Annotated in this window: 52 protein-coding genes (2 of these 52 running past the window's edge); 39 read left to right on the top strand and 13 right to left on the bottom strand. The window is 67.4% G+C overall.

Going from position 1 to position 57671, the window contains the following annotated elements; all coding sequences use genetic code 11:
• From ybeY to Q0263_RS16745, 5 genes are all read right to left on the bottom strand, one after another.
• Positions 1-256, bottom strand: the 5' portion of a protein-coding gene (gene ybeY, locus Q0263_RS16765) for an rRNA maturation RNase YbeY (protein ID WP_298018816.1). It extends 215 nt beyond the left edge of the window; the window shows 256 of its 471 coding nt (coding positions 1-256); the start codon lies at positions 254-256; its stop codon lies beyond the left edge, outside the window.
• A complete protein-coding gene (locus Q0263_RS16760; RefSeq protein ID WP_298018813.1) occupies positions 246-1259 on the bottom strand; it encodes a PhoH family protein in 1014 nt (337 codons plus the stop codon). The genes ybeY and Q0263_RS16760 overlap by 11 nt, the downstream gene beginning before the upstream one ends.
• A complete protein-coding gene (gene miaB, locus Q0263_RS16755) occupies positions 1256-2620 on the bottom strand; it encodes a tRNA (N6-isopentenyl adenosine(37)-C2)-methylthiotransferase MiaB (RefSeq protein ID WP_298019200.1) in 1365 nt (454 codons plus the stop codon). Before miaB ends, Q0263_RS16760 begins: the two co-directional genes overlap by 4 nt.
• Before the next feature lie 324 nt (positions 2621-2944).
• Positions 2945-3298, bottom strand: a complete 354-nt coding sequence (locus Q0263_RS16750; protein WP_366140717.1) for a cytochrome c — start codon at positions 3296-3298, stop codon at positions 2945-2947.
• Between the two features lies 1 nt (position 3299).
• Positions 3300-4535 carry a sulfite oxidase gene (locus tag Q0263_RS16745; protein WP_298018810.1) on the bottom strand — a complete coding sequence of 412 codons (1236 nt, stop codon included), beginning with the start codon at positions 4533-4535 and terminating at the stop codon, positions 3300-3302.
• Between the two features lie 201 nt (positions 4536-4736).
• Between Q0263_RS16745 and Q0263_RS16740 the strand changes: the two genes are divergently transcribed.
• A complete protein-coding gene (locus Q0263_RS16740) occupies positions 4737-5375 on the top strand; it encodes a copper resistance CopC family protein (protein WP_298018807.1) in 639 nt (212 codons plus the stop codon).
• Positions 5376-5418: 43 nt separating this feature from the next.
• On the opposite strand, the gene secF is transcribed toward Q0263_RS16740, so the two are convergent.
• From secF to queA, 5 genes are all read right to left on the bottom strand, one after another.
• Complete coding sequence (gene secF, locus Q0263_RS16735; RefSeq protein WP_298018804.1) at positions 5419-6354, bottom strand: protein translocase subunit SecF; 936 nt, start codon at positions 6352-6354, stop codon at positions 5419-5421.
• A gap of 12 nt (positions 6355-6366) precedes the next feature.
• Entirely contained in the window at positions 6367-8238 is a 1872-nt protein-coding gene (secD, locus tag Q0263_RS16730; RefSeq protein ID WP_298018799.1) for a protein translocase subunit SecD, read from the bottom strand.
• Positions 8239-8302: 64 nt separating this feature from the next.
• The gene (yajC, locus tag Q0263_RS16725; protein ID WP_298018796.1) at positions 8303-8647 is read right to left on the bottom strand and encodes a preprotein translocase subunit YajC; all 345 of its coding nucleotides are present in this window, start codon (positions 8645-8647) and stop codon (positions 8303-8305) included.
• 94 nt (positions 8648-8741) lie between these two features.
• Entirely contained in the window at positions 8742-9878 is a 1137-nt protein-coding gene (gene tgt / locus Q0263_RS16720) for a tRNA guanosine(34) transglycosylase Tgt (protein ID WP_298018794.1), read from the bottom strand.
• Positions 9875-10933 carry a tRNA preQ1(34) S-adenosylmethionine ribosyltransferase-isomerase QueA gene (gene queA / locus Q0263_RS16715; RefSeq protein WP_298018791.1) on the bottom strand — a complete coding sequence of 353 codons (1059 nt, stop codon included), beginning with the start codon at positions 10931-10933 and terminating at the stop codon, positions 9875-9877. Before queA ends, tgt begins: the two co-directional genes overlap by 4 nt.
• Positions 10934-11124: 191 nt before the next feature.
• Here queA and dacB point away from each other — a divergent pair, with 191 nt between their 5' ends.
• From dacB to Q0263_RS16675, 8 genes are all read left to right on the top strand, one after another.
• Entirely contained in the window at positions 11125-12624 is a 1500-nt protein-coding gene (gene dacB / locus Q0263_RS16710; protein ID WP_298018788.1) for a D-alanyl-D-alanine carboxypeptidase/D-alanyl-D-alanine-endopeptidase, read from the top strand.
• A gap of 225 nt (positions 12625-12849) precedes the next feature.
• Positions 12850-15207 carry a bifunctional salicylyl-CoA 5-hydroxylase/oxidoreductase gene (locus tag Q0263_RS16705; protein WP_298018785.1) on the top strand — a complete coding sequence of 786 codons (2358 nt, stop codon included), beginning with the start codon at positions 12850-12852 and terminating at the stop codon, positions 15205-15207.
• A complete protein-coding gene (locus tag Q0263_RS16700) occupies positions 15204-15968 on the top strand; it encodes an SDR family NAD(P)-dependent oxidoreductase (RefSeq protein ID WP_298018782.1) in 765 nt (254 codons plus the stop codon). The genes Q0263_RS16705 and Q0263_RS16700 overlap by 4 nt, the downstream gene beginning before the upstream one ends.
• A 55-nt stretch (positions 15969-16023) precedes the next feature.
• Positions 16024-16878, top strand: a complete 855-nt coding sequence (locus Q0263_RS16695; RefSeq protein WP_298018779.1) for an enoyl-CoA hydratase family protein — start codon at positions 16024-16026, stop codon at positions 16876-16878.
• Position 16879: 1 nt separating this feature from the next.
• A complete protein-coding gene (locus Q0263_RS16690) occupies positions 16880-18046 on the top strand; it encodes an acyl-CoA dehydrogenase family protein (protein ID WP_298018751.1) in 1167 nt (388 codons plus the stop codon).
• 24 nt (positions 18047-18070) lie between these two features.
• Positions 18071-18520 (top strand): thioesterase family protein, encoded by a 450-nt coding sequence (locus tag Q0263_RS16685; RefSeq protein ID WP_298018748.1) that lies wholly within the window; start codon positions 18071-18073, stop codon positions 18518-18520.
• Positions 18521-18569: 49 nt separating this feature from the next.
• Positions 18570-19643 carry an NAD/NADP-dependent octopine/nopaline dehydrogenase family protein gene (locus Q0263_RS16680; protein ID WP_298018745.1) on the top strand — a complete coding sequence of 358 codons (1074 nt, stop codon included), beginning with the start codon at positions 18570-18572 and terminating at the stop codon, positions 19641-19643.
• Positions 19633-20652: a 3-hydroxybutyryl-CoA dehydrogenase gene (locus tag Q0263_RS16675; RefSeq protein ID WP_298018743.1), complete on the top strand. Its 1020-nt coding sequence runs from the start codon at positions 19633-19635 to the stop codon at positions 20650-20652. Before Q0263_RS16680 ends, Q0263_RS16675 begins: the two co-directional genes overlap by 11 nt.
• Before the next feature lie 14 nt (positions 20653-20666).
• Here the strand turns inward: Q0263_RS16675 and Q0263_RS16670 are convergent, their stop codons facing one another.
• Entirely contained in the window at positions 20667-21164 is a 498-nt protein-coding gene (locus Q0263_RS16670) for a MarR family transcriptional regulator (protein WP_298018740.1), read from the bottom strand.
• Between the two features lie 187 nt (positions 21165-21351).
• Between Q0263_RS16670 and Q0263_RS16665 the strand changes: the two genes are divergently transcribed.
• The 26 genes from Q0263_RS16665 to Q0263_RS16540 all read left to right on the top strand — a co-directional run bounded on the left by Q0263_RS16665 (position 21352) and on the right by Q0263_RS16540 (position 49548).
• Positions 21352-23517, top strand: coding sequence for an indolepyruvate ferredoxin oxidoreductase subunit alpha (locus tag Q0263_RS16665; protein ID WP_298018738.1), 2166 nt, complete (start codon positions 21352-21354; stop codon positions 23515-23517).
• A gap of 27 nt (positions 23518-23544) precedes the next feature.
• Entirely contained in the window at positions 23545-25131 is a 1587-nt protein-coding gene (locus tag Q0263_RS16660; RefSeq protein ID WP_298018735.1) for an indolepyruvate oxidoreductase subunit beta family protein, read from the top strand.
• Positions 25128-26129, top strand: a complete 1002-nt coding sequence (locus tag Q0263_RS16655) for a PDR/VanB family oxidoreductase (protein WP_298018732.1) — start codon at positions 25128-25130, stop codon at positions 26127-26129. The genes Q0263_RS16660 and Q0263_RS16655 overlap by 4 nt, the downstream gene beginning before the upstream one ends.
• A gap of 54 nt (positions 26130-26183) precedes the next feature.
• A complete protein-coding gene (locus tag Q0263_RS16650; protein WP_298018729.1) occupies positions 26184-27497 on the top strand; it encodes an aromatic ring-hydroxylating dioxygenase subunit alpha in 1314 nt (437 codons plus the stop codon).
• 11 nt (positions 27498-27508) lie between these two features.
• Entirely contained in the window at positions 27509-27997 is a 489-nt protein-coding gene (locus Q0263_RS16645) for an aromatic-ring-hydroxylating dioxygenase subunit beta (protein WP_298018726.1), read from the top strand.
• A gap of 13 nt (positions 27998-28010) precedes the next feature.
• Positions 28011-29636, top strand: a complete 1626-nt coding sequence (locus tag Q0263_RS16640) for an AMP-binding protein (RefSeq protein ID WP_298018724.1) — start codon at positions 28011-28013, stop codon at positions 29634-29636.
• Positions 29636-30802, top strand: coding sequence for a thiolase family protein (locus Q0263_RS16635; RefSeq protein ID WP_298018721.1), 1167 nt, complete (start codon positions 29636-29638; stop codon positions 30800-30802). Before Q0263_RS16640 ends, Q0263_RS16635 begins: the two co-directional genes overlap by 1 nt.
• On the top strand, positions 30799-32052 hold the full coding sequence (locus tag Q0263_RS16630) for an SDR family NAD(P)-dependent oxidoreductase (RefSeq protein ID WP_298018719.1): 1254 nt from the start codon (positions 30799-30801) through the stop codon (positions 32050-32052). The genes Q0263_RS16635 and Q0263_RS16630 overlap by 4 nt, the downstream gene beginning before the upstream one ends.
• 24 nt (positions 32053-32076) lie before the next feature.
• Complete coding sequence (locus Q0263_RS16625; RefSeq protein ID WP_298018714.1) at positions 32077-32886, top strand: cyclase family protein; 810 nt, start codon at positions 32077-32079, stop codon at positions 32884-32886.
• Complete coding sequence (locus Q0263_RS16620; RefSeq protein WP_298018710.1) at positions 32883-33620, top strand: SDR family oxidoreductase; 738 nt, start codon at positions 32883-32885, stop codon at positions 33618-33620. Before Q0263_RS16625 ends, Q0263_RS16620 begins: the two co-directional genes overlap by 4 nt.
• A gap of 167 nt (positions 33621-33787) precedes the next feature.
• A complete protein-coding gene (locus Q0263_RS16615) occupies positions 33788-34954 on the top strand; it encodes an ABC transporter substrate-binding protein (RefSeq protein ID WP_298018683.1) in 1167 nt (388 codons plus the stop codon).
• A gap of 12 nt (positions 34955-34966) precedes the next feature.
• Positions 34967-36112, top strand: coding sequence for an ABC transporter substrate-binding protein (locus tag Q0263_RS16610; protein ID WP_298018680.1), 1146 nt, complete (start codon positions 34967-34969; stop codon positions 36110-36112).
• A gap of 32 nt (positions 36113-36144) precedes the next feature.
• Positions 36145-37458 carry an aromatic ring-hydroxylating dioxygenase subunit alpha gene (locus Q0263_RS16605; RefSeq protein ID WP_298018676.1) on the top strand — a complete coding sequence of 438 codons (1314 nt, stop codon included), beginning with the start codon at positions 36145-36147 and terminating at the stop codon, positions 37456-37458.
• A gap of 59 nt (positions 37459-37517) precedes the next feature.
• Complete coding sequence (locus Q0263_RS16600) at positions 37518-38687, top strand: ABC transporter substrate-binding protein (protein WP_298018674.1); 1170 nt, start codon at positions 37518-37520, stop codon at positions 38685-38687.
• A gap of 61 nt (positions 38688-38748) precedes the next feature.
• Positions 38749-39804, top strand: a complete 1056-nt coding sequence (locus Q0263_RS16595; protein WP_298018672.1) for a branched-chain amino acid ABC transporter permease — start codon at positions 38749-38751, stop codon at positions 39802-39804.
• The gene (locus Q0263_RS16590; RefSeq protein ID WP_298018670.1) at positions 39801-41597 is read left to right on the top strand and encodes a branched-chain amino acid ABC transporter ATP-binding protein/permease; all 1797 of its coding nucleotides are present in this window, start codon (positions 39801-39803) and stop codon (positions 41595-41597) included. The genes Q0263_RS16595 and Q0263_RS16590 overlap by 4 nt, the downstream gene beginning before the upstream one ends.
• The gene (locus tag Q0263_RS16585) at positions 41594-42325 is read left to right on the top strand and encodes an ABC transporter ATP-binding protein (protein ID WP_298018667.1); all 732 of its coding nucleotides are present in this window, start codon (positions 41594-41596) and stop codon (positions 42323-42325) included. The genes Q0263_RS16590 and Q0263_RS16585 overlap by 4 nt, the downstream gene beginning before the upstream one ends.
• On the top strand, positions 42315-43913 hold the full coding sequence (locus Q0263_RS16580) for an ATP-dependent acyl-CoA ligase (protein WP_298018664.1): 1599 nt from the start codon (positions 42315-42317) through the stop codon (positions 43911-43913). The genes Q0263_RS16585 and Q0263_RS16580 overlap by 11 nt, the downstream gene beginning before the upstream one ends.
• Before the next feature lie 2 nt (positions 43914-43915).
• Positions 43916-44689, top strand: a complete 774-nt coding sequence (locus Q0263_RS16575) for an SDR family oxidoreductase (RefSeq protein WP_298018662.1) — start codon at positions 43916-43918, stop codon at positions 44687-44689.
• Between the two features lie 93 nt (positions 44690-44782).
• Positions 44783-45382: a MarR family transcriptional regulator gene (locus tag Q0263_RS16570; RefSeq protein WP_298018659.1), complete on the top strand. Its 600-nt coding sequence runs from the start codon at positions 44783-44785 to the stop codon at positions 45380-45382.
• A gap of 161 nt (positions 45383-45543) precedes the next feature.
• Entirely contained in the window at positions 45544-47154 is a 1611-nt protein-coding gene (locus Q0263_RS16565; RefSeq protein WP_298018656.1) for an AMP-binding protein, read from the top strand.
• Between the two features lie 68 nt (positions 47155-47222).
• On the top strand, positions 47223-47615 hold the full coding sequence (locus Q0263_RS16560; protein ID WP_298018653.1) for a RidA family protein: 393 nt from the start codon (positions 47223-47225) through the stop codon (positions 47613-47615).
• Between the two features lie 77 nt (positions 47616-47692).
• Complete coding sequence (upp, locus tag Q0263_RS16555; protein ID WP_298018650.1) at positions 47693-48331, top strand: uracil phosphoribosyltransferase; 639 nt, start codon at positions 47693-47695, stop codon at positions 48329-48331.
• A gap of 118 nt (positions 48332-48449) precedes the next feature.
• Positions 48450-48773 (top strand): DUF883 family protein, encoded by a 324-nt coding sequence (locus tag Q0263_RS16550; RefSeq protein ID WP_298018647.1) that lies wholly within the window; start codon positions 48450-48452, stop codon positions 48771-48773.
• A 5-nt stretch (positions 48774-48778) separates the two neighbouring features.
• Positions 48779-49210, top strand: coding sequence for a phage holin family protein (locus tag Q0263_RS16545; protein WP_298018645.1), 432 nt, complete (start codon positions 48779-48781; stop codon positions 49208-49210).
• Positions 49207-49548, top strand: coding sequence for a hypothetical protein (locus Q0263_RS16540; protein ID WP_298018642.1), 342 nt, complete (start codon positions 49207-49209; stop codon positions 49546-49548). Before Q0263_RS16545 ends, Q0263_RS16540 begins: the two co-directional genes overlap by 4 nt.
• Before the next feature lie 57 nt (positions 49549-49605).
• Here Q0263_RS16540 and ubiD read toward each other — a convergent pair whose 3' ends face one another.
• Positions 49606-51153 carry a 4-hydroxy-3-polyprenylbenzoate decarboxylase gene (gene ubiD / locus Q0263_RS16535; RefSeq protein ID WP_298018639.1) on the bottom strand — a complete coding sequence of 516 codons (1548 nt, stop codon included), beginning with the start codon at positions 51151-51153 and terminating at the stop codon, positions 49606-49608.
• 80 nt (positions 51154-51233) lie between these two features.
• Between ubiD and Q0263_RS16530 the strand changes: the two genes are divergently transcribed.
• A complete protein-coding gene (locus Q0263_RS16530; RefSeq protein WP_298018636.1) occupies positions 51234-52166 on the top strand; it encodes a lytic transglycosylase domain-containing protein in 933 nt (310 codons plus the stop codon).
• Positions 52167-52200: 34 nt separating this feature from the next.
• On the opposite strand, the gene Q0263_RS16525 is transcribed toward Q0263_RS16530, so the two are convergent.
• A complete protein-coding gene (locus Q0263_RS16525) occupies positions 52201-53400 on the bottom strand; it encodes a pyridoxal phosphate-dependent aminotransferase (RefSeq protein WP_298018633.1) in 1200 nt (399 codons plus the stop codon).
• Positions 53401-53457: 57 nt separating this feature from the next.
• On the opposite strand from Q0263_RS16525, the gene Q0263_RS16520 reads away from it, so the two are divergent.
• The 3 genes from Q0263_RS16520 to Q0263_RS16510 all read left to right on the top strand — a co-directional run.
• Positions 53458-54384 (top strand): hypothetical protein, encoded by a 927-nt coding sequence (locus Q0263_RS16520; protein ID WP_298018630.1) that lies wholly within the window; start codon positions 53458-53460, stop codon positions 54382-54384.
• Between the two features lie 90 nt (positions 54385-54474).
• Positions 54475-56769 carry an NADP-dependent malic enzyme gene (locus Q0263_RS16515; RefSeq protein WP_298018627.1) on the top strand — a complete coding sequence of 765 codons (2295 nt, stop codon included), beginning with the start codon at positions 54475-54477 and terminating at the stop codon, positions 56767-56769.
• Positions 56744-57671, top strand: the 5' portion of a protein-coding gene (locus Q0263_RS16510; protein WP_298018624.1) for a patatin-like phospholipase family protein. The gene runs 287 nt beyond the window's last position; only the first 928 of its 1215 coding nucleotides appear in the window; its start codon is at positions 56744-56746; its stop codon lies off the right edge, out of view. The genes Q0263_RS16515 and Q0263_RS16510 overlap by 26 nt, the downstream gene beginning before the upstream one ends.

Genomic DNA, 57671 nt, shown 5'->3' with positions numbered 1-57671 from the left:
GGCCCGAGGGGTCGGCGCCATATTCGAAGGTCAGCACATTGGTCGCATAGTCGCGCTGCCGCCAGGCGGCGTTCAGGCTGCGGCCTTCTTCCGCGTCGACCAGGCGCAGGGCCAGGGCGACGGGCTGTCCCGCGCGGGGATCGGGGGCGGCCAGGGCCTGTTCCAGGGCGCGGCCGACCCAGCGCCGCAGGCGCCAGCGCGGCAGTTGGGGGGCATCGACGGCGTACTGGATGCTGAGGGAGAAATCAGGATACATGGTCGCCCGCCTTTTCGTAGGCGTCGACGATGCGGGCCACCAGGGGGTGGCGCACGACGTCGCGGCTGGTGAAGCGCGTCTGGGCGATGCCCGGCACCCCGTCCAGCACTTCCAGCGCGTGCAGCAGGCCGCTCTGGTGTCCCTTGGGCAGGTCCACCTGTGACGGGTCGCCGTTGATGACGGCCTTGCTGCCGAAGCCGATGCGCGTCAGGAACATCTTCATCTGCTCGGGCGTGGTGTTCTGGGCCTCGTCCAGGATGATGAAGGCGTGGTTCAAGGTGCGCCCGCGCATGTAGGCCAGGGGGGCGATCTCGATGGTCTGCTTTTCGAACAGGCGCTGGGTTTTTTCGAAGCCCATCAGGTCGTACAGCGCGTCGTACAGGGGGCGCAGGTAGGGGTCGACCTTCTGCACCAGGTCGCCGGGCAGGAAGCCCAGGCGTTCGCCGGCTTCCACGGCGGGGCGGGTCAGCACCAGCCGGGTGACGGATTCCCGTTCCAGCGCGTCGATGGCGCAGGCCACGGCCAGCCAGGTCTTGCCGGTGCCGGCGGGGCCGACGCCGAAGCTGACGTCGTGCTTGAGGATGGCGTTCAGGTAGTCGCGCTGGCGCGGCGTGCGCGCGCGCAGGTCGGTTTTGCGGGTGCGCAGCACCGGGCCTTCGTCGTCCACGGGGGGCAGCTCGGGCAGGTTCCGGGGCGCATTGGTGTCCGGGGACGGGGCGGTGCCACGATTGCTCAGTTCGACCAGGCCGAGCTGCAGGTCGTCGAGCGACAGCGGCGCCTGGGCCGAGCGTTCGTGGAACCAGCGCAGGGCCTGGCCGGCTTCGCCTGCGCGGGCGCCGCGCACGCTGAAGCGGTTGCCGCGCCGGCCGATGGTCACGTCGTAGGCTTGTGCGATCTGGCGCAGGTTTTCATCCAGCGGACCGCAGAGATTGGACAGCTGCGCGTTGTTGCCGGCCAACTGCAGGGACACGGGCCGGGCGCCGGCGGTCTTGGGCGCCGTCATGCGCCCACCCGGTCGGTTTCGGTGGTGACGATCTCGCCGCGCAGGGTGTTGGTCAGGGCCTGGGTGATGCGCACGTCCACCATGCGGCCGATCAGCCGAGGCTGGCCGGCGAAGTTGACGATGCGATTGTTCTCGGTGCGGCCTTTCATGTCGTTCGGGTCCTTTTTGGACGGCCCTTCCACCAGCAGGCGCTGGATGCCGCCCACCATGGCCTGGCTGTAGGCGGCGGCCTGCTCGTTGATGAGCGTCTGCAGGCGGTGCAGGCGATCCAGCTTTTCCGCCTGGGGGACGGGATCGTCCAGGTCGGCCGCCGGGGTGCCGGGGCGCTTGGAATAGACGAAGGAAAAGGACTGGTCGAAGCCGACGTGGCGCACCAGGTCCATGGTTTTCTGGAAGTCGTCTTCCGTTTCGCCGGGAAAGCCGATGATGAAGTCGGACGACAGCGTGATGTCGGGGCGGGCGGCCTTCAGGCGGCGAATGATGGATTTGTATTCCAGCGCGGTGTAGCCGCGCTTCATGGCGGCCAGCACCCGATCGCTGCCGGCCTGCACCGGCAGGTGCAGGAAGGGGGCGAGTTTTGGCAGGCGACCGTGCGCCTCGATCAGGCGGGCCGTCATTTCCTTGGGATGCGAGGTGGTGTAGCGGATGCGCTCGATGCCGGGGATGTCGTGCACGTAGTCCAGCAGCATGGCGAAATCGGCGATCTCGCCGGATTCGCCCGTCGGGCCGCGATAGGCGTTGACGTTCTGTCCCAGCAGCGTGACCTCGCGCACTCCCTGGTCGGCCAGGTCTGCGATTTCGGTCAGCACGTCGTCGAAGGGGCGGGAGACTTCCGCGCCGCGGGTATAGGGCACGACGCAGAAGCTGCAGTATTTGCTGCAGCCTTCCATGATGGAGACGAAGGCCGACGGCCCGTCCACCCGGGCGGGGGGCAGCGCGTCGAATTTCTCGATCAGCGGAAAGGAAATGTCCACCTGGGAATGCCCGGTGGCGCGGCGCCGGTCGATCAGTTCGGGCAGGCGGTGCAGGGTCTGCGGGCCGAACACGACGTCCACGTAGGGCGCGCGGCGCACGATGGCCTCGCCCTCCTGGCTGGCGACGCAGCCGCCCACGCCGATGACCAGATCCGGCCTGGCCTGCTTCAGGTGCTGGACGCGGCCCAGGTCGGAAAAGACCTTTTCCTGGGCCTTTTCGCGCACCGAACAGGTGTTGAACAGGATGATGTCGGCATCGTCAGGCGTATCGGTGAGTTCGACGCCTTGGGCGGCCCGCAGGATGTCGACCATCTTTTCGGAGTCGTATTCGTTCATCTGGCAGCCGAAGGTGCGGATGAACAGTTTCTTGTGCCGCCCGGGTTCCATGGGCTGCAGCAGGCCGGCCAGGGTTTCGTCCTGGGCCTGGCGCCAGGCCTGATCCTTCAGGTGTTCGGCGGATTCACGGGAAGCGGGAATGACGCCGGGGCGGCGCACGGGAGTTTCTTGCATGGCGGGTCGCCGGGGCGGGTTTATATCCCGGGGGCGGTCGAAAATGGACAATCCGCTATTTTACTGCACGCGCCGGCGGATAGCCCGCGTCGTCGGGGCGGCAGGGTCGGGCGCCGGCCCGCCGCCGGAAAAGCCGCCGGCCGGTCCCCGGGCGGGGAACCGGCCGGCATGGCCCCGGTGTATCTGCTTAGCGGATCCGGATCACTGCGGGTGCGTGGCGTGGACGACGTAGTCGGCGACCGCTTGGCGCTGTTCCTCGGTCAGGCTTTCGGCGAACGAGGGCATGGGTCCGGAGCCGTCGCGCAGCACCGCCAGGATCTGGTCCTTGCCCGGCTGCAGTTCATCCAGGTTCGGGCCGATGGCCCCGCTGGCGCCGGCATCCTTCAGGGTGTGGCAGACCGCGCAGGCAGGCACGGCGTCCTTCTGGAACAGCGCCTTGCCTTCGGCCAGAGTGGCTTCGTCGGCGGCGGCCGGACTCGCCGCGACGATGGCCATGACGCCGCAACCCAGTACGATCGCGGCGCCGCGCTTCAATTTCGATACAACATGATTCACTTCAGACGACCTCCAGTTCGATGCTGTGATCCAGCCAGCTGTTGTTGTTGTAGCCGCGGTTGTTTTCCTGGCGTTCCTTGGGTTGGACATCCCCGTGCTCGTTGGTGGCCCGGCTGGCGATCTGGTATTTGCCCGGCTTCAGGTCCACGCCCAGCACGAATGTGCGCCAGGCATAGCGGCCCATGTCGGGGCCGAATTCCTGCGCCGCCTTCCAGGTCTTGCCGCCGTCGATGGAAATTTCCACGCCCTTGAGAGGGTGGAATCCCCCCAGGCCGACGCCCGTGATCTGCACCCGGCCGGCGGTCAGGGGCTTGGCGGGGTCGAAGGGCGAGGTGATCCAGGAATTGACCGGCATTTCCCAGATGGAGGGGTGGTCGGGGCCGCCCTTTTCGCCGACGGCGGAGAACCGGTAGCTGCTTTGCTGGATCTTGGCGGGGGACTGTTCGGCCGTCAGCGCCAAGTGCTTGATGTATTTGACGTTGTTCACGCCCATGTAGCCGGGCACGATCATGCGCAGCGGCCCGCCATGGGCCAGGGGCAGGGGTTCGCCGTTCAGTTCCCAGGCCAGGATCGCGTCTTCCATGGCCGACAGCGGGACGGAGCGTTCAACCATCAGCGTCTTGGGGTCCAGGCCTTCGGGCAGGGTCTCGCCGCCCGTGCTGGTCATGTATTTCATGTCGCCGGCCGCGCCGCCGCAGGCCTTGATGACGTCCTTGACGGGGACGCCGGCGAACACCACGCATCCCGCCGCGCCGACCGTCCATTGGGTGCCGCTGGGCTTGTGGGGGAACCAGGCCCGGCCGTTGCCCGAGCATTGCAGCACCATCGTGACGGACGTCAACCCCATGCGCTTGAGATCCGCGACCGTCAGCTTGGCGGGCTTGGCCACGCCCGAAATTTCCAGGGTCCAGGCGTCCGGATCCTTCAGGATGTCGGCCGAGGGCGGATTGAGGTTGTTGCGCACGTACAGGCGGTCGCTGGGGGTGATCGTGCTGTGGCCGAAGTCCTGGCGACGCAGCTCGATGGTGTTGGCGCTGTGGACGATCATGGCGTCCGCGTCCTTCCAGGCCGCGTATTCCGGCAGGGCCTTGCCCCCGGCGGCGGTGGCCTTGGCCGGCGGGTCGGTGCGCACGCCATCCGCCCAGGACGCCCCCGGGACGGCCGCCAGGGCGGCCAGGCCGCCCCCGGTCAGCAGGGCGCGGCGGCGGGCGGGATCTTGCAGTACAGGTTTTTGCATGGCTTCTCCTCCAGCTTGAATAAAGACATTACTTTTAATAATGCCTTTATAACTGCTTAAACTGTTGAAGTCCAAAACGTGCGCTCGGGCGATGGCCTGGGAGTCCCGCTTTCGACCGGTCCGGGGCGGGGGCGGGCCTCGTGCGGCCGGGCCCTGGAAAGGACCTATACTGGCGCACGTCCCTTCGTTGAAATTGATGTCGTGAAGTCCTTTCTTGCCGCCTGCCTGCTGTTGTGGTCGCAGATTTCCTGGGGAAGCATCGCGCTGGTGGCGACTTCCCTGTCATCGGGCGGGGTGCTGCTCAAGCCGCCGACGGAAGTGTCCCTGGTGTTCAGCGAACCCGTCAGGGTGGCGCGGGTCGATCTGGTCAATCCGCAGGGGCAGGTGCTGCCCCTGTATGCGATCCGCGATGCCGGCGCGGAAATCCGCATTCCCATCCCCGAACAGAAGGCCTACGGGCTCTACGCGCTGAACTGGCACGTGGAATCCGCCGCCGGCGATGCGGGGTCGGGCGCCTTGGGCTATGAACTGCGCCAGCCCAGTTTCCTGGATCGGCTCTGGCCTTCGGCTCCGCTGCCGCTGCGCGACGCGGCGCTGTGGCTGGCGATGATCGCTCTGCTGGCCGCCGCCGCGTCCCTGGCCCTGTTCCAGCCGCAGTTCGCCTCGGCGACGCTGGGGCTGATCGGCGCGGGGCTGGTGGCCACGGGCTTTCAGCTCGATCGCATTGTCGCCCTATGGCGCTACGACGGTGGGTGGATGCCGCCTGTGTTATGCGCTGGCGCGCTGGCGGTGTTGCTGGCGGTGGCGGCGGGACGGTGGGTGATCCGGTGGGTGAGATGAAACCGGCGCGCAGAGGTCCGCAGGGACCTCTGCGTGTCCGATCTCATCCCAATTCCACTTCCGCGCCTTCTTTCTTGACGTGCTTGACCAGGTCTTCGCGGCGGATGCCCATCCACATCGCCAGCGCGGCGGCCACGAACACGGACGAGTAGATCCCGAACCAGATCCCGATGGTCAGCGCCAGGGAGAAATTGTGCAGGGTCGGGCCGCCGAAGAAGAACATCGACAGCACCATCATCTGCGTCGAACCGTGCGTGATCACCGTTCGGGAAATGTTCTGCGTGATGGACGCGTTGATGATTTCCCGCACCGAGGCCTTGCGCTGCTTGCGGAAATTTTCCCGGATCCGGTCCATCACCACCACGGATTCGTTGACCGAATACCCCAGCACGGCCAGCACCCCCGCCAGCACCGACAGCGAGAATTCCCACTGGAAGAAGGCGAAGAAGCCCAGGATGATCACCACGTCGTGCAGGTTGGCGATGGCGCACGACGCGGCCAGCTTCCATTCGAAACGCACGGCCAGGTACACCATGATGCCCACCACCACGAACAGCAGCGCCATCAGGCCGTTGTGCAGCAGTTCCTGGCCCACCTGCGGGCCGACGAATTCCACGCGGCGCAGCTGCACGTCGGCGTGCTGGGCCTGCAGGGACGACAGCACGGTGCGGCTCTGGGCGGCCGTGTCCTCGTCGGGGCGGATGGGCAGGCGGATCATCACGTCCTGCGAGGTGCCGAAATTCTGCACCTGGAAGTCCTTGTAGCCCAGGGCGTCGATGGCCGTGCGGATGTCGGCCACGGGCGCCGTCTGGCTGTAGTGGACTTCCATCACCGTGCCGCCGGTGAACTCGATCGACAGGTGAAAGCCGCGCGAGGCGATGAAGAAGACGGCGGCCAGGAATGTCAGCAGGCTGATGATGTTCAGGATCAGCGCATGCCGCATGAACGGGATGGTGCGATGGATGCGGAAAAATTCCATGATGAATCCTGATTAGTCCTGCTTGGGTTTCCAGATCTGGCCGATCGAGATGGATTTCAGCTTGCGCTTGCGGCCGTAGTACAGATTGGCCAGGGCGCGCACCCCCACCACCGACGAGAACATCGAGGTCAGGATGCCGATGCAGTGCACCACGGCGAAGCCGCGCACCGGGCCAGTGCCGAAGGTCAGCAGCGCCACCCCGACGATCAGGCTGGTCAGGTTGGAGTCGAAAATCGTCGCCCAGGCGCGATCGAACCCCAGGTGGATGGCCTGCTGGGGCGGTAGGCCCAGGCGCAGTTCTTCCCGTATCCGTTCGTTGATCAGCACGTTGGCGTCGATGGCCATGCCCAGCGTGAGCGCGATGGCGGCAATCCCCGGCAGGGTCAGCGTGGCCTGCAGCATGGACAGCACGGCCAGCAGCAGCAGCACGTTGAAGGACAGCCCCAGGGTCGAGAACAGGCCGAACAGGTGGTAGTACAGGATGATGAAGATCGCGATGGCGGTGAAGCCGTACAGCGTCGAATCGAAGCCCTGCTTGATGTTGGCGGCGCCCAGGCTGGGGCCGATGGTGCGTTCTTCGATGATGTGCATCGGCGCGGCCAGGGCGCCGGCGCGCAGCAGCAGCGACACGTCGGCGGCTTCCTGGGCGGTCATGCTGCCGGAAATCTGCACCTGGCCGCCGGGGATCTCGGACCGGATCACGGGCGCGGTGACGACTTCGCCCTTGCCGTTCTCGAACAGCACGATGGCCATGCGCTTGCCGATGTTGTCGCGGGTGACGTCGCGGAAGATGCGGGCGCCCTTGGAATCCAGGGTCAGGTTGACGGTGGGTTCCTGGGTCTGCTGGTCGCGGCCCGGCTGGGCGTCCTGGAGGTTCTCGCCGGTCAGGATGACCTGGCGGCGCAGCAGCAGCGGGCGGCCATCCCGGTCGGTGTAGCGCACCAGGCCGAAGGGCACGCGGCCGGATTGCAGGGCCGCCATGGCCGACGGGGAATCGTCCACCATGTGGATTTCCAGGGTGGCGGTGCGGCCCAGGATTTCCTTGGCCTTGGCCACGTCCTGCACGCCAGGCAGCTGGACCACGATGCGGTCGCCGCCCTGTTGCTGGATGACCGGTTCGGCCACGCCCAGTTCGTTGATCCGGTTGTGCAGGGTCTGGATGTTCTGTTTCAGGGCGTTGTTCTGCACCTGGGTGATCGAGGCCGGGCTGAGCGTGCCGTCCAGCAGCCAGCTGTTGCCCGACTGGCTGGTCGTGAAGACCATTTCCGGAATGGAGCGGCGCAGCGCGTCGGCGGCGGCGTCGCGGTCGTTCTGGGTGGCGAAGGTGGCCCGCACGGATTGCTGGTTGCGTTCCACGTCCTCGAATTTGACCTTGGCGTCGCGCAGGGTGGTGCGGGCTTCGCCGGCCATGGAGTCATAGCGGCTGGTCAGGGCGCCCTGCAGGTCCACCTGCAGCAGGAAGTGCACGCCGCCGCGCAGGTCCAGGCCCAGGTACATGGGGTGCGCGCCCAGGGCCGTCAGCCAGTTGGGCGAGGCCGACATCAGGTTCAGCGCCACCGTGTAGTCCGGGTTCTTCGGATCGGTGTTGAGCGCCTTTTCCAGCGTGTCCTTGGCCTTGAGCTGCGTGTCGGTGGAATCGAAGCGCAGACGCACCGAGCCCACGGGGCCGTTCATCTCGAACGAACTGGCCGTAGGCTGGATGTCGGCCTGTTTCAGGATCTGGTCGGCCCTTTCGAGCGTGCCCTGGTCGATCTTGACCGATGTCTTGGCCCCCGCGATCTGGACGGCCGGCGATTCGCCATAGAGATTGGGCAACGTGTAGAGCACGCCGATCAGGACGGCGGCCAGCACGATGAGGTACTTCCAGATGGGGTAGCGGTTCATGGTCGGTCGGAAGGGGAGGCTGAAAGACCGGGCGCCGCCGAAAAGGCGGCGCCGGATGGGGCGATCAGAGGGACTTGATCGTGCCCTTGGGCAGCACGGCCGTCACGGCGCTGCGCTGCACGACGGCTTCGACGGCCTTGTCGCCGGACTGGCCGACTTCCACGGTCAGGTAGTTGTCGCTGACCTTGCTGATCTTGCCCAGCATGCCGCCGGACATGATGATCTCGTCGCCCTTGGCCAGGGCCGAAACCATTTTCTTGTGGTCCTTCTGGCGCTTCATCTGCGGGCGGATCATCAGGAAGTACAGGATGACGAACATCAGGATGATGGGCAGCATGCTCATCAGCGCGTTGGGTTCGCCGCCGGCCGCCTGGGCCGGGATCAGGGTCAGAGTGTCAACGAGAGACATGAAGGCTCCTGGGAAATCAGGGGTTGGATGAGAGGTCTGGATACGAGATTAACTCTTGATTGTAGCGATAAAGGGGGCCGGCCGCGCGGCGGCGCTATTCGATCCCCCGGGACCGGTCCCGCAGGAAGGCCTGGCGCCAGCTTTCGAACCGGCCCTGCTCGATGGCCTCGCGCATTTCGCTCATCAGGTTCAGGTAGAAATGCAGGTTGTGCAGGGTATTGAGCCGCGCGCCGGTGATTTCCCCGACGCGCTGCAGGTGGTGCAGGTAGGATCGGGAAAAGTGCCGGCAGGTGTGGCAGCGGCAGCCGGGGTCGAGCGGCCGCAGGTCGTCGCGGTAGCGGGCATTGCGGATCTTCAGGTCGCCGTAGCGCGTGAACAGCCAGCCGTTGCGGGCGTTGCGGGTGGGCATCACGCAGTCGAACATGTCCACGCCCTGGCGCACGCCTTCGACCAGGTCTTCGGGTGTGCCGACGCCCATCAGGTAGCGGGGCGCCCGCGCGGGCATGCGCGGCGCGACGTGGGCCAGCACCCGCATCATGTCTTCCTTGGGCTCGCCCACCGACAGGCCGCCGATGGCGTAGCCTTCGAAGCCGATGTCGGTCAGGCCGGCCAGGGACTCGTCGCGCAGGTCCTCGTACATGCCGCCCTGGATGATGCCGAAGAGCGCATTGGGATTGTCCAGGTCGCGGAACGCCTGGCGCGAGCGCCGCGCCCAGCGCAGCGACATGCGCATGGAGGCGGCGGCTTCGGCGTGCGTGGCGGGGCGCTCGCCGATGCGATAGGGCGTGCATTCGTCCAGCACCATGACGATGTCCGAATTCAGGCTGCGCTGGATGCGCATGGATTCTTCCGGCGAGAGGAACTGCCGCGATCCGTCGATGGGCGATGCGAATCGCACGCCTTCCTCGGTGATCTTGCGCATGCCGTCCAGGCTGAAGACCTGGAAGCCGCCCGAATCCGTCAGGATCGGCTTGTCCCACTGCATGAAGCCGTGCAGGCCGCCGTGCCGGTCCATGATGTCGGTGCCGGGGCGCAGCCACAGGTGAAAGGTGTTGCCCAGCACGATCTGGGCGCCGATGTCCGTCAGTTCGTGCGGCAGCATGGCCTTGACGCTGCCGTAGGTGCCCACGGGCATGAAGATCGGCGTCTGGACGACGCCGTGGTTCAGGGTGAGGCGGCCGCGCCGGGCGGCGCCGTCCGTGTGCAGCAGTTCGAATTGCAATCCGGTCATGGGGTCTGGGCAGGGGAAGTCTGGGCGGCCTCGATGAACATGGCGTCGCCGTAGCTGAAGAAGCGGTAGCGCGATTGTACGGCGTGCGCGTAGGCCCGCTGGATGGGCTCCATGCCCGCCAGCGCCGAGACCAGCATCAGCAGGGTGGACTGCGGCAGGTGGAAATTGGTGATCAGGGCGTCCACGTTGGCGAACGCGTAGCCCGGCGTGATGAAGATCCGGGTGTCGCCCTCGGTGGTGTGCACGCCGTCGCCTTCGCGGGCGGCGGCCTCCAGCGACCGGACGCTGGTGGTGCCCACGGCGACCACCCGTCCGCCCCGGGCGCGGGTCTCGCGGATCTTCCTCAGGGTCTCTTCCGGCACGACGTAGCGTTCCGCATGCATCACGTGGTCGCGGATGTGCGTGACGCGCACCGGCTGGAAGGTGCCCGCGCCCACGTGCAGGGTCACGAAGGCCTGGTCGATGCCCTGGGCGCGCAGGCGGTCCAGCATGGCCTGGTCGAAGTGCAGTCCGGCCGTGGGGGCGGCCACGGCCCCGGGCTGCTGCGCGTAGACCGTCTGGTAGCGCGATTCGTCGTCGCCGTCCGCCGTGTGGGTGATGTAGGGGGGCAGGGGCACGCTGCCGTGCCGGTCCAGCAGGTCCAGGATGGGGGCGGGAAAGGCCAGTTCGAACAGCTCGTCCCGGCGGCCCAGGACCTCGGCGTCGATGGCGCCATCGGCCAGCAGCAGGCGGGCGCCGGGGCGCGGAGACTTGCTGGCCCGCACGTGCGCCAGCGCGTGACGGGGATCCAGGATGCGTTCCACCAGGACTTCCACCTGGCCGCCGCTGTCCTTGCGGCCCCGCAGCCGCGCCTTGATGACGCGGGTATTGTTGAAGACCAGCAGGTCCCCGGCCCGCAGCAGGCCGGGCAGGTCGGTGAACTGGAGGTCGCGCAGCGCGCCGCCGGCGTTCAGGTGCAGCAAGCGGCTGGCGTCGCGCCGGGCGGCGGGATGCTGGGCAATCAGTTCGGGGGGCAGTTCGTAGTCGAAATCGGCGAGATCCAGATCAGCAGTCACGGGGGTGTCGGAGGCCCGGTCGGGGCCGCGAAGAATGAAGAGTCGGCCCGTATTTTAGTCCGGCCCGCCGGCCCGGTGTTTCGGCTCGCGGGATGGCCGGGTCGCTTGTGAGGATCGGTAAGAATGGATGCCCGAATGCCCCGCGCGCGCGGCTCTTTGGATTATGCTGATGGCTTTTGTCGGGTGGCGCCATGAGTCGGGCAGAACAACAGCAGGATCGTCGGCATTTTCTTCGGCCGGCGGGCCGGTCGGCGGGAACGCTGCCGGGATGGCGGGGATGGGTGCGCGCGGCGCTGTTCCTGGGCGTGCTGTCGGTCTCGGCCGCCGGCGCGTCGGCCCAGGCCCTGCCTCCCGAACTGCAGAAGGCCTGGAAGGCCACCCGGCTGCCCGAATCCGCCCTGTCCCTGGAAATCCGCGAGGCGGGCGGCCCCGTGATCAGCAGCATCCAGGCCGACGTGCCGCGCAATCCGGCCTCGGTCATGAAGACCGTGACCACCTGGACGGCGCTCTCCACCCTGGGGCCGGATTACACCTGGCGCACCCAGTTCCTGGCGGCCCCCGACGCCCGGGTCGACGAGCAGGGCACCCTGAAGGGCCCGTTGTACGTCAAGGCGGCGGGAGACCCCTGGTTCACGGCCGAGGACCTATGGAACGTGCTGCGCGAGCTGCGCCTGCGGGGCATCAAGAATCTCAGCGACGTGGTCGTGGACCGCGGCGTGTTCGGCCAGGTCGCGATCGATCCGGGGGAATTCGACGATTCGCCCGACCGGCCCTACAACGCCAGTCCCGACGCGATGATGGTGGGCTTCGGCGCCACCCGCATCCTGTTCCAGCCCGACGAAAAGCATCGCCAGTGGATTCCCATCATTGATCCGCCCACGCCCACGGTGAAGGTCGATGGGAACCTGACCTGGCAGGACGGCAGCTGCCGCCCCGCCAGCAATTTCGTCGTGGACGCCCGCGTGCAGGGGCCGGTGACGACCATTCGCCTGGCGGGCAAGGCCTGGGGCAGCTGCGGAGAATTCAGCATGTACCGGCTGGCCGGCACCCAGGCGGATCACTTCGAGGCGCTGTTCCGGCTGTTGTGGCGCGAATTGGGCGGCACTCTGGGGCGCGGCTTCTCGCAGGGGCCGGCGCCCGCCAAGGCCAAGGTCCTGGCCTGGCACGATTCGCCCGCGCTGTCGGACGTCATCCGCCAGATCAACAAGCACAGCAACAACGTCATGGCGCGCATGACCCTGCTGACGCTGGGCGCGGAGATGAACGGCCCGGGGGCCACGCCGGAAACCGCCGGCCAGGCCGTGCGCACCATCCTGAAGAATCAGAACGTCGATACCGCCGGCTGGGTGCTGGACAATGGCTCGGGCCTGTCGCGCCAGGGGCGGGTCACGGCGCGCGGTCTGGCGCAGATGCTGGACGTGGCCTGGCGTTCCCCGATGATGTCTGAATTCATGTCTTCGCTGGCGATTTCCGGCATGGACGGCACGGTGCGCCGCCGGCTGCGGTCCAACGACACGCGCGGCCAGGCGCATTTGAAGACCGGCACCCTGAATGGTTCCCGCGCGCTGGCCGGCTACGTGCGCGGCGCCAGCGGCAAGCGCTACATCCTGGTCAGCCTGGTCAACCATCCCGGCGCGGCGGCGGTGCGGCCCTTCGACGACGAGCTCGTGCGCTGGCTGGCCAGCCGCTGACGCCGGGGCCGCAGGCCCTGTTCGTATCGCCCGCATCAGCGGCCCCCGCCCGTAAAGCGGGGCGCCGCGTCTGGATGTCCGTCTCCGCACCTGCCTGATCCGGCAGGTGCAAAAACCCCCAGTTGACACCCAATTAGTTTACTTTTAAATTAACAGAAACTAAATTAATTGACGGCAGGCCGGGACGCCAACCCTTCCGACAAGCCGGGTCTCAGGAGACGCAGCATGAAGATTGTTTGCATCGGCGGTGGGCCTGCGGGCCTGTATCTGGCCTTGCTGATGAAGAAACTGGATCCTGCCCACGACATCACGGTGGTCGAGCGCAACAAGCCCTACGACACGTTCGGCTGGGGGGTGGTCTTTTCCGACATCACCATGGACAACATGCGGCAGTGGGACCGGGAAACCGCCGACGAGATCCAGGCCGCCTTCAACCACTGGGACGACATAGAACTGCTGTTCAAGGGGCGCAGCATCCGCTCGGGCGGCCACGGATTCGTGGGCATCGGGCGCAAGAAGCTGCTGAACATCCTGCAGGCGCGCTGCGAGGCGCTGGGCGTGCGGCTGGTGTTCGAAACCAATGTGGCGTCGGATGCCGACTACCCGGATGCGGACCTGATCATCGCCGCCGACGGCGTCAATTCCGTCGTGCGTAGGAAGTACGAATCCGTCTTCCGGCCCGACATCGTCACCCGCCCGAATCGCTACATCTGGCTGGGCACCCATCGCCTGTACGATGCCTTCACCTTCGATTTCCAGCGTACCGAACACGGCTGGTTCCAGGCGCACATCTACAAGTTCGACGACAGCACCTCGACCTTCATCGTCGAGACCACGGAAGAGACCTGGAAGGCGCATGGTCTGGACCAGGCGGACCAGGACCAGTCGATCGCGTTCTGCGAAAAGCTGTTTGCCGACAACCTGCAGGGCGAGTCGCTGATTTCCAATGCGCGGCATCTGCGGGGCTCGGCCTGGCTGAATTTCCAGCGGGTGGTGTGCGAACACTGGTGGCTGCGCAACGAACACGGCAGCCACGTCGTGCTGATGGGCGACGCCGTGCACACGGCCCACTTCGCCATCGGCTCGGGCACCAAGCTCGCGATCGAGGACGCCATCGAACTGACCCGCCAGTTCAAGCTGCTGGGCGACACGCCCGCCCATATTCCCGAAGTGCTGACCGCCTATCAGGAAGCCCGCCGGGTCGAGACCTTGCGCCTGCAGAACGCCGCCTGGAACGCCATGGAATGGTTCGAGGTCTGCGGCCGGCGCTATTGCGATCAGCTCGAACCCGAACAGTTCATGTATTCCATGCTGACGCGCAGCCAGCGGATCAGCCACGAGAATCTGCGCCTGCGCGACAGGAACTGGCTGGAAGGGTACGAGCGCTGGTTCGCGCAACGCGATGGCCTGGCGGTGCCGGATGGCCGCACGCCGCCGCCCCCCATGTTCACGCCGTATACCGTGCGCGGCCTGACGCTGAAGAACCGGGTGGTCGTCTCGCCCATGGCGCAGTATTCCGCGGAAGACGGCCTGGTGGGCGATTACCACCTGGTGCATCTGGGCGCGCGGGCCATGGGCGGCGCCGGCCTGGTGTTCGCCGAGATGGCCTGCGTCAGCCCGGAAGGGCGCATCACCCCGGGCTGCCCGGGGCTTTACCGGCCGGAACACACCGCCGCCTTCAAGCGCATCGCCGACTGGATCCATGCCCATACCGATGCCCGCTTCGGCATGCAGCTCGGCCATGCGGGCGCGAAGGCTTCCACGCGCCGGGCCTGGGACGGCACCGACCTGCCGCTGCCCGAAGGCAACTGGCCCATCATCTCGGCCTCGCCGCAGCAGTATCTGGAGGGCGTCAGCCAGGTGGCGCGCGAAATGACGCGCCAGGACATGGACGAAGTCAAGGAACAGTTCCTGGCGTCGACCCGCGCCGTGATCGAGATCGGCGCCGACTGGCTGGAACTGCACTGCGCCCACGGCTACCTGCTGTCGGCCTTCATTTCGCCGCTGACCAATCATCGCACCGACGAATATGGCGGCACGCTGGCCAATCGCCTGCGCTACCCCCTGGAGATCTTCACCGCCATGCGGGCGCTCTGGCCCCAGGAAAAACCCATGTCCGTGCGGATTTCCGCGACGGACTGGGTGGAAGGCGGCACCACGCCGGAAGACGCGGTCGAGATCGCCCGGGCCTTCAAGGCCGCGGGGGCCGATCTGATCGACTGTTCCTCCGGCCAGGTCAGCAAGCAGGAAAAGCCGGTGTACGGGCGCATGTACCAGACGCCGATGGCCGATCGGGTCCGCCAGGAAGCCGGCATCGCGACCATCGCCGTGGGCGCCATCAGCGAGGCCGACCACATCAACAGCATCCTGGCCGCCGGCCGCGCGGACCTGTGCGCGGTGGCCCGGCCGCACCTGGCCAATCCGGCCTGGACGCTGACCGAGGCCGCCAAGATCGGCTACACCGACGTCGCGTGGCCCCAGCAGTACTTCCAGGGGAAACGCCAGATGGAAACCCTGTTCGAGCGCGAACATGCGATGCAGGAACAGGCGCTGCGCCACGCGGCGGGGCAGGCGTCCCTATGAGCGCGGCCGCTCTCCACGCCCTGGTCACCGGCGGTAGCCGGGGGATCGGCGCGGCCATCGTGCGGCGCTTGCGGGCGGACGGCTGCCGGGTCACGATCCTGAGCCGCACGCTGTCCTCGGGCCGGCAGCTGGCCGCCACCGATCCGGAAGGCCTCCACGCGGTCGCGGCGGACGTCGCCGATGCGGCGCAGCTGGAACAGGCTCTGGCCCAGGCCAGGGACCGCTTCGGTCCCATCCAGGTGCTGGTCAACAACGCCGGCCAGGCGGAAAGCGCGGCGTTCCTGAAGATGGACGCGGCCCTGTGGCAGCGCATGCTGGACGTGAACCTGACCGGCCCCATGCTGTGCAGCCGGGCGGTGCTGCCCGACATGCTGCAGGCCGGCTGGGGGCGCATCGTCAACGTCGCCAGCACGGCCGGGCAGAAGGGCTACGCTTATGTGTCGGCCTATTGCGCCGCCAAGCATGGCGTCGTGGGCCTGACCCGATCCCTGGCGCTGGAACTGGCGGCCAAGGGCATTACGGTCAATGCCGTCTGCCCCGGGTATGCGGATACCGACATCGTGCGCGAGAGCGTGGCGCGCGTGGTGGCCAGGACGGGCCGCAGCGAGGAAGCCGCGCGCGCCGAATTCGTGAAGACCAACCCCCAGGGCCGCCTGGTCGCGCCCGATGAAGTGGCCGATGCCGTGTCCTGGCTGTGCGGCGAGGGCGCCGGCGCGGTGACCGGGCAATCCATTTCCGTCAGCGGCGGCGAAGTCATGTAGCGGCCGGCATGCCGCCATGCCGGGCCGTGTCCGTTTTTTACTGGAGAACTCCCCCATGATCGACGAACGTATTGATCCGCAACTCCTGGCGGGCAACCGCCGCCCCATGGCGGGGTATCAGGCCGCGCGCTTCCTGTGGGAAGTCCGGGACGGGGTGGCCACCATCACCCTGAATCGTCCGGAGCGCAAGAATCCCCTCACGTTCGACAGCTATGCCGAATTGCGCGACCTCTTTCACCAGCTCAAGTGGGCGCCCGACGTCAAGGCGGTGGTGGTGTCGGGCGCCGGCGACAATTTCTGTTCGGGCGGCGATGTCCATGAAATCATCGGACCGCTGGTGCGCCTGAAGGCGCCCGAACTGCTGATGTTCACCCGCATGACCGGCGATCTGGTCAAGACCATGCGCGCCTGCCCGCAACCTATCGTGGCCGCCGTCGACGGCGTCTGCGCCGGGGCGGGCGCCATCGTCGCCATGGCGTCCGACCTGCGCCTGGGCACGGCGCGCAGCAAGACCGCGTTCCTGTTCAATCGCGTGGGCCTGGCCGGCTGCGACATGGGCGCGTGCGCCATCCTGCCGCGCCTGATCGGCCAGGGCCGCGCCAGCGAACTGCTGTACACGGGCCGGGCGCTGGGCGGCGAAGAAGGCGAGCGCTGGGGGTTCTTCAACCGCCTGTGCGAACCCGGGACCCTGCTGGCGGACGCGCAGGCCTTGGCCGGACAACTGGTGCAGGGCCCCAGCTTCGCCAACGGCATCACCAAGACCATGCTGCACCAGGAATGGTCCATGACCATCGACCAGGCCATCGAGGCCGAGGCCCAGGCGCAGACGATCTGCATGCTGACCGAAGATTTCTCGCGCGCCTACCACGCCTTCGTCGCCAAGCAGAAACCGCAATTCGAGGGGAACTGAGATGGCCGACACTTCGTTTCTCGACTGGCCGTTCTTCGAGGATCGCCATCGCGAACTGGCCCTGTCCCTGGATGCCTGGGCGGCGGAGCACGTCAGCCAGTCGCACGGCCGGGACGTGGATGCGCAGTGCCGCGCCCTGGTGGCGGCGCTGGGCGCCGACGGATGGCTGCGTCACGCGGTGGCGGGCACGTCCCATGGCGGCGCCGCGGACGTCATCGATACCCGGGCCATCTGCCTGATCCGCGAAACGCTGGCCCGGCATTCCGGCCTGGCGGATTTCGCCTTCGCCATGCAGGGCCTGGGGTCGGGGGCGATTTCGCTGCACGGCACGCCCGAGCAGCGGCAGCGGTATCTTCCCCGGGTGGCCTCGGGCCAGGCCATCAGCGCCTTCGCCCTGTCCGAGCCGGACGCCGGTTCCGACGTGGCCGCGATGTCCTGCGCGGCGCGCGCCGACGGCGATCATTACGTGCTCGACGGCGAGAAGACCTGGATTTCGAACGGCGGCATCGCCGACTTCTATGTGCTGTTCGCCCGCACGGGCGAGGCGCCGGGGTCGCGCGGGATTTCCGCCTTCATCGTCGAGGCCGGCACGCCGGGCTTCGACATTGCCGAGCGCATCGAGGTGATCGCCCCGCATCCCCTGGCGCGCCTGCGGTTCAAGGATTGCCGCATCCCCGCCAGCCAGCGTCTGGGCGCGCCCGGCGAAGGCTTCAAGGTGGCCATGCGGACGCTGGACGTGTTCCGCACCTCCGTGGCGGCGGCCGCGCTGGGCTTCGCGCGCCGGGCCATGGACGAAGCGCTGGCGCGGGCGCAGTCGCGCCGCATGTTCAAGGGCGTGCTGGCCGATTTCCAGTTGACCCAGGCCCGTCTGGCCCAGATGGCCACGGCCATAGACAGCGCGGCGCTGCTGACCTACCGGGCGGCCTGGATGCGCGACCAGGGACGCACGGTGACCCGCGAGGCGGCCATGGCCAAGCTGACCGCCACCGAAAACGCCCAGCGGGTCATCGACGCCGCCGTGCAGATGTTCGGCGGGCTGGGCGTGGTCAGCGAGCAGCCGGTCGAACGCCTGTACCGCGAGATTCGCGCCCTGCGCATTTACGAGGGAGCGACCGAGGTTCAGCAACTGATCATCGCCCGCGAACTGCTGCGGGCCGCACAGGCCTGAGACGCGGGGCCCAAGGAGACGGCAGTGCACGATACGGCGACACCGCGGCGTTTCGAGCGTCGGCGCAACATCCGGTTCTCGCATTGCGACCCGGCGGGCATCGTCTTCTTTCCCCAGTACCTGGTGCTGTTCAACCAACTGGTGGAAGACTGGTTCACGGAAGGGCTGGGCATTTCCTACGCGGACATGCTGGGGCCGCGCCGGATCGGCTTGCCCATCGTGCGCCTGGAGTGCGATTTCCGGGCCATCGCCCGCATGGGGGACCGGCTCGTGTTCGGACTGGAGGTCGAGCGGGTGGGGCGCAAGTCCCTGAGCCTGAACCTCGATGCCTGCAGCGACGGGGTCCTGCGGGTGGCCTCGCGGCAGGTGCTGGTCTTCACGGATCTGAATTCCCATAAGGCGGCCGACATGGCCGTCGACATCCGCGATGCGCTGACGGCCTGGCAAAACGGCGTCGGCGCGTTGCAAGACTGATACGACCCCAACCACGACGGCCGCGGCCGGGCAGTTCCAAGGAGACATCATGAAAATAGCTGTATTGGGTGGCGGGCATGGTTGCTATGCCGCGGCGGCGGACCTGTCGGAGGCGGGCCATGATGTGCGTCTGTGGCGGCGCGACGTGCGCGCCCTGCAGCCCGTGATCGATGCCGGCGGCATCACCTTGAAGGATGCGCAGGGCTCCCGCGACGTGCCCATCGCCCTGGCGTCGGCGGACATCGGCAAGGTCCTGTCGGGCGCCGAGCTGATCGTCGTGCCCCTGCCGGCGACGGCCCAGGCGGACGTGGCGGCGGCCATGGCCCCGCACCTGGTGGACGGGCAGGTCGTCTTCCTGCCGCCCGGCACCTTCGGCAGCTACGTGATGGCGCGCATCGTGCGTGAGGCGGGCAATCGGGCCGACGTGGCCTGGGCCGAGACCGGCACGCTGCCATACCTGGCGCGCAAGCACGGGGACCGGGAGGTCAATGTGACCATCCGCGCGATCCGCCTGCCGACGGGAGTGTATCCCCTGCGTCAGGAAGCGCACGCCATCGAGGTCCTTCGCCGGGCCTATCCCGCCGTGCATCCGTGCGGCAATGCCCTGTCGGGCGCCCTCATGAACGCAGGCCCCATCATCCATCCGCCGCTGATGGTGATGAATGCGGCGCCCCTGCAGCATTTCGAGCGCTGGGACATCCACAACGAAGGGACCCAGCGCGCGGTCCGGGACGTGACCGACCGCCTGGACCAGGAACGCATGGCGGTGCGGGAAGCCCTGGGCTACGGCGCGCCGCACTATCCCCTGGCCGACCATTACAACAACGACCGCTGGATGTACGGGGATGCGCACAAGCAGCTGGTGAAATCCGGCGACTGGCGCGAGAACATCGATCTGTACAGCCATCGCTACATCGCGGAGGACACCGAGCTCGGCCTGAGCCTGCTGGCCTCCGCCGCCCGGTATGTGGGCGTCCAGGCGCCGATCGCGCACGGCCTGCTGGCGATCGTGGGCGGTTTCCTCGGGCGCGATCTGCTGCGAGGCCCGCGCAGCCTCGAGGCGCTCGGACTCGCGGAATTGCCCCCGCAGGAACTGGGCGGGAGACTGAGCAATGGCGACTGAACGGGATCGCGCCCCGGGGACCCCGCCCCGTTTCGCCGCCGTGGGGGCGGGGCGCATGGGGCGGGGCATCGCCCTGGCCTTCGCCTATGCGGGCCACCGGGTTGCGCTGCTCGATTTGCGGCGGCGCGACGAACAGGCCTGGAGCCGGCTGGCGGCCGAGGTCGCGGCGGAAATCGAGGGCGCCTTGCGCGGCCTGGTGGAACTGGGGGTGCTGGACCCCGCGCGGCTGGCGGATCTGGCGGGGCGCATCGAACTGGTGCGCGCCCCCGGCGCCGCCGATGCGTTGGCGGCGGCGGACATGGTGTTCGAGTGCGTGCCCGAGACGCTCGACGCCAAGCGCGAGGCGTTCGAGTTCATCAACCGCCACTGCGCCGGGCGCGCCATCCTGACCTCGACCACCAGCAGCTTGCCGGTGGACGAGATGGCGAAGCTGGTCGACCGCCCCGAACGGTTCATGAACATGCATTGGCTCAATCCGGCCTATGTCATTCCCGTCGTCGAACTGAGCTGCCATGCCGGCACCGATCCGCAGGTCCTGGCGCGGACGCGGGACATCCTGGAATCCATCGGCAAGCAGCCCGTCGTGTGCGGGCCGTCCGCGGGCTACATCGTCCCCAGGCTGCAGGCGCTGATCATGAACGAGGCCGCCCGCATGGTGGAAGAGGGCGCCGCCACGCCCGAGGACATCGACCGGGCCACGCGCTATGGCCTGGGCCTGCGGTTCGCCGCGCTGGGCGTGGTCGAGTTCATCGATTTCGGGGGCTGCGACATCCTGCACCACGCCAGCCGGGCCATGGCCGACAGTCTGGATCCGCAGCGCTACGCCGCGCCCGCGATCATCGGCGACATGATGGCCCAGGGCAGGCTGGGGCTGAAGACGGGCTCGGGTTTCTACGCTTACGAGGGACGGGATCTGGCGGCCTACCGCCGGGACGTGCTGGAACGCACCGTGGGCATGGTGCGCCATGCCGGGCTGTTCCGGCCGCCTTCGGACGAGACGCTTTCCTGAGACGGCGGTCGCGCCTAGTCCTCCGCCGCGACGGGTTCCGCGTCGTGGTCCCGGCGGGATTTCGCCGAGTGCAGTTCCACGATCTGCCACAGCGTCTTTTTCAGTTCCTCCGCGCGGGCCAGGCCAAAAGGTTCCAGGACCTGGCGCTCGTGCTCGCGCGCCAGGTCGATCAGCTGCTGCACGGACCGGCGGCCTTCCGGCGTGATGCGCACCAGCGTGATGCGCCTGTCCTTTTCATGCCGCAGGCGTTCGATCTGTCCGCGGGCCGCCATGCGGTCCAGCAGCCGCGTGACGGTGGGCTGCTTGGCGACCGCCATGTGAGCCAGTTCGCCGATGCTGATGGGCTTGCTGTCCGCCAGCGACGCCATGATGCGCCACTCGGAGACGGAAAACCCGTGGGCGCGCACGACCTTGTGGAATTCGCCGGAAATGAGCGCGCTGGCCAGCGCCAGCAGGGCGGGCAGGTAATCGTCGGTGAAGTGCAGGGGGCGGCTTGTTTGTGCGCTTGTCATCGGATTCCGCAAAGAAGCGGTCAATAGGCGTTGCCCCGTATTCTATGTCCGCTTCCGCTCCTGCCGCCCTTAGGGTAATTCATGATTGTGGATATGTTTAGATATAAACATAATGGCGCCATGCAGCGTTGACCGTCCCCGCACGTCCGCGTACGTTGTGGTGGCGGCGGTACATTGGAGCACTCTCATGGCTGAGCGATCGTTCGTCGAGGAAGTCAAAAAACTGCGCCTGTCCGAAGGCGAGGTGTTTCGCGGCGAAGGCATTCTGGCTGTCACCAAGGCTTTGCTGGAATCGGGCGTGGCCTATGTGGGCGGCTACCAGGGCGCGCCCATTTCCCATCTCATGGACGTGCTGGCCGATGCCCAGGACATCCTGGCGGAATACGGCATCCGGTTCGAGAACAGCGCCTCCGAGGCGACCGCGGCGGCCACGCTGGCGGCGTCCGTGAATTACCCCCTGCGCGGCGCCGTGACGTTCAAGGCCACGGTGGGCACCAACGTGGCGTCCGATGCGCTGGCCAATCTGGCTTCCGGCGGGGTGACCGGCGGGGCGCTGGTCATCGTCGGCGAAGACTACGGCGAGGGATCCTCCATCATGCAGGAGCGCAGCCACGCCTTCGCGATGAAATCCCAGATGTGGCTGCTCGATCCGCGCCCCAATCTGCCCTGTATCGTGCAGGCCGTCAAGGACGGGTTCGATCTGTCCGAGGCGAGCCACACGCCGGTCATGCTGCAGATGCGCATCCGCTCCTGTCACCTGCATGGGCAGTTTCTGGCGTCCGACAACCGGCCGCCCGCATTCACGGTCAGGGATGCGCTGGAAAATCCCGTGCGCGACGTGGATCGCATCGTGTTGCCGCCCGCCAGCTTCCTGCACGAGCGCGAGAAAGTCGAACAGCGCTGGCCGGCCGCCGTGCGTTTCATCCAGGAACGCGCGCTCAATGAATTCTTCGCGGAAGACGCCGCCGACGTGGGCATCGCGCTGCAGGGCGGCGTCTACAACTCCGTCATCCGCGCCCTGCAGCGGCTGGGCCTGGCCGACGTCTACGGCGATACGAAGATCCCGCTCTACGTCATGAATGTGACCTACCCGCTGGTGGATGCGGAATTCGACCGCTTCTGCGAAGGCAAGCGCGCGATCCTGATCGTCGAGGAAGGCCAGCCCAACTTCATGGAACAGAACGTGGCCGACATCCTGCGCAGGCTGGGACGCGACACGGCCCTGCACGGCAAGGACGTTCTGCCCATGGCGGGGGACTACAACACCGCCACGGTGCTGGCCGGCGTCCGGGCATTCCTGTCGCAGTATGGTTTCGCCGAACCGGCGGCGCCGGCGGTGCCGGCCGTGGCCGCCCCGAACGCGGACGACGCGCTGCCTCCCCTGGATTCCGCGGTGGCTCCGCGCCCGCCCGGGCTGTGCACCGGCTGTCCCGAACGCCCCATTTTCACGGCCATCAAGCTGGTCGAACGCGAACTGGGCGTCCACCACATCAGCGCCGACATCGGCTGCCAGCTCTTTTCCATCCTGCCGCCGTTCAATATCGGCAGCACGACCATGGGCTACGGCCTGGGCGCCGCCAGCGCGGCGGCCTTCAATGTCGCTCCGGGCAGCGAGCCGACCACGAAGCGGGCCATCTCCATCATGGGAGACGGCGGCTTCTGGCACAACGGCCTGACCAGCGGCGTGGCCAATGCCGTGTTCAACCGCAGCGACAACCTGACGGTCATCGTCGACAACAACTACAGCGCGGCCACGGGCGGCCAGGACATCCCCTCGTCCCGCGCGCACAACCCCACCCGCAGCACCGGCCATGAAATCGAGGCGGCGGTGAAGGGCGTCGGGGTGGAGTGGGTGCGCACCGTCAAGCGCACCTACGACCTGCAGGCCATGACCTCCGCCCTGCGCGAAGCGCTGACGACCCCGCGCAAGGGTCCCAAGGTGCTGATCGCCCAGAGCGAATGCATGCTCAACCGCCAGCGCCGGGAAAAACCCCAGCGGCGCAAGGCCATCGCCGAGGGCAAGCGCGTGGTGCGCGAACGTTTCGGCGTCGATCCGGATACCTGTACGGGCGACCACTCCTGCATCCGCCTGTCGGGCTGCCCCTCGCTGACGATCAAGGAGAACCCCGATCCCTTGCGCCGCGACCCAGTGGCGTCCGTGCTGGACAGCTGCGTGGGGTGCGGCCATTGCGGCGAGGTTGCTCATGCCGCCGTGCTGTGCCCCTCGTTCTACCGGGCGCAGATCATCAGCAACCCCAGCGCCTGGGACACCTTCCGCCTGCGCGTCCGGTCGTGGGTCATTGATCGCCTGCAGCGGGCCGAGGCCCGGCGCCGGGCGCGTTTCGCCTGCTGATCCCATTGATATTGCCGGAGCCTTGTCATGCTTGCTGAGCCCATCAAGATTGCCATTCTCGCCATGGGCGGCGAAGGCGGCGGGGTGCTTGCCGACTGGATCGTCGATCTCGGCGAAGAAAACGGCTGGTTCGCCCAGACCACCTCGGTGCCCGGCGTGGCTCAGCGGACCGGCGCCACCATCTACTACATCGAACTCTTCCCCGGCGCCGACGAGCCGGGCGCCCGCGCGCCCGTGCTGGCGCAGGCGCCCATGCCCGGGGACGTCGACATCGTCCTGGCGTCCGAACTCATGGAAGCCGGCCGCGCGGTCCAGCGCGGCCTGGTGACGCCGGACCGCACGACCCTGGTGGCTTCCACGCATCGCGTGTATTCCATCACCGAAAAATCGGCCATGGGCGACGGCCGCGCGGACAGCGAAGTCCTGTTGCGCCAGGCGCAGCGGGCCGCGGGCAGATTCGTGCGCTTCGACATGGCGCAGGCGGCGGAACAGTCCGGCAGCGTCATCAGCGCCGTTCTCTTCGGCGCTCTGAGCGGGGTGGGCGTGCTGCCCTTCAACCGCCAGCAGTTCGAGGACACCATCGAGCGCGGCGGCGTGGGCGTGAAGGCCAGCCTGAAGGCTTTCGACGCGGGTTATGCGGGGGCGCAGGACAGCCGCTCCACCGGGGCCAGGCCCACGGTGAAGGCCAGGGTCGAGACCCTGGCATCCGACCCGGCGGCCGAGGACGTGGAACCGGTCCGGTCGCCATCGGCTGGGTCGCCCCTGGACGGCGTCGCGCCCGCGCATCCCGACGTGGCCAGGCTCGTGGAACGCCTGCGGGACCGTCCGGAAGACCTGCAGGAAATTCTCCTGGCGGGGGTGCGCCGCCTGATCGATTACCAGGACGCCGCGTATGCGGGCCTGTACCTGGATCGTCTCGATGCGCTGGCGTCGGCGCCGGGCGGGAACGGCCCGGAACTGCTGCGCGAGACCGGCCGCCACCTGGCCCTGTGGATGTCTTACGAGGACACGATCCGCGTGGCGGACCTGAAGACGCGGGCCAGCCGTTTCAGCCGGGTCCGCGACGAGGTCAAGGTCGGCGGCGATCAGGTGCTCGACATCGCCGAGTTCATGCACCCCAGGATCGAGGAAATCTGCGAAACCCTGCCGGCCGGCCTGGGCCGCTGGCTGGCCAAACCCCATGCCCTGCATCGCCTGATCGTGCATTTCACGCGCAAGGGCAAGGTCGTCAAGACCAGTTCCCTAGGGGGATTCCTGCTGCTGTACGTCCTGGCGCGCATCACGCCGTGGCGCCGCCGCACTTTGCGCTACCAGCTCGAGAATGCGCGGATCGAGGCCTGGCTGGACCGCGTGCGCGCCCTGGCCGCCGTCGATCCTGTCCTGGCGCTGGAAACGGCCAGGTGCCAGCGCCTGGTCAAGGGCTATGGCGACACGCATGCCCGCGGGCTGCGGAACTACGAAAGACTGATGACGGTCGTCGACCAGCACACCCATGCCCTGGCGCCGGCCACGCTGAAGGAATTGCGCGACGCGGCGCTTGCCGACGAGCATGGCAACCGGCTGCGCGAATGCCTCCAGCGCCACTCGTTTCCCATTGAAGGTCTGTTCCCATGAACTCCGTCACGGTTCCTCCTGAATTCACCTTGAAGGTCGCGGAGGCGCGGGTCCTGAATCCCCTGGTGCGCCTGATCCGTCTGGAGGCCCCGGACGGCGCGGCCTTGCCGCCCTGGACCGCGGGGGCCCACATCCAGGTGCAGGTGCGCCTGGCCGACGGCGCGTCGGACTGGCGCCATTATTCGCTGATCGACCTGGAACACGGCGGCGGGGCCGACGCGTCCCCCCATGCATACACCATCGCGGTGCGCCGCGAGGCGCAGGGCAGGGGCGGGTCCCGGTTCATGCACGAAGACCTGCAGCCGGGGGACCTGCTGCGGGTGCGCGCGCCGGTCAACAATTTCGCCTTGCGCCAGTGCGGCGGCGCCACGGTGCTGCTGGCGGGCGGCATCGGGATCACGCCGCTGTCCAGCATGGCCGCCTGCTGCCGCGCGCAGGGCCGCTCCGTGCGCCTGCACTACGCGGGCCGCAGCCGCGGCCTGATGGCCTTCATGGAGCCGCTCCAGTCCCTGCTGGGCGACGATCTGCGCGTGCATGCCGACGACGAGTGCGCCGGCGTGGTCTTCGACATCGACGCCCTGCTGAAGGACTGCGGGCCGGACGACATGCTGTATGTGTGCGGGCCCCGCCCCATGCTGGATGCCGTGCTCGCCGCCGCGGACGCCCAGGGGTGGGCGCCGGGCCGCGTGCATTTCGAGCTGTTCACCCCGGCGGTGGCCGAAGAGGGCGACCATGCCTTCGAAGTCGAACTGGCGCAGTCGGGGCTGACATTCACGGTGCCGGCCGACCAGACCGTGCTGGACTGCCTGATCGAACACGGCTGCGATCCCCTGTACGACTGCAAGCGCGGCGAGTGCGGGGTCTGCACCGTCACCGTCCTGGAAGGCGAGGTGGATCATCGCGACTACGTCCTGACCCAGTCGGAAAAGGACAGCGGCGCCGTCATGCAGATCTGCGTGTCCCGGGCGAAGGGCGCCAGGCTGGTGCTGGATCTGTAGTCCCCCATTCCAATCGTGATCGAGTCCGTCAGTGACCGTTTTGAGGAGTGAACTATGAGCTCATACCGTGGAAATCCTGATGCCGTGCGGGCCTTGGTGCGCCCCGATCAGGTGCATCGAGACCTCTACATCAGCCAGGAGCTGTTCGAACTCGAACAGGAACATCTGTTCGCGAACACCTGGAACTACGTGGGCCACGACAGCCAGATCCCCAAGCCGGGCGATTACATCACCAACGACGTGGCGGGGCGCCCGCTGATCATCGTGCGCCAGGCCAACGGGTCGGTCCGCGTGCTGATGAACCGCTGCGCCCACAAGGGCGCGCGCGTGGTCAGCGCCCCGTGCGGCAACACCGGCAAGTTCTTTCGCTGCCCCTACCATGCCTGGACGTACAAGATGGATGGCTCGATCCTGTCCATCCCCCTGAAGAGCGGCTACGAAGGCACCCGGCTGCCCGAATGCGAGGCGTCCAAGGGCCTGGTCCCGGTGGAGAACGTCGAGGTCTATCGCGGCTTCATCTTCATCAAGCTGAACGACGCCGGCGAGGGCTTCAAGGAATACTTCGGGGACACGCTGTCTTCCCTCGACAATATGGCCGACCGTTCGCCGGAAGGCGAACTGGAAGTGGCGGGCGGCTGTCTGCGCTATACCCACGAGTGCAACTGGAAGATGTTCGTCGAGAACCTCAACGACACCATGCATCCCATGGTGACGCACGAAAGTTCGGCGGGCACGGCCAAGGCTCTGTGGGCCGACAAGCCGGCCGACGCGCCCAAGCCCATGGCGGTCCAGCAGTTCGTGCCCTTCATGTCCGATTACAAGTTCTTCGAGGATTCGGGCATCTGGGCCCATCGCAACGGCCACAGCGTCGATGGCGTGAATTTCAGCATCCACAGCGATTACTCGGATATTCCCGGATATCGGGAAGCCCTGGTCGCCGCCTACGGAGAGGAACGCACCCGGAAAATCCTCGACATGGCCCGGCACAATACCGTGTGTTTCCCGAATCTCACCACCAAATGCGCGATCCAGGCGATCCGGGTGGCCAAGCCGATTTCGGCGGACAGGACGGTGATCGAGAGCTGGACCTTCCGGCTGAAAGGCGCGCCCGACGAGCTGCTGCAGCGCACCACCATGTACACGCGGCTCATCAATTCGCCGTTCTCCGTGGTGGGCCACGACGACATCCACAATTACCGCCAGATCCAGAAGGGGCTGCGCGCCAGCGGCAACGACTGGATCAGCCTGCATCGCAATTACGTGGAAGGCGAAGAGCAGAACAAGGAAAACACCGTGATCGGCACCAGCGAATTGCCCATGCGCAACCAGTTCCGGTCCTGGGCGCACCACATGACCCTGACGATGTAAGGAGACTTCCGATGACCCCCGATACGATTCAGGCGCAGCAGTTGATCGACTTCGTCGTTCATGAGGCCAGGCTGCTGGATGAAAAGCGCTTCGAGGAATGGAATGCGCTGTTCACCGACGAGGCCTATTACTGGGTGCCCCTGACGCCGGACCAGCCCGACGGCGTCAATTACACCTCCCATCTGTATGAGGACAAGCTGTTGCGCGACTTGCGCATCGAGCGGCTGAAGAGCCCCCGCGCCTATGCTCAGCAGCCTCCCAGCCGCAGCCTGCACGTGCTCCAGCCGCCCGGCATCGAGGACATGGACGCCGCCGCCAACCGTTTCGTGCTGCGCACGCCTTTCCACTACACCGAATCGCAGGGGGACGACCTGCAGTTCCTGGTGGGAACCGCCTGGCACCACCTGACGGTGCAAGACGGCGCGCTCAGGATGACGCTCAAGCGGGTGAACCTGATCAACAGCGACGCTGCTCTGCCCGCCATCCAGCTGTTCCTTTGACGCGCGGACGGGTATGGATCATTCAAGCATTCATGATGCGTTCGCGGCGACGGCGGACCGCACGCCAGGCCGGGATTTCCTGGTCACGGAAGCGGTGACCGCGCAGGCCTACGGCATCCCCGAAGGGACCGCGACCTGGCGCCAGGCGCGGGAACAGGTCGAGCGCCTGCGCCGGGCGTACGCCGAGGCCGGTTGGGGCCATGGCCACCGGGTCGGCCTGCTGCTCGAGAACCGGCCGGCCTTTCTGTACCATTGGCTGGCGCTCAATGCCCTGGGCGTCAGCGTGGTGCCGGTCAATGCCGAGATGCGGCTGGCCGAGCTCAGCTACCTGATCGGGCACAGCGAGGTCGGGCTGATCGTCAGCCTGCCCCAGCGCCTGGACGATCTGCGGGAAGCCGCCCGCGAGGCGGGCCGTTCCGTGCGCACGATGACGGCGGACGACCTGCCCGTCCCGCCTCCCGCGTCGCCGGCGCCGCTGGCCGGCATGCCGGTGGGCTCGGGGACGGAATGCGCCTTGCTGTATACGTCGGGCACGACGGGGCGCCCCAAGGGCTGCATGCTGGACAACGCCTACTTCCTGCGGGCGGGGCAGTGGTATTCGGAGCTGGGCGGGGTCTGCGCCTATCGGCGCGACCAGGAACGCGTGATGACGCCGCTGCCGCTCAATCACGTCAATGCCATGGCGTTTTCCACCATGGTGGTGCTGGTGGCGGGCGGCTGCCTGATCCAGCTCGACCGCTTCCACCCGAAATCCTGGCTGGAAAGCGCGCGCGTCTGCGGGGCGACCATCGTCCATTACCTGGGCGTGATGCCGGCGATGCTGCTGTCGGCGCCGCCGGCGGCCGACCGGGATCACCGGATCCGCTGGGGCTTCGGGGCCGGCGTGGACAAGAAGAACCACGCTCCTTTCGAAGAGCGCTTCGGCTTCCCGCTGGTGGAAGCCTGGGCCATGACGGAAACCGGCGCGGCGGCCTGCATCATGGCCGACAAGGAGCCCCGCCACGTCGGCACCAGCTGCTTCGGGCGCTGCGAGGATTTCGTGCAGATCCGCCTGGTCGATGACGCCGGCAGCGACGTGCCGGACGGGACGCCGGGCGAATTGCTGGTGCGTTCCAGCGGCGGGGACCCCCGGCGCTATTTCTTTCGCGGCTACCTGAAGGACGAGGCGGCGACCGACGCGGCCTGGGCGGATGGCTGGTTTCACACCGGCGACGTCGTCTGCCGGGATGGCGAAGGCAGCCTCTATTTCGTGGATCGCAAGAAAAACGTGATCCGCCGCAGCGGCGAGAACATCGCCGCCGTGGAAGTGGAAAGCGTTCTGAACCGTCACCCGGCGGTGCGCCTGTCCGCCGTGGCGGCCGCGCCCGACGAGGTGCGCGGCGACGAGGTCATGGCCTGCATCGTGCTCAATGAAAATGCCGGCGTCGCGGCGGACGAAAGCCTGGCGCAGAGCATCGTGCGCCACGCCCTGGCGCAGCTCGCCTATTACAAGGCGCCGGGGTATGTCGCCTTCGTCGATGCCCTGCCGCTGACCACTTCCCAGAAAATTCAGCGTGGCGCGCTGAAGCAGCTGGCGCTTTCCCTGTTGTCCGAAGGCGGCTGCTTCGATACGCGTTCCATGAAAAGGAGACAGGTCTGATGGCGCGCAAAGGATATGAAGGCGTGGCGGTGGCGGTGCCGGTGACGGTGCCTTACCAGCGGTTTTCGACGCGGGGGGCGCACTGGTTCATCGGCGGCGCGCTGCGCGAGCTGGTCCGGCAAAGCGGCATTTCCAAGGACGAGATCGACGGCCTGTGCCTGTCCAGCTTCTCGCTGGCGCCGGATACGGCCGTGGGCGTCACCCAGCATCTGGGGCTGTCGCCCCGCTGGCTGGATCACGTGCCGACGGGCGGCGCTTCCGGGGTGATGTGCCTGCGGCGGGCGGCCCGCGCGGTGCAGGCCGGGGATGCGGACGTGGTGGCCTGCGTGGCGGCCGATACCAATCATGTGGATTCGTTCAGGCAGACCCTGGGCTCGTTCAGCAATTTCGCCCGGGACGCCACTTATCCCTATGGATCGGGCGGCCCGAACTCCGTGTTCGCCATGATCACGGCGCACTACATGCGCCAGTTCGGCGCCCGGCGCGAAGACTTCGGGCGGCTGGCCGTGGCGCAGCGCCACAACGCGCTGTCCAACCCCCATGCCGTCTTCAAGAAGCCGCTCACCCTGGACGAATACATGAACGCGCGGCCGATCGCCGAGCCCCTGCACTTGTTCGATTGCGTGATGCCGTGCGCGGGGGCGGAGGCCTTCCTGGTCATGAGCGACGAGCGCGCCCGGGACCTCGGCCTGCCGTATGCGGTCGTGCGCGGCGCCATCGAGCGGCACAACGCCTATGCCGACGATCCGATCATGGTGCGGGGCGGCTGGCGCATGGACCGCGACGATCTGTACGCCCAGGCCGGCGTTTCGCCGGGCGATCTGGATTTCCTGCAGGCCTACGACGATTATCCCGTGATCGTCATGATGCACATGGAAGACCTCGGATTCTGCGAGAAGGGCGAGGGGCCCGAGTTCGTGCGCGCCCACACGCTGACGTACGACGGCAGCTTCCCGTGCAACACCAGCGGGGGCCAGCTCTCCGCGGGGCAGGCGGGCGCGGCCGGGGGCTTCCTGGGCATGACCGAAACCATCCGCCAGCTGACCGACCAGGCCCAGGGGCGCGAGGTGCCGGATGCGAGCCTGGGCCTGGTGGCCGGCTTCGGGATGGTGACGTACGACTTCTGTCTGTGCACCGGAGCGGTGATTTTGGGGAAAAGCGAATGACGATGCCTCTCATGAAGCCCAAGCGCAAGAATCCGGTCCTGCGCACGCGGCAGATCAATCTACCGCCCGCTGCGCGGGGGCGCATTGCGCTGGGGATCACGGCGGCGGCGGCCGAAGGCCGCTTCGAGCTGCAGGTCTGCCAGGATTGCGGCGCGGTCCAGTATCCGCCCCGCGCCGCCTGCCACAAATGCCTCTCGGCGAACATGCGCTGGCGCGAACAGAGCGGCGAGGGCGAACTGATCAGCGCCACGACCCTGCATCACAGCAATGATCTGTTTTTTCGTGAAAGGCTCCCTTGGCGCCTGGGCTTCGTGCATCTGGATGCCGGCCCGACGCTGATGGTGCACCTGCATGGCGAAGTGGGGGAAGCCCCGCAGCGCGTCCGGGTGGGCGCCCGTCTGGACAGGGCGGGCCAGGCGGTCCTGATCGGTTTTCCAATGGAAGGAAGTGCTCATATGGCGGACGACAAGATGCTGCGTGAAATGACAAGCGATCCCAAATTTCGCAAGGTCCTGGTGACCGACGGCAAGACGGAGCTCGGGCAGGCCATCGTCAGGGCGGTGATCAAGGCGGGCGCCGAAACCGTGTGGGTGGGCCATGCGGAACCCTGGAAGAATCTCGGCGGCCTGGAGGACATCAGCGCCTTGCCTCAGGTCACGCTGGTGCCGCTGGACCTGACCGACGGCCGCGGCGTCAGCCGGATCGCGGGCTCCATCGGAGGCAAGGTCGACATCCTCATCAACAACGCCGAATTCCACCGCACGTACGGCATCGCCGCGCGGCGCGGGACGGACGTCGCCAAGATGGAGATGGACATCAATTATTTCGGCCTCCTGCGCCTGGCGCAGGAATTCGGGCCGGCCCTGAAAGGGCGCTCGGCCGACGGCGTCGACAGCGCCTCGGCCTGGGTCAACATCCTGTCCATCTACGCGCTGTCGAACTTCCCGTCGCACGGGACGTACAGCGCCAGCAAGGCCGCCGCCTATTCGCTGGCCCAGTGCCTGCGGGCGGAGATGCGGCAGGCGGGCATCCGCGTGGTCAACGTCTTTCCGGGCCCCATCGACGACGAATGGAACCAGCACATGCTGCCGCCCAAGCTCACGCCCCAGTCCATCGCCAATGCCATCGTCAAGGCCTTGCGCGACGGCGTCGAGGACGTCTATCCCGGCGACGTCGCCAAGGAATGGCTGGAGCGCTGGCGGGAGAACCCCAAGGTCCTGGAGCGCGAACTGGCGGTCAATGGCGGCTGAAAGACAGCATCACGAGGAACGAACATGAAAGCGACCGAAACACTGAGCAGCGCCCAGGTGCTGGCGGGACTGGCCCACGGCCTGGCCGGCGGAAGCATCCGCGTCATCGACCTGACCCAGACCCTGACCCCGGAATTCCCGCAGATCGCCTTGCCGCCCGAGATGGGCCAGTGCTGGCCTTTCCGCATCGAAGAAGTGTCCAAATACGATGAACGGGGTCCGGGCTGGTACTGGAACAATTTCTCCTGCGGCGAACATACCGGCACCCACTTCGACGCGCCGATCCACTGGATTTCGGGCAGGGACCTGCCCCATAACTCCGTGGATACGATTCCCCCCCAGCATTTCGTGGGCGCCGCCTGCGTCATCGATTGCTCGCCCGAGGTCAAGGACGATCCGGACTACCTGCTCACCGTCCAGGACATCCAGGACTGGGAAGCCGAGCACGGCCGCATTCCGCCCGGCGCCTGGGTGCTGATGCGGACCGACTGGTCCAAGCGGCAGGATCCCGAGGCCTATCAGAATTTCGACGAGACCGGCCAGCACACCCCCGGCCCCAGCACGGAGGCCGTGCGTTTCCTGATCGAAGAGCGCGACGTCCGGGGATTCGGTTCCGAGGCCATCGGCACGGACGCGGGCCAGGGCTATCACCTGCTGCCCCCGTACCCCTGCCATTACTTCATGCACGGGGCGGGGCGGTATGGCCTGCAGTGCCTGTGCAACCTGGATCTGCTGCCGGCCGCGGGGGCCGTGCTGTTCTGCGCGCCCCTGAAGATCGAGAAAGGCAGCGGCAGTCCGCTGCGCGTGCTGGCCTTGGTGGGAGACGGACAATGACGGCGGATCGGCAACGCGGCGTGGCGGTCGTGACCGGCGGCAGCGCCGGCATCGGCAAGGCGATCTGCGAAGATCTGCTCGAAGGCGGATGGGAAGTGGTGTCCCTGGCCCGGAGGCCCTGCGACATCCGGCATGAGCGCCTCCACAGCCTGGAGGTCGATCTCATCGACCGCAAGGCCACGGAACAGGCGGCGGCCGAACTGGCGCGCCGCTTCGAAATCACCACCATCGTGCACAACGCGGGCGTCATCCGCGCGGCGCTGCTGCCCGAGGTGCAGTTGAGCGATCTGGACGCGCTGGTGAACCTGCATCTGGGCAGCGCCATCCATCTGCTCAAGGCGGCGCTGCCCGCCATGCAGGCCGCGCACTTCGGCCGCGTCGTGCTCCTGTCCTCGCGGGCCGCGCTGGGGCTGCCGACCCGCACCAGCTACTCGGCGACGAAGGCGGGCATGATGGGCATGGCGCGGACCTGGGCGCTGGAACTCGCCGCCAGCGGCATCACGGTCAACGTAGTCGCCCCCGGCCCCGTCCGCACCGACATGTTCTACGACGTGGTGGACGCGGGCAGCGAGCGCGAAAAGGCGCTGGCCGCCGGCATCCCGGTCAAGCGTCTCGGCGAACCCGCCGACGTCGCGCGGGCCGTGCGATTCTTCGCCGAACCGGCCAACAGTTTCATCACCGGGCAGGTGTTGTACGTGTGCGGCGGTTCCAGTGTGGGAACGCTCACAATTTGAATTGGAGATCGTGGTTTACCCTCGCTTGTCGGCGCGGAATTGACTCGCTAAACTGCTTTACGTGTGAATATTTGAAAAGTAATGCACTAAGGTGCTTCGGGTTCATGCAGAGACGGTTTCTCATGTCCGGCGCCAGCGGTGCGTATCCATGACCGGAGGAGTTCAATATGACATCGTTTCGTTCATTGCGCACCCTGACCGCGGCAGCCGCTGCGGTCGGTGCGATGGCCATGGCGCCCGGCGCCCACGCAGCCGACTACAAGGTCGGATTCATCACGTCCCTGTCGGGGCCCGTGTCCTCGCTCGGGATTCCCTACGACAAAGGCATCAAGGCCGCGTATGAGTTTCAGTCCAAGGTCGATGGCCGCAAGGTCGAGCTGATCAAGCTGGACGACGGCTCCAATCCCAGCACGGCCGCGCGCAATGCGCGCAAGCTCATCAACGAAGACAAGGTCGACGCCATCATCGGCACGGCCGGCTCGCCCGGGGCGCTCGCCATCGCCGCCGTGGCCCGGGAAAACAAGGTTCCCCTGATTTCCATCGCCAATGCCAATCTTCCGGGCGAAGAGGGCGCGTGGATGGTCACGGTGCCGCAGCCGGCGCCCCTGATGGTCGGCGCGGTGGTCGACCGCATGAAGGCTTCGGGCGTCAAGACCGTCGGCTACATCGGCTTCTCCGATGCCTGGGGCGACCTGGTCTACGACGCACTGACCAAGCGCGCCAAGGAAGACGGCATCGAAGTCGTCACCAACGAACGGTACGCGCGGGCGGACTCGTCCGTGGCGGGCCAGGTGCTGAAGATCGTGGCCAAGCGTCCGGATGCCGTGATCACGGGTACGTCCGGGACGCCCGGGGCGCTGCCTTACCTGGAACTGGCGCAGCGGGGCTACAAGGGCCAGATCTATGGCACCCACGCCCTCATCAACCCGGATTTCGTGCGGGTGGGCGGCAGTGCCGTGAACGGCCTGCTCGCGCCGACCGGCCCCGTCATCGTGGCCGATCAACTGCCTGAAAATAATCCGATCCGCAAGGTGGCCCTGGAATTCCACAAGGCCTATCAGCAGGCCAACGGGGAACCGGCCGTGGATGCCTTTTCCGCCTATTCCTTCGATGCCTGGCTGATTTTCCTGGATGCGGCCAAGCGCGCAACCGCCAAAGCCCAGCCGGGGACTCCCGAGTTCCGCGTGGCCCTGCGCGACGCCATCACCAGCACCAAGGAACTGGTGGGCACCCATGGCGTGTACAACTTCAAGCCGGACAGCCGCTATGGTTCCGACGAGCGCTCGCGGGTCATCGTGAAGCTCGAAAACGGCAAGTGGGTCCTGCAACCCTGATCGGAGACTCCTATGCTTGCGCGCATCCTTCCCACGGCAGTCCTGGCGGCTGCAACCGCATTGTCCTATCCGGCGATGGGGGCGAACCTCAAGGTCGGCGTCATCAGTTCGCTCTCCGGCCCCGTTTCCGCGCTGGGGGTGCCTTACGAAAAGGGCATTCGCGCGGCGCACGCCGAACATCCCGTGATTGCGGGCCATCAAGTGGATCTGATCGTGCTGGATGACGCCTCCGATCCGACGACGGCGGCGCGCAATGCGCGCAAGCTGGCGGCCGAGGACAAGGTGGACGTGCTGATCGGCACTTCCGGCGTGCCGGGCGCCATGGCGATCGCGGGCGTCGCCCGCGACCTGAAGGTGCCCCTGATCTCGCCGACCCCGCTTTCCCTGCCGGGCAAGGAAAACGACTGGACGGTGTCGGTGTCGCAGCCGTTTTGCCTGATGGTGTCGGCGGTGGTCGACCGCATGAAGGTCTCGGGCGTGAAAACCGTGGCCTTCATCGGTTTCTCGGACGCCCTGGGCGACATCGCCTACGACTGCCTGGTCCAGAGCGCCCGGGACAAGGGCATCGAGGTCGTGGCCAATGAACGCTATGCGCGCGGCGACATGTCCGTCGCCGGCCAGATCCTCAAGATCGTCGCCAAGCGTCCCGACGCGGTGTTCGCCGGGAATTCCGGCACGCCGGGCGCCTTGCCCTACCTGGAACTGGCGAAGCGCAATTACCAGGGCCGCATTTATGGCACGCACGGCCTGATCAACGCCGATTTCGTGCGCGTGGCCGGCAGCGCCATCGAAGGCCTGGAGGTCCCCAGCGGCCCGGTGCTGGTTGCCGAACAGCTGCCCAAGGACAATCCCATCCGCGCCGTTTCCATGGATTTTCGCGCAGCCTATGAAAAGACCAATGGCTCGGCGCCCGTGGATGCGTTCTCCGCCTACACCTACGACGCCTACCTGGTCCTGGCCGACGCCGCCAAGCGGGCGACCGGCGAGCCCGGGACCGAAGCCTACCGGCAGTCCCTGAAAGAAGCCATCCTGTCCACGCACGACGTGGTCGGCACGCATGGCATCTACAACTTCTCGTCCAACAGCCGCTATGGGTCGGACCAGCGCGCCGTGGTGGTGGTGCGCATGGAAAAAGGCCACTGGAAGCTGGCTCAGTGACGCCACGGGATTGACCCGGAGAAGGAGAACCCATGTCCAGATACCGCGAAGATCCCGATGCCGTGCGCGCCCTGGTGCAGGACCGGCGCGTGCACCGCGACCTCTACGTCGATCCCGAACTGTTCGAACTGGAACGGGAGCGCTTTTTCGCCCGCACCTGGCAATACGCCGGCCATGCCAGCGAAATTCCCGATGCCGGCGACTATCGCACGCTGGACATCGCGGGCCGACCCCTGTTGATGGTGCGCCAGCCCGACGGCGGCGTGGCGGTGCTGTACAACCGCTGCGCGCACAAGGGCGCCCAGCTGTGTTCGGATCCGTGCGGCAATGCGGGCCGCTTCCTGCGCTGTCCGTATCACGCCTGGACGTACCGGCTGGACGGTTCGCCGCTGGCCGTGCCGCTGAAGCCGGGCTATGAAGGCACAGGCCTGGCGGATTGCGAATCCGGCCATGGCCTGAGCCGGGTCGCCGCGTCCCGGGTCTACCGCGATTTCGTCTTCGTGCGCCTGGCGCCCGAAGGCCCCGATTTCGAAACGTACTTCGGCCCCAGCCTGCAGTCCCTGGACGACATGGTGGATCGCTCTCCCGAACGGCGCCTGACGGTGGCGGGCGGCGTCCTGCGCAACGTCATCCGCTGCAACTGGAAGATGTACCTGGAGAACATCAACGATACGGTCCACCCCATGTCGACTCACGAGTCGGCGACGGCGGCGGCCGAGGCGGTCTGGCAGGGACAGCCCGCCGATGCGCCCAAGCCGATGGCCATGGAGCAGATCCTGCCGTTCGGCGCCGGCTACGATTTTTTCGACCGCATGGGCGGCCGCGTGTTTCCCAACGGCCATAGCGTGCTCGGGACGGCCTTCAGCATCCATTCGAACTATGCCCAGCTGGCCGATTACGAAGCCGCCCTGAACCAGGCCCTAGGCGCCGAGCGCGCCGATCAGGTCCTGCGGTTCTCGCCCCAGAACGCGGTCCTGTTCCCGAGCCTGTCCGTCAAAGGATCGCCCCAGGTGATGCGGGTCATCCGGCCGCTGGCCGTGGACCGCACCCTGGTGGAGGCCTGGAGCTTTCGCGCGGAAGGCGCGCCCGACGTGCTGCTGCAGCGTTCCGTCAATTACAACCGCCTGGTTTTTTCGCCCATGTCCGTGGTGGCGCACGACGACGTCCATCTGTTCGAACGCATGCAGCGCGGCCTGCACGCCGAGGGCAACGAGTGGGTCAGCCTGCATCGCGGATGGGCGGCCGGCGAGCCGCGGGAACAGACGGCGGATACCAATGGCACCAACGAATTGCTGATGCGCAACCAGTTCCGCGCCTGGGCCAGATGGATGGAAACGAGCGTATAGCGATCGCGCTTGCCGGGAACGGCCCGCGTGTCGAGAGACAAAATTACCGGAGACGGATCATGAAGAACATAAAGCATCTGATTGGCTGCGGGCTGGCCGTCGCTTCCCTGGTGTCTGTTCCGTGCCTGACGGCGCAGGCCCGGGACCTGAAAGTCGGGTTGAGCGTTTCCCTGTCGGGGCCGAATTCGTCCATCGGCGTGCCTTATTCCAAGGGGCTGAAGGCCGGGCTGGCCTACCAGGACCAGGTGGAGGGCCGCAAGATACAGCTCATCGTGCTCGACGACGGCTCGGATCCCTCCACGGCGGGGCGCAATGCCCGCAAGCTGGTGAACGAGGACAAGGTGGACGTGCTGATCGGCACGTCGGGCGTGCCTTCGGCCATCGCCATGGCGCAGGTGGGCCGTGACGCCGGAGTGCCCATGATCGGGGTGACGCCCATCTCGGTGGATCCGGCCAAGAATCCCTGGGTGATGACGGTTGCCCAGCCGACCCAGCTCATGGTCGATGCGGTGGTGGATCGCATGAGCAAGGACGGCGTCAAGACGGTGGGCTATATCGGCTTCTCCGATGCCTGGGGCGATCTGGTCCACGACGCCCTGGCGAAGGCCAGCGGCAAGGCCGGCATCCAGGTGGTGGATGACGAGCGCTACGCGCGTTCGGATGCCTCCGTGATGGGGCAGGTCCTGCGCCTGCTGTCCAAGCGTCCGGATGCCGTGATGACCGGCGGCGCGGGCACGCCCGGCGCCCTGCCGTTCCTGGCGCTGGCCGAACGAGGCTATCGGGGCAAGGTCTATGGCCAGCACGGCCTGATCAACGCCGACTTCGTCCGGGTCGTGGGGGCCGCCGGCAATGGCGCCATCATGCCGACGGGACCGGTGATCGTCGCCGAACAATTGCCCGACGACTATCCGACCAAGAAGATCGCTCTCGAATTCCGCGACATCTACCAGAAGGTCAATCACGAGCCCACCACCGACGCCTTCTCAGCGTATGCCTTCGATGGCTGGCTCGTGTTTCTCGACGCGGCGCGCCGGGCCATGGACAAGACGGGGGCCGAACCCGGCACGCCGGCTTTCCGCACCGCCTTGCGCGACGCCATTTTCTCAACCAAAGAGCTGGTCGGCACCCACGGCGTCTACAACCTGAAGCCCGGGGAACTGACCGGCGTGGACGCGCGGGCCCGTGTGATCGTCGAATTGCAGGACGGCCGCTGGAAGCTGGCCCCCTGATGGCCGGCCGCCATGGAGTGAACGCCATGATGTTGAAGACTAACCGAAGGATTGCTCAATCATGACATGGGACATTGCCCTGATCCTGGGGGTGGACGGACTGGCCAACGGAGCCATTTATCTGTTGGCCGGCCTGGGTTTGGTACTGATTTTCTCCGTGACCCGGGTGGTGTTCGTGCCCTTCGGCGACATTGCCGTCTTCGCGGCCCTGAGCCTGGCGGCTTTCGAAACCGGCCGCGTGCCGCCGACGATAGGATTGGTGGCCTTCCTGGCGCTGATCGCCTTGCTGACCGAATTGGGCAGCCTGGCGCGCCGGCGGGAATTCCGGCACGCCCCCAAGGCGGTGCTGGTCTGGGGCATTCTGCCGCTGGTGCCGTGCGCGATGGCCTGGATGGTGGCCCACCAGGGGGCGCCCGCGGCCATTCAGGTCGCCGTCTCGATCCTGCTGGTCGTGCCGATCGGACCGCTGCTGGCGCGCGTGGTTTTCCAGCCCATCGCGGACGCATCGGTCCTGGTCCTGCTGATCGTGGCCCTGGCGCTGGAATTCCTCCTGTCCGGCCTAGGCCTGCTGTTCTTCGGTCCCGAAGGCTCGCGCACCAGCCCCCTGGCAAGCGGATCCCTGACGCTGGCCGACGGGTTCACGGTCAGCGGCCAGGTGGTGCTGATGGTGGGCGTGGCCATCATCGTCAGCGGCCTGTTTTTCCTGGTGTTCGAACGAACGTCGATGGGCAAGGCCCTGCGCGCCACGGCCATCAACCGGGTGGGCGCGCGGCTGGTGGGCATCCGCCCGGCCCGCACCGCCATGCTGGCCTATGGATGCGCATCCCTGCTGGGCGGCTTCATCGGCGTGCTGATCGCGCCGGTGACGACCATGTACTACGACTCGGGCTTCATCATCGGCCTCAAGGCTTTCGTGGCGGCCATCATCGGCGGCCTGGTGAGCTACCCGGCCACCGCCCTGGGGGCGCTGGCGGTCGGCATCTTCGAGAGCTTCGCCTCCTTCTGGAGCGGCGCGCTCAAGGACGCCATCGTCTTCAGCCTCTTGATCCCGGTCCTGATGATGCGATCGTACATGGCCAAGAACCAGGAAGAAGAAATCGAGGAGATCGACCAATGAGCCGCATCAGCACATCGACGCGCTGGGTCGCCGCCCTGGTCGTCATCATCGCGCTGGCCCCTGTGCCCGCCGGGAACTTCACCGTCTCCCTGCTCAATGAAATCGGCATCAGCGCCCTGGTGGCCCTGGGCCTGATCCTGCTGACCGGCGTGGGAGGCGCGATCTCCTTCGGGCAGGCGGCGTTCGTGGGCATCGCCGCCTACGCCAGCGCCTGGTTGACCACGGCCCAGGGCATGTCGCCTTGGGCGGGGCTGGTGTTCGCCTTGCTGCTGACCGGCCTGTCGGCCCTGGTGATCGGCATGCTCACGCTGCGGCTGGGCGGGCATTTCCTGGCCCTGTCCACGATCGCGTGGGGCTTGTCCATCGCCATGCTGTTCGGGAACATCGAGGGCCTGGGCCGGCATACAGGCTTGTCCAACATTCCGGCCATCTCCATCGGCTCCTGGTCGCTGATCGATCCCCACCACATGTATTACCTGGTCTGGGTGATCGTGGGGCTGGCATTCCTGTTCAGCCGCAACCTGCTCAATTCCCGCCCGGGCCGGGCCATCCGCGGCCTGCGGGGAGGCTCCACCCTGCTGGCCAGCGTGGGCGCCGACGCCTATAGGATCCGGCTGTCGCTGTTCGTGATCGCGGCCCTGCTGGCGGGCATCGCGGGCTGGCTGTACGCGCACATGAACCGTTTCGTCAGCCCGTCCCCGTTCGACGTGCATGCCAGCATCGAATATCTGTTGATGGCGGTGGCCGGCGGCCTGGGCAGCCTGCTGGGCGCGCTGGTGGGTTCGGGCGTGGTCCTGGTGCTGAAGAACGCCTTGCAGGACGTGCTGCCGCTGCTGACGGACCAGGCCGGGCAGCTCGATGCGATCGCCTTCGCCCTGCTGTTCATCCTGCTGCTGCACTTCGCGCGCAGCGGCCTGATGGGATTCGTCCTGCGCTGGTGGCGCCGCCGCGCGCATGCCCGGCCGCAGTCCTCGCAGCCGCTGGACGTTGGCCCGGGCGTCACGCCGCTGCCCGAGCGCCCCAAACCTGAAAAAGGCTCGCGGATCCTGTCGGTCCAGAGCGCCGTCAAGCGCTTCGGCGGGCTGGTGGCGGTCAACGACGTCAGCTTCGACGTCCAGGCCGGGGAGATCCTGGGCCTGATCGGGCCCAACGGGGCGGGCAAGTCCACCATGTTCAATCTGCTGACCCGCACCCTGCCCATGAGCAGCGGCAAGGTGGATTTCCTGGGCCGCGACATTTCGTCCATGCGTCAGCTGGACGTGGCGCGCCTGGGGCTGGCGCGGACGTTCCAGCACGTGAAGCTGCGCCCGCACATGAACCTGCTCGACAACGTCGCCCTGGGCGCCCATGCCCGGGTGCGGGCCGGGATGCTGCAGGCCGGCCTGCGCCTGAACCGGCAGGAGGAACAGCAGATCCGGCTGGAGGCCATGCGCCAGCTGGAGCGCATCGGCTTGGCCGACCGGGCGCATGAGATGGCGGGCAGCCTGCCCCTGGGAACGCAGCGCATCCTGGAGATCGCGCGGGCCCTGGCGGCCGATCCGGTGCTGCTGGTGCTGGACGAGCCGGCGGCCGGCCTGCGGCGCAAGGAAAAAGTGGATCTGGGCGACCTGCTGCGCAAATTGCGCGCCGACGGCGTGACGATCCTGATCGTGGAGCATGACATGGATTTTGTGATGAAGCTGGTCGACCGGCTGGTGGTGATGAACTTCGGCTCCAAGCTGATCGAGGGCGTGCCCGCCGTGGTCCGGGCCGACGAACGGGTCCAGGCGGCGTACCTGGGGGGCGCGGCATGAGCGGCCCCATGCTGGAAATCGGCGGCCTGCACGTGGCGTACGGGCAGGTGGAGGCCGTGCGCGGAGTATCCCTGACCCTGGAGCCGGGGCAGATCGTTTCGGTCATCGGCCCCAATGGCGCGGGCAAGACGACCTTGCTGGCGGCGGCCATGGGACTGCTGCCGTCCAAGGGCGCGTTGCGCTTCGAGGGGCAGGACCTGCACCTCCTGGACGTGGAGGCCCGGGTGGAGCGCGGCCTGTGCCTGGTGCCGGAAAGGCGTGAATTGTTCGGCGAATTGTCGGTGCTCGACAATCTGCGCCTCGGAGCGTATTCCAAGCGCCTGCGTTCAGAGGAAATGCGCCGGCGGCTGGACTCCATCTACGATCGCTTCCCCAGGCTGGCCGAACGCCGCGCGCAGCATGCGGGCACGCTGTCGGGAGGCGAGCGCCAGATGCTGGCCGTGGGGCGCGCCCTGATGTCGCAGCCGCGCCTGTTGATGCTGGACGAGCCCAGCCTGGGCCTGGCGCCCCTGATCGTGCAGGAGATCCTGGCCATCGTGCGCAGCCTGCGCGACGATGGGGTGTCGATCCTGCTGGTGGAACAGAACGCCCGGGCCGCGCTGGAAAGCTCGGACCACGGGTATGTGCTGGAAACGGGGGAGATCGCCCTGGAAGGCGATTCGGCCGCCCTGGCGTGCGACGAGCGCGTGCAGGCGACCTACCTGGGCGGGGGCAGCGATGACGACTGAGGCCCGCCTGCCGCCGGCCCGGCGGACGCTGCCTCACATGCTGCGTCTGCAGGCGGAACGCTTCGGCGGCCGTCCCGCCGTCAAGCTGGGCGGCCGGCGCTGGTCCCACGATGAAGTCGCCGGTGTCGCCGCCCGTCGGGCGGGCGCGCTGCAGGCGCTGGGGGTGGGGCGGGGCGACAGCGTGGCCGTCATGAGCGGCAATCGGCCCGAGTTCCTGGAAGTCTTCCTCGCGTGCGGCTGGATGGGGGCGGTCTCGGTGCCCATCAATACCGCGTCCCAAGGGCCGCAGATCGAGTATTTCCTGGCCAACAGCCGCGCCCGCCTGCTGGTGGTGGAAGCCCAGTACCTGCCGCGGCTGGCTCTGGTGGACTGGAGCGCGACTTCCTTGCAGGCCGTTTGCGTGCTCGAGGACGGAACGCCTGTCCATGCCGACCCGTCCTGGCCGCCCGCCGTGCTGCCGTGGCCGGACGCGGGCGACCCGGTGGAGGCGGCGCCGGTGGGGCCGGGAGACGCCCTGGCCATCCTCTACACCTCCGGAACGACGGGGCCGTCCAAGGGCGTACTGTGCTCCCACGCGCAGTACTACTGGTGGGGCGTGAATTCGTTGACGGTGCTGGGCGTGCGGGCGGAAGACGTCCTGTGCACGACGCTGCCGCTGTTTCACATCAATGCGCTGAACACCTATGCGCAGGCGGCGCTGGCAGGCTGCCAGGCCGTGTTCGAAGGACGGTTCTCCGCATCGCGCTTCTGGTCGTCCATGCGGGAGCATGGCGCCACCGTCGTGTATCTGCTGGGCGCCATGGTGCCGATCCTGCTGGCCCAGCCCGAAGGCCCGGCGGAACGGGATCACCGGGTGCGGATCGGACTGGGGCCGGGAGTGCCGGCCGGCGCCGCGGAAGAATTCCAGGCGCGCACGGGCGTGCTGCTGCTGGAAGGCTATGGTTCCACGGAGACGAATTTCGTCCTGGCCAGCACGCCGGAAAACCCCCGGCGGGGCACGATGGGCTGGTTGCTGCCCGGCTTCGAGGCGCGGGTCGCCGACGAAGACGATGTGGAAGTCCCGCCCGGCGAGGCCGGCGAACTGCTCCTGCGCGCTCAGGAACCCCATGCGTTTTCCGGCGGCTACTTCCAGATGCCCGAGAAGACGCTGGAGGCCTGGCGCAACCTGTGGTTTCATACCGGCGACCGGGTGGTGCGCGAGGCCGACGGCGCGATCCGCTTCGTGGACCGCATCAAGGACGCCATCCGCCGCCGGGGCGAGAACATTTCGTCCTACGAGGTCGAGCAAGTGCTGCTCAGCCATCCCGATGTGGCCACGGTGGCCGTCTATCCGGTGCGCTCGGAGCTGGCCGAGGACGAGGTCATGGCCGCGCTGGTGCTGCAGGCCGGCGCGCGGCTGGAGCCGGCCGCGCTCATCGAATGGTGCGAACTCCGCTTGCAGCGGTTCGCCATTCCCCGCTACATCGACATCCTGGACGAGCTTCCTCGCACGGAAAACGGCAAGATCCAGAAGTACCGGCTCCGCGAGCGCGGCGTCGGGCCGTCCACCTGGGAACGCCCCCAGGAACGCCGGCGGCCGGGGTCTTAGCCATGCGGACGAACGCCGCCGCGCGGGGCGAGGAACTGAGCGGGCGCGTCGCCCTCGTCACCGGGGCGGCGCAGGGCCTGGGCGCGGCGATCGGAGAAGCCATGGCACGGGCGGGCGCCTGCGTCTGGCTCGCGGATGTGGATCCGGCGGTGCGCGCGGTCGCGGACGGGCTCCGGGCGCAAGGCCTGGAGATCGGCGCGATCATGGCCGACGTCCGGGACGAGGCCGAGTGGCGCCGGATGCTGGAAGAAGCCGCCGGCGCGCGGGGCTATGTGGATGTCCTGGTCAATAATGCCGCCCGGACGCCCTCGACCTCGCTGTGGGACATCTCCGTGGCCGAGTGGGACGATGTCATGGCGGTGAATCTGCGCGGCGTCTTTCTGGGATGCCGGGCGGCGGGCGAACACATGCGCGCGCACGGACGAGGGGGCCGTATCATCAATATGGCGTCTCTGGCGGGGCAGCAGGCCAGCCGCGCGACTGGAGCGCATTATGCGGCGTCCAAGGCGGGCATTCTGGCGCTGACCCGCTCCTTCGCGCTGGAACTGGCCGGTGACGATGTGACGGTGAACGCGCTGGCGCCGGCCACTGTGCGTAGCCCGGCTCTGGACCGCCTGGATCCCGACACTCAACGCACTCTGCTCGGCAGCATTCCCCTGACGCGTTTCGGCGCGCCTCAGGAAGTGGCGGGCGCCGCCGTGTTTCTGGCCGGCGCCTCGGGGGCTTACATCACCGGCGCCTGCCTGGACATCAATGGCGGTCGCCTGATGCGCTGATAGGGTCAAGAAGGCAGGGTTTTTATTTCATTATTAAAATAAGTGGAAGCGCTGTGACGGCGGGTCCGCCCGGCAGCGGGTGGAAACACGGTCATGCAGACACAAGAAGGAGAGCGACAAGTGAAGACGAGCCAAGCCGAGCATTTTCGCCTGGTGCAGTCCCTGGGCGAAGAGCACATAGGCCTGGAAGCGCGCGCGCAGATGGGCGATCACCTGGATACCCGGGTGTGGCTGCGGCTGCTGGCGTGCTCCACGCAGATCGAGCAGCACATCCGTCAGCTGCTCCGGGTGCATTTCGCGACTTCCCTGCCGCGCTTCGATTATCTTGCCCAGCTGGACCGGCACGTGGACGGCTTGCGCATGAGCATCCTGTCGCGCAACCTCATGGTGACCGGCGGCAACGTGACCGGCCTGACGGATCAGTTGGTGAAGGACGGCTTGGTGCGGCGCACCGAAGACCCCGATGACCGGCGCTCCTGGCTGGTGAGCCTGACGAAGAAAGGCCGCGCCGAATTCGCCGCCATGGCGGCCGAACACGAACGCTGGCTGATGGAGATGTTCGCGGAAGTGCCGCAGGCCAGCAAGGAAGCCCTGTACGAGCACCTGGGGCGGCTGCGCGTGCATCTGGCGCAATACCAGGCGGTCGCGGAACCGCCCGCCGCGCCGAAGAAAAAGCGCGCCGCGTCCCGATAGCCCGCGCCCCGGCCGGAAGGGCCAAACAACGCATGCAGCCCGGCCGTCAGGCTTTTACTGATTGACATTGATTTAATTTATTCCTAAATTAATAGCAAGTAAATTAAATTGCGACGCATCGCGGTCAACGACGGCCGTGCGCCGGCACAGGGGACGACGACATGTACAGCGCGCATCTGGACACTTTTGCCAGAGACAACCTTCCGCCTTCGGATCAGCAGCCGGAATTCCTGTTCGATCTGCCGGCCCTGCACTATCCCGAGCGCCTGAACTGCGCGACGGAACTGCTGGATCGCCACGTGCGCGAGGGCCGCGGCGACCGCGTCTGCATCCGGGCCCCGGGCGTCGCCTGGACCTACGCGGACCTGCTGGACAAGGCCAATCGCATCGCCCACGTCCTGGTGCGCGACATGGGGCTGGTGCCCGGCAATCGCGTCCTGCTGCGCGCGGCCAACAATCCCATGCTGGCGGCCTGCTGGTTCGCCGTCATGAAGGTCGGCGGGATCGCGGTGGTGACCATGCCGCTGCTGCGGGCCAAAGAACTGAAATCCATCCTGGAGATCGGCCAGGTGTCCCACGCCCTGTGCGACGCGGCCCTGTCCGAGGAAATGGAACTGGCCGCGCAGGCCAGCCCCGGCCTGCGCCATGTGAAGTATTTCCAGGCCGATGGAGAAGATTCCCTGGAATCGGCCATGCGCCGGATGCCCGCCGTGTTCGAGAACGTGGATACCGCCGCGGACGACACCTGCATCTTCGGCTTCACCTCCGGCACGACGGGCATCCCCAAGGCGACCATGCATTTCCATCGCGACGTGATGTCGATCTGCCATTGCTGGCCCGAACACATGCTGCGCGCCACCGCCGATGACGTGTTCATCGGCAGCCCGCCGCTGGCCTTCACGTTCGGGCTGGGAGGATCGCTGCTGTTTCCACTTCACGCGGGGGCTTCCGTGGTGCTGCTGGAAAAGGCGGGGCCGCCGCAGCTCTTCGAGGCCATCCGGGATTTCGGCGCCACGGTGGTGTTCACGGCGCCCACGTCCTATCGGGCGATGGCCGTCCGGGGCGCGGAACTGCGCCAGACCGCCCTGCGCAAGTGCGTGTCGGCCGGGGAAGCCCTGTCCGCCTCGACCCGGGCCTTGTGGAAGGAAGCGACCGGCATCGAATTGATCGACGGCATCGGCGCCACCGAAATGCTGCACATCTTCATTTCCCACGACGAAAGCAATGCGCGCCCGGGGGCGACGGGCAAGCCCGTGCCCGGCTATCTCGCCCGCGTCGTCGACGACCAGGGACGCGAACTGCCGCCGGGGACGGTCGGCAAGCTGGCCGTGAAGGGCCCCACCGGCTGCCGCTACCTGGCCGACGAGCGGCAGAAGAAATACGTCCAGAACGGCTGGAACCTGACGGGCGACGCCTATCTGATGGATGACGACGGCTATTTCCACTATCAGGCCCGCACGGACGACATGATCATTTCCTCGGGTTACAACATCGCCGCGCCGGACGTCGAGGACGCCCTGATGCAGCACCCGGCCGTGGCGGAATGCGCGGTCATCGGCGTGCCCGACCCGGATCGCGGCCAGCTGGTCAAGGCCTTCGTCGTGCTGCGGCCGGGCAATGTGGCGGGGGAAGACATGAAGAAAACCCTGCAGGATTTCGTCAAGGCCAGCATCGCCCCCTACAAGTATCCGCGCGCCCTGGATTTCGTGGAATCCCTGCCGCGCACCCAGACGGGCAAGCTGCAGCGCTTCAAGCTGCACGAAACCGCCTGAGAAACCGGACAGGCCGGGAACGGCCCGTCCGTCGACCTGAACCTTGTTGATTGATGGAGGATTTCCCCATGCAAGTCTTGCTTCCCCCGGGTTGGCCCCGGCCCAAGGGATACGCCAATGGCGTGACGGTGCGCGGCCGCCAGATCTTCGTGGCCGGCATGATCGGCTGGGATGCCCACGGGGTGTTTCATGCGGACGACATGGCGGGCCAGGTGCGCCAGGCGCTGCAGAACATCGTCGAGGTGCTGGCCGAAGGCGGCGCCAAGCCCGAACATATCGTGCGCATGACCTGGTACGTGACGGACAAGCGGGAATACGTGGCGGCCTATCCCGAAATCGGCAAGGCCTTTCGCGAGTTGATCGGCAGCTTCAATGCCGCGATGACGGCGGTGCAGGTCGCCGCCCTGATCGAAGACCGCGCCAAGGTCGAGATCGAAGTTACGGCCGTGATTCCGGACTGATCCGGCGGCGGGGGATGCGTGGCCGTTGGCAGAGGCGGTACACTGCAGGCCACCACCTCTACGCCGACCGAGCCGCCATGCCTATCCACGAAATCCGCCACCCCCTGATCCGCCACAAGCTCGGACTGATGCGCCGGGCGGATCTCAGCACCAAGAATTTCCGTGAAATGGCCCAGGAAATCGGCTCGCTGCTGACCTACGAGGCCACCAAGGACCTGCCCCTAGAACCCGCGCGCATCACGGGTTGGGCGGGCGAACTGGACGTGGAAAAGCTGGCGGGCAAGAAAGTCACGGTGGTGCCCATCCTGCGGGCCGGCATCGGCATGCTCGATGGCGTGCTCAGCCTGATCCCGGGCGCCAAGGTCAGCGCCGTGGGCATTGCCCGCAACGAGGAAACCTTGCAGGCGCAGCCCTATCTGGAAAGGCTGGTGGGGCAGCTGGACCAGCGCCTGGCGCTGATCGTCGATCCCATGCTGGCCACGGGCGGTTCCATGGTGGCCGCCATCGACATGCTGAAGCAGGCCGGCAGCCGCAACGTCCGCGCCCTGGTGCTGGTCGCGGCCCCCGAGGGCATCGCGGCCGTGGAGCGCGCCCATCCGGACGTGCATATCTATACCGCGTCCATCGACGACCACCTGAACCAGGACGGCTACATCATTCCCGGCCTGGGCGATGCGGGCGACCGCATTTTCGGCACCCGGCAGAAGACCGAATAAAGCGCCCTGGCGGATGAAAACAGTTTGATCTGCCGCAGATGTACACAGTTTTTGACATCCGAATGCCGGATGATCAGGTAGGATAGGGTTTCCACTGACCTGATCCAAGGAGTTTTGAATGGCTACACGCAAGCAAATTGCTACCCAGTCCGCCGGAGACGCCCTGATCGAGGATCTGAAATCCAGCCTGGACCAGGCCGAGAAGCTGCTGCGCGAGGCCGCCGACGCCACCGGCGACAAGGCCGCCGACCTGCGCGCCCGGGCCTTGCAGGCGCTGGACCAGGGGCGCGCGGCGCTGTCTGAAACACAGGCCAATCTGGTCGAGCAGGGGCGCAAGGTCGTGCACGACACCGAAGAATACGTTCAGGCCAATCCCTGGAAGGCCGTGGGGATCGCGGGCGTGGCCGGCTTGCTGCTGGGCGCCCTCCTGTCGCGGCGTTGACGCCCATGGGCGCGTTCGGCCGCGCAGTGGCGGACCTGGCCGCGCACAGCGCCGCGCTGCTCGGCACCCGTCTGGAACTCCTGGGCCTGGAGGCCCAGGACGTTCGTGACCGGCTGCTGGGACGCCTGGCGCTGCTGCTGGCGGCGGCCGTGTTTCTCCTGTTGGCCCTGCTGGTGGCCACCCTGACCGTGGCCCTGTATTTCTGGCCGACCGAACACCGTTTCCTGGCCTTGTGGCTGCTGGCCCTGGGGTATGCCGTCGTGGGCGCGGGGTTGGCCGCGACGCTCCTCAAGCGCTTGCGGCAGGATCCGGCGCCGTTTGCTGCGACGGCGGACGTGTTGCGCCAGGATGCCAGGGCGTTCGGGCTGTCGCCCGCGGATGGCGAGGATGAAGACGAGCCGGCCCGGTCGCCGGCCGTCCCCGGAGAAATCCCATGACGGCGCCCAATCAGGAAAACAACACGATCCAGGACCGCCGCCTGCGCATCGAGCTGCTGCGCCTGCAGGCGGGCTATCAGCGGCTGGCCGTGCGCCGGAGCGCCTGCCGTCTGGCGGGCGCCGTGCAGCCCGAGGCGCTGGCGGCGCGGGCCGGCGACCATCTGCGGGCGGTGGGCCTGGGGTGGCTGGGCTCGGGGCTGGGGATTTTGCGGCGCTACCCCATGATGGGGTCCTTGCTGGGTTCGGTGCTGAGTTCCGGCGGACGCCGCCGTCTCGCCCTGAAAACCGCGCTGCTGGCCGGGCTGCTCTGGCTGGGGCGGCGTTACGGGCCTCGGTGACGCGCCCGGACACACGGGGCGGTCCCTGCGGACTGCCCCGCGCCTGACGAACGCGGATCAGGAAATCCCCAGCTGGTCCCACATGGCGTCCACCCGCTGCTTGACGTCCTCCGACATGCTGATCGGACGTCCCCATTCGCGCTGGGTTTCGCCGGGCCACTTGTTGGTGGCGTCCAGCCCCATCTTGCCGCCCAGGCCGGATACCGGCGAGGCGAAATCCAGGTAGTCGATGGGCGTGTTTTCCACCAGCACGGTGTCGCGCACGGGGTCCATGCGGGTCGTCATGGCCCAGATGACCTCGGGCCAGCTGCGCACGTCGATGTCCTCGTCGACCACCACGATGAACTTGGTGTACATGAACTGGCGCAGCACGCTCCACAGGCCGAACAGGATGCGCTTGGCGTGGCCGGGGTACTGCTTGCGGATCGAGACCACGGCCAGGCGGTAGCTGCAGCCTTCCGGGGGCAGGTAGAAGTCCGTGATTTCGGGGAACTGGCGCCGGAGCAGCGGAACGAAGACCTCGTTCAGGGCGACGCCCAGCACGGCCGGCTCGTCGGGCGGCTTGCCGGTGTAGGTGCTGTGGTAGATCGGCTGGCGCCGGTGGGTGATGCGTTCGACGGTGAAGACCGGGAACCAGTCCTGTTCGTTGTAGTACCCCGTGTGGTCCCCGTAGGGGCCTTCCAGGGCCATCTCGTAGCCGGTGTCGGGAGCCGGCGGCGCGCCGTCGGGCGCGGCGGGGGCCAGCGCCCGGGGATCCGATGACGGCAGGATGTGGCCTTCCAGCACGATTTCCGCCTGGGCGGGCACCTGCAGGTCGCTGCCCAGCGCGGCCGCCAGTTCGGTGCGCGACCCGCGCAGCAGGCCCGCAAACTGGTATTCGGACAGGCTGTCGGGAATGGGGGTGACGGCCGCCAGCAGGGTCGCCGGGTCGGTGCCCAGCGCCACGGCGATGGGGAACGGCTGCCCGGGGCGCGCCAGGCAATGGTCGCGGAAATCCAGCGCCCCGCCGCGATGCGACAGCCAGCGCATGATCAGCTTGTTGCGGCCGATCAGCTGCTGGCGGTAGATGCCCAGGTTCTGGCGCCGGGCGTTGGGGCCGCGCGTGATCACCAGTCCCCAGGTCAGCAGCGGCGCCACGTCGCCCGGCCAGCAGCTTTGCAGCGGCAAGTCGTTCAGATCGACCTGGTCGGCTTCGATCACGACTTCCTGGCAGGCGGCGCCGCGCACCTGGCGCGGGTTCATGTCCCAGAGCGCGGATTTCAGCATGGCGACCTTCGACAAGGCGTCGCGCATGCCGTGGGGCGGCGTGGGTTCGCGCAGGGACGCCAGCAGCTCGCCCGTGTCGCGCAGGGCCGACACGTCGTCCGCGCCCATGCCCCAGGCCACCCGCTGCGGGGTGCCGAACAGATTGGTCAGCACCGGGATGGGGCTGGTCCGCCCGCCATGCTGCGCCTGTTCGAACAGCAGGGCGGGGCCGCCGGCGCGCAGCACGCGGTCGCTGATCTCGGTCATTTCCAGCTGCGTGGAGACCGGATGGCGGACGCGGGTCAGTTGTCCTTGGCGTTCGAGCTGGGCGATGAAGTCCCGGAGGTCGCGGTATTTCACAGAAAATGGCCAATCAGGTTACAGTGTCGTCGTGCCAAAGATTACCATTCCCCCCGCCCGCGCGGCTGCCGGAGGCATCCATGGTTGCAGGGTTGCTGTCTGATCGCCTGCAGCACGGCATGCGCGCCGTGCTCCACCCCGTCGGTGAATTCATTCACGTCAGCGCCATTTACCTGGGGCTGGCCGTGTTGACGACGCTGGGATTGAGCCTGGTGCTGCCGTCCATGCGCCAGCAGTCCCAGCAGTTGCACGAGGTCGTCCTCGCCATGTTCCAGGCCGACGACGCGGGCTACGGCGGCGATGCCGATTATGCCTGGGCGCCGCCGGCGCTCGACGGCCAGCCGCCCGCGCCGGACGTCGCCGCGCCCGCCGTCGCGCCGGACGCCTCCACGACGACGGCGCCGCCCGCCGATGCCGCCGCCGCGACGGGACAAGCGCCCGCCGCGAGCGATCAGCCCGAGCCGCAGGTCGCGGCGCCCGCCGCCTCCGCAGGGGCCCTGGATTTCATGCAGGCGCTGTCCGCCAGCATGGGCGAACAGGCCATCCCCGGGGTGACGGCGGCCCAGGCCCAGGGCCTGCGCAGCTACCTGTCGCGCAAATACCGCATCGCTTCCAGCGTCGCCGGGGCGCTGGTGCGCATGGCCTTCGCCGTGGGCAAGGAACGCAAGGTGGACCCGCAGCTGCTGCTGGCCGTCATCGCCATCGAGTCGCGCTACAACCCATTCGTGGAAAGCGCGGTCGGGGCGCAGGGCCTGATGCAGGTCATGGGCCGGGTGCACCGCGACAAGCTGCGGGCGCATGGCGGGCCGGCTTCCATCTTCAATCCGTCGGTGAACATCCGCATCGGGGCGCAGATCCTGGCGGACTGCATCCGCCGCCGCGGCTCGATCGAAGGCGGCCTGGCCTGCTACGTGGGGGCGTCCGGCCCCAGCGACGGGGGCTATGGCGCCAGCGTGCTGGCCGAGCGGCGCCGCATCGCGCTGGCGTCCGGCATTCCGCCCGGCAAGAACTAAGAAAACCGCGCGCAAGCCGCCCGAGGCGGACCGGCTATGCCAGCGGCTGGGCGTGCGTCGCGGCCGGCGCCTTCAGCGTTCCCAGAAATCCTTCCATCCGCGCGACGGCCTCGCGCAAGCGATCCAGCCCCGTGGCGTAGGAAAACCGCACCGTGCGGCTGGCGTGGGCCTGGCCGAAATCCAGGCCCGGCACGGCGGCCACGCCGGCCTCGTGCAGCAGGCGGCGGCAGAATTCCGAGCTGTCCATGCCCTGGGCGCGGATGTCGGCGAAGATGTAGAAGGCGCCGTCGGGGGCGGCGGGCACGTCCAGGCCCAGCCGCGCGAATTCCGGCAGCAGGTAGTCGCGCCGTTCCTTGAAGGACAGGCGCCGGCGTTCGTAGATCTGCATGACTTCGGGCTCGAAGCAGCTGAGCGCCGCGTGCTGGGCCAGCGCCGGGGCGCAGATGGCCAGGCTGGCGGCCAGGCGTTCGATGGCCGGCATCAGAGCGGCCGGGGCCATCAGCCAGCCCAGCCGCCAGCCCGTCATGTGGAAGTATTTGGAGAAGCTGTTGATGACCACCAGATCGTCGTCCAGGGTCAGGGCGCTTTGCGGCGCTTCGTCGTAGTACAGGCCCAGGTAGATTTCGTCCATGATGACGAAGCCGCCCCGCGCGCGCACGGCGGCGATCAGGGCCCGCAGGGCTTCGCGGGGCATGGAGGTGCCGGTGGGGTTGCTGGGGGACGCGATCAGCACCCCTCGGGTGGCCGGCCCCCAGTGGGCTTCGATGTCTTCCGGCCGTAGCTGGAAGCGGTGTTCGGCGTCGGTGGGGATCAGCCGGGTGGCGCCCCCGGCGGCGGTGATGAAATTCTGGTTGGCGGGGTAGGACGGATCCGGCATCAGGACCTCGTCGCCGGGGTTGATCAGGGCCAGGGCGGCCAGCAGCAGCGCGCCGGAGGCGCCGCCGGTGATCAGGATGCGGGCCGGATCCACCCGGGCGCCGAAGTGCGTGTCGTAGTAGTGGGAGATGCATTCCCGCAGGGCGGGGATGCCGACCGGCGCGGTATAGCCGCTGAGGCCGGCGTCGGCGGCCCGGTTCAGGGTTTCCAGCACCCGGGCCGGCGCGGTGAAGTCCGGTTCGCCGATCCCCAGGCTGATGATGTCGCGGCCCTGGGCGGCCAGCGCCTGCGCCTGTTTCAGCACTTCCACGGCGTAGAATGGCACCGTGCGTTCGGTTCTGTCGGCCAGTCGGACCATGACGAATCTCTACCGCATTCTGTAAAACGTCAATTGTAGCCTTGGCCAGGAGCCCCTATGCAGTCACCGTCGCGCCGCGCCTTTCTGGTCGGACGCCGTGCCGAACGCTCTCCCTGGGAAGCCTTTCTGGCGCGTCTGCGCCGGGCGGCCCAGGGGCAGGTCTATGATTTTTCCACGCCGGCCGGCAGCGCCCGGCTGGTGCCGGGCCATATGCAGGACGTCTACCAGGCGCGCACCCTGTGCCACGAATACGGCATCACGCTGGCTCTGGACGGCATCCCTTCGTCCGCTCCGCAGGACGACGCGCCCGTGCTGTGGGTGGAACCGGGGTCGGCCATGTCCCGCCACGAACGGCTGGGGGCGGGTGACTCGCGCTGGTTCGTGCAGCCGGGCTGCCTGATCGGGGAACTGGAATCCGCGGGCCTGCCGCAGTTCCGCAACCAGCCGCCTCATCTGACCGTGGCCGCCTGGCTGGCGGATCGCCGCGGCTGCGACTGGGATCGCGGGCGGACCGCCGCCAGCGGCCTGGTGCACGCCCTGGTGCTGCTGGCCGACGGCACGCAGGCCAATCTGGGGGCTTTCGGGGTGGACAACCGCAAGCCGCTGGACAATCTGCGGGTGCAGGCCATGATTCCGCGCCTTTTCGAACTGAATGCCGGCCTGACGGCGGACGCGGGACAGGGGACATGCTGGGACGCCCGCTACCGGCTCGACGCCCTCAGTCCGGCGGCGGAGCGCACGCTCAACCTGTCCCATCTGCTGCTGGGCCATGGCGGCGAGCTGGGCTGGGTCGAATGGCTGGTCTTCGACGAACGCCTGGGCGAACCGGCCGACCGGCCCTACGAATCCCGGTATGGCCAGCGTCCCGGCCCGGGCGACGCCTTGCAGTCCGCCGACCGGGCCGTCCGGGCGCTGTTCGACCCCGACGGGCTCTTCCCCGCGCAGGGGCAGCGCTTCGATCACTGGCATGGCGCCGATGCATGACCGGCATGCGGGCCGGGGCATACCCCTGGCGCATGCAAGCGGCTAGAATGGCATCACCCCTCATATCACTCTCTCGATCAAGGCATCACGATGGATGAATCCCTGCGCGCGGCGGCACTCGAATATCACGAGCACGGCCGGCCCGGCAAAATCTCGGTCACTCCCACCAAACAGCTGTCCAACCAGCGGGATCTGGCGCTGGCCTATTCTCCGGGGGTGGCGGCCGCCTGCGAGGAAATCGTCGCCGATGCGCATAATGCCTTCCGCTATACCGGGCGGGGCAATCTGGTCGGCGTGATCACCAACGGCACGGCGGTGCTGGGCCTGGGCAACATCGGCGCCCTGGCATCCAAGCCCGTCATGGAAGGCAAGGCCGTGCTGTTCAAGAAGTTTTCCGGCCTGGACGTGTTCGACATCGAGATCAACGAACTGGATCCGGACAAGCTGGTGGACATCATCGCCGGCCTGGAGCCCACCTTCGGCGGCATCAATCTGGAAGACATCAAGGCGCCGGAATGCTTCGAGGTCGAGCGCAAGCTGCGCGAGCGCATGAAGATCCCGGTTTTCCACGACGACCAGCATGGCACCGCCATCTGCGTGACGGCCGCCTTCATCAACGGCCTGGAAGTCGTCGGCAAGGACATCGCCAAGGTCAAGGTCGTGGTGTCCGGCGCCGGCGCCGCCGCCCTGGGCTGCCTGGAACTGATGATGGACATGGGCCTGCCGCTGGAACACATCTGGGTGTCCGACATCGAGGGCGTGGTCTACGAGGGCCGCACCGTCCTGATGGACCCGAAAAAGGCCCGCTTCGCGCAGAAGACCGACGCCCGCACGCTGGACGACATCATCGGCGACGCCGACGTCTTCCTGGGCCTGTCGGCCGGCGGGGTGCTCAAGCCCCACATGGTGAAGAAGATGGCCGCCCGCCCGCTGGTGCTGGCGCTGGCCAACCCCAATCCGGAAATCCTGCCGGCCGACGCCATGGCCGCGCGCGACGACGTCGTCATCGCCACCGGGCGGTCCGATTTCCCCAATCAGGTCAACAACGTCCTGTGCTTCCCCTACATTTTCCGGGGGGCGCTGGACGTCGGCGCCACGACCATCACGCGCGGCATGGAAAAAGCCGCCGTCATGGCCATCTGCAAGCTGGCCCGGGAAGAGCAGAACGACGTCGTGGCGGCCGCCTACGGCCTGTACGACGTGTCCTTCGGCCCCAACTACTTCATTCCCAAGCCCTTCGATCCGCGCCTGATCGTGCGCATTTCCCCGGCCGTCGCCAAGGCCGCCATGGAAGACGGCGTGGCCACGCGCCCGCTGGCCGACCTGGAAGGCTATGCCGGCCAGCTGGAACAGTTCGTCTACCATTCCGGCGCCTTCATGAAACCGCTGTTCTCGGCGGCCCGCGCCATGGTGCGCGAAGGCGGCAAATCCCGCATCGTCTTCGCCGAAGGGGAAGACGAACGCGTGTTGCGCGCCGTCCAGATCGTGGTCGACGAACGCCTGGCCAAGCCCATCCTGATCGGCCGGCCGGCCGTGCTGGCGGCCCGCATCGAAAAATACGGCCTGCGCATCCGCCTGGGCGAGGACGTCGAGGTCACCAACCCCGAACACGACGAGCGCTTCCATCACTACTGGACCACGTACTGGGAACTGATGTGCCGGCGCGGCATCACCAAGGAAATGGCGCGCGTCGAGATGCGCCGCCGCCTGACGCTGATCGGCGCCATGATGGTGCGCATGGGCGACGCCGACGGCATGATCTGCGGCACCGTGGGTTCCTATGCCAACCACCTGCGCTTCATCGATGAAGTGCTGGGCCAGCAGCCGGGCGCGCGGACCTACGCCGCGATGAACATCCTGCTGCTCGAAGAGCGCACCATCGCCCTGGCCGACACCCACGTCAACGACAACCCGGATGCCGCCCAGATCGCCGAAATCACCCTGATGGCGGCCGAGGAAATGCGTCGCCTCAACATCGAGCCCAAGGTCGCCCTGCTGTCGCGTTCCAACTTCGGCACCGGCAGCTCGTCCTCGGGCGAAAAGATGCGCGCGGCGCTGGATCTGGTGCGCGAGCGCGATCCCGGCCTGGAAGTCGACGGGGAAATGCACGGCGACTGCGCCCTGGACCCGGCGCTGCGCCAGCGCATCCTGCCGTCCACGACGCTGCAGGGCGAGGCCAATCTGCTGATCTGCCCCAGCGTCGACGCAGGCAACATCGCCTACAACCTGCTCAAGACCGCCGCCGGCGGCAACGTGGCGGTCGGGCCCTTCCTGCTGGGCGCCAATGCGCCGGTGCATATCCTGACGTCCAGTTCCACCGTGCGCCGGATCGTCAACATGGCGGCCCTGACGGTGGTCGATGCCAATAAGCCGCGGCGCTCCTGATCGGCCGCAGATCGGCCTGGTCATGACCGGGGGCGGCGCCCGCGCCGCCTACCAGGCCGGTGTGCTGTCCGGGATCCTGCAGGTGCTGGATCCCGGCGGCAATCCCCGGTTCCGCAATCCTTTCGACATCATCTGCGGAACTTCGGCGGGCGCCATCAACGCCGCCGCCCTGGCGTGCCGCGCCCACCAGCCGCATCGGGCCATCGACCACCTGTGCGCCCTGTGGCAGGCCCTGCATACGCGCGACATCTATTATTCGGACGCCCCGCGCCTGATGCGCACCGGCCTGCAGTGGCTGGGCATGCTCGGCCTGGGCTGGATACGCCCCCAGCTGGCCCGCCATGCCCCGCATTCCCTGCTGGACAACGAGCCTCTGGCGGGCCTGCTGGGCAGGACGCTCAGCTTCTCCCGGCTGCAGACCAACCTGGATCGCGGGCACCTGAAGGCCCTGGCCATCACCGCCACGGCCTACACGACGGGGGAACACCTGACCTTCTACCAGGCGAACGAAGGCAGCATCCTGCCCTGGACGCGCACCCTGCGCCGGGCGGTGGCCTGTCCCATCGGCGTCGATCATCTGCTGGCGTCCAGCGCCATCCCGTTCGTCTTTCCGGCGCGGGCGATTCTGATGGGCGACCGGACGCTGTGGTGCGGCGACGGCTCGATGCGTCAGCTGGCGCCCATCAGTCCGGCGATCCACCTGGGGGCGGAACGGGTCTTCGTCATCGGCACCAATTACCAGGACGAAACGCAGCCCGGCATCCGCGAACTCAGCCCTTCCTATCCCAGCCTGGCGCAGATCGCCGGCCATACGCTGTCCAATATTTTTCTGGACGGCATCTCGGTCGATATGGAACGCATGGAGCGGATCAATGGGCTGCTTGCGCGAATCCCCGCAAATG

Source organism: uncultured Castellaniella sp. (assembly GCF_937988725.1).
In the GTDB taxonomy this organism is placed as follows: Bacteria; Pseudomonadota; Gammaproteobacteria; order Burkholderiales; family Burkholderiaceae_B; genus Castellaniella.
The sequence above is the reverse complement of the archived record's forward strand: the minus strand, read 5'-3'. Positions and strand labels throughout refer to the sequence as shown.

Bases quoted from the DNA above. Each gene is read 5' to 3' on its own strand.
- Q0263_RS16695 (WP_298018779.1), top strand. From the start codon at position 16,024: ATGATCGACGAACGTATTGATCCGCAACTCCTGGCGGGCAACCGCCGC.
- secF (WP_298018804.1), bottom strand. From the start codon at position 6,354: ATGGAATTTTTCCGCATCCATCGCACCATCCCGTTCATGCGGCATGCG.
- Q0263_RS16610 (WP_298018680.1), top strand. From the start codon at position 34,967: ATGCTTGCGCGCATCCTTCCCACGGCAGTCCTGGCGGCTGCAACCGCA.
- Q0263_RS16675 (WP_298018743.1), top strand. From the start codon at position 19,633: ATGGCGACTGAACGGGATCGCGCCCCGGGGACCCCGCCCCGTTTCGCC.
- Q0263_RS16605 (WP_298018676.1), top strand. From the start codon at position 36,145: ATGTCCAGATACCGCGAAGATCCCGATGCCGTGCGCGCCCTGGTGCAG.
- secD (WP_298018799.1), bottom strand. From the start codon at position 8,238: ATGAACCGCTACCCCATCTGGAAGTACCTCATCGTGCTGGCCGCCGTC.
- Q0263_RS16515 (WP_298018627.1), top strand. From the start codon at position 54,475: ATGGATGAATCCCTGCGCGCGGCGGCACTCGAATATCACGAGCACGGC.
- dacB (WP_298018788.1), top strand. From the start codon at position 11,125: ATGAGTCGGGCAGAACAACAGCAGGATCGTCGGCATTTTCTTCGGCCG.
- Q0263_RS16760 (WP_298018813.1), bottom strand. From the start codon at position 1,259: ATGACGGCGCCCAAGACCGCCGGCGCCCGGCCCGTGTCCCTGCAGTTG.
- Q0263_RS16560 (WP_298018653.1), top strand. From the start codon at position 47,223: ATGCAAGTCTTGCTTCCCCCGGGTTGGCCCCGGCCCAAGGGATACGCC.
- Q0263_RS16550 (WP_298018647.1), top strand. From the start codon at position 48,450: ATGGCTACACGCAAGCAAATTGCTACCCAGTCCGCCGGAGACGCCCTG.
- Q0263_RS16540 (WP_298018642.1), top strand. From the start codon at position 49,207: ATGACGGCGCCCAATCAGGAAAACAACACGATCCAGGACCGCCGCCTG.
- Q0263_RS16580 (WP_298018664.1), top strand. From the start codon at position 42,315: ATGACGACTGAGGCCCGCCTGCCGCCGGCCCGGCGGACGCTGCCTCAC.
- Q0263_RS16545 (WP_298018645.1), top strand. From the start codon at position 48,779: ATGGGCGCGTTCGGCCGCGCAGTGGCGGACCTGGCCGCGCACAGCGCC.
- Q0263_RS16565 (WP_298018656.1), top strand. From the start codon at position 45,544: ATGTACAGCGCGCATCTGGACACTTTTGCCAGAGACAACCTTCCGCCT.
- Q0263_RS16630 (WP_298018719.1), top strand. From the start codon at position 30,799: ATGACGATGCCTCTCATGAAGCCCAAGCGCAAGAATCCGGTCCTGCGC.
- Q0263_RS16655 (WP_298018732.1), top strand. From the start codon at position 25,128: ATGAACTCCGTCACGGTTCCTCCTGAATTCACCTTGAAGGTCGCGGAG.
- Q0263_RS16615 (WP_298018683.1), top strand. From the start codon at position 33,788: ATGACATCGTTTCGTTCATTGCGCACCCTGACCGCGGCAGCCGCTGCG.
- Q0263_RS16570 (WP_298018659.1), top strand. From the start codon at position 44,783: ATGCAGACACAAGAAGGAGAGCGACAAGTGAAGACGAGCCAAGCCGAG.
- Q0263_RS16660 (WP_298018735.1), top strand. From the start codon at position 23,545: ATGCTTGCTGAGCCCATCAAGATTGCCATTCTCGCCATGGGCGGCGAA.
- Q0263_RS16600 (WP_298018674.1), top strand. From the start codon at position 37,518: ATGAAGAACATAAAGCATCTGATTGGCTGCGGGCTGGCCGTCGCTTCC.
- Q0263_RS16585 (WP_298018667.1), top strand. From the start codon at position 41,594: ATGAGCGGCCCCATGCTGGAAATCGGCGGCCTGCACGTGGCGTACGGG.
- Q0263_RS16745 (WP_298018810.1), bottom strand. From the start codon at position 4,535: ATGCAAAAACCTGTACTGCAAGATCCCGCCCGCCGCCGCGCCCTGCTG.
- Q0263_RS16635 (WP_298018721.1), top strand. From the start codon at position 29,636: ATGGCGCGCAAAGGATATGAAGGCGTGGCGGTGGCGGTGCCGGTGACG.
- Q0263_RS16590 (WP_298018670.1), top strand. From the start codon at position 39,801: ATGAGCCGCATCAGCACATCGACGCGCTGGGTCGCCGCCCTGGTCGTC.
- miaB (WP_298019200.1), bottom strand. From the start codon at position 2,620: ATGGAACCCGGGCGGCACAAGAAACTGTTCATCCGCACCTTCGGCTGC.
- Q0263_RS16690 (WP_298018751.1), top strand. From the start codon at position 16,880: ATGGCCGACACTTCGTTTCTCGACTGGCCGTTCTTCGAGGATCGCCAT.
- Q0263_RS16530 (WP_298018636.1), top strand. From the start codon at position 51,234: ATGGTTGCAGGGTTGCTGTCTGATCGCCTGCAGCACGGCATGCGCGCC.
- Q0263_RS16665 (WP_298018738.1), top strand. From the start codon at position 21,352: ATGGCTGAGCGATCGTTCGTCGAGGAAGTCAAAAAACTGCGCCTGTCC.
- Q0263_RS16595 (WP_298018672.1), top strand. From the start codon at position 38,749: ATGACATGGGACATTGCCCTGATCCTGGGGGTGGACGGACTGGCCAAC.
- Q0263_RS16700 (WP_298018782.1), top strand. From the start codon at position 15,204: ATGAGCGCGGCCGCTCTCCACGCCCTGGTCACCGGCGGTAGCCGGGGG.
- upp (WP_298018650.1), top strand. From the start codon at position 47,693: ATGCCTATCCACGAAATCCGCCACCCCCTGATCCGCCACAAGCTCGGA.
- Q0263_RS16705 (WP_298018785.1), top strand. From the start codon at position 12,850: ATGAAGATTGTTTGCATCGGCGGTGGGCCTGCGGGCCTGTATCTGGCC.
- Q0263_RS16520 (WP_298018630.1), top strand. From the start codon at position 53,458: ATGCAGTCACCGTCGCGCCGCGCCTTTCTGGTCGGACGCCGTGCCGAA.
- tgt (WP_298018794.1), bottom strand. From the start codon at position 9,878: ATGACCGGATTGCAATTCGAACTGCTGCACACGGACGGCGCCGCCCGG.
- yajC (WP_298018796.1), bottom strand. From the start codon at position 8,647: ATGTCTCTCGTTGACACTCTGACCCTGATCCCGGCCCAGGCGGCCGGC.
- Q0263_RS16525 (WP_298018633.1), bottom strand. From the start codon at position 53,400: ATGGTCCGACTGGCCGACAGAACCGAACGCACGGTGCCATTCTACGCC.
- Q0263_RS16645 (WP_298018726.1), top strand. From the start codon at position 27,509: ATGACCCCCGATACGATTCAGGCGCAGCAGTTGATCGACTTCGTCGTT.
- Q0263_RS16640 (WP_298018724.1), top strand. From the start codon at position 28,011: ATGGATCATTCAAGCATTCATGATGCGTTCGCGGCGACGGCGGACCGC.
- Q0263_RS16650 (WP_298018729.1), top strand. From the start codon at position 26,184: ATGAGCTCATACCGTGGAAATCCTGATGCCGTGCGGGCCTTGGTGCGC.
- Q0263_RS16620 (WP_298018710.1), top strand. From the start codon at position 32,883: ATGACGGCGGATCGGCAACGCGGCGTGGCGGTCGTGACCGGCGGCAGC.
- Q0263_RS16575 (WP_298018662.1), top strand. From the start codon at position 43,916: ATGCGGACGAACGCCGCCGCGCGGGGCGAGGAACTGAGCGGGCGCGTC.
- Q0263_RS16680 (WP_298018745.1), top strand. From the start codon at position 18,570: ATGAAAATAGCTGTATTGGGTGGCGGGCATGGTTGCTATGCCGCGGCG.
- Q0263_RS16670 (WP_298018740.1), bottom strand. From the start codon at position 21,164: ATGACAAGCGCACAAACAAGCCGCCCCCTGCACTTCACCGACGATTAC.
- Q0263_RS16625 (WP_298018714.1), top strand. From the start codon at position 32,077: ATGAAAGCGACCGAAACACTGAGCAGCGCCCAGGTGCTGGCGGGACTG.